48 protein-coding genes, 1 tRNA gene and 1 pseudogene are annotated in these 51632 nt (G+C 65.6%); 22 read left to right on the forward strand and 28 right to left on the reverse strand.

From position 1 onward, the window contains the following. Together ABIA30_RS26510 and ABIA30_RS26515 are read right to left on the reverse strand one after the other, a co-directional pair. Nucleotides 1-90: hypothetical protein (locus ABIA30_RS26510; protein ID WP_370070095.1), on the reverse strand; the 90-nt coding region annotated here is incomplete at its 3' end. Nucleotides 91-225: 135 nt separating this feature from the next. Beyond that, complete coding sequence (locus ABIA30_RS26515; protein ID WP_370071039.1) at nt 226-1725, reverse strand: APC family permease; 1500 nt, start codon at nt 1723-1725, stop codon at nt 226-228. Between the two features lie 162 nt (nt 1726-1887). On the opposite strand from ABIA30_RS26515, the gene ABIA30_RS26520 reads away from it, so the two are divergent. Continuing rightward, a complete protein-coding gene (locus tag ABIA30_RS26520) occupies nt 1888-2706 on the forward strand; it encodes a serine hydrolase domain-containing protein (protein WP_370071041.1) in 819 nt (272 codons plus the stop codon). A 27-nt stretch (nt 2707-2733) separates the two neighbouring features. Here the strand turns inward: ABIA30_RS26520 and ABIA30_RS26525 are convergent, their stop codons facing one another. After that, nucleotides 2734-4149, reverse strand: coding sequence for an NCS2 family permease (locus ABIA30_RS26525; protein ID WP_370071043.1), 1416 nt, complete (start codon nt 4147-4149; stop codon nt 2734-2736). A 173-nt stretch (nt 4150-4322) separates the two neighbouring features. Here ABIA30_RS26525 and ABIA30_RS26530 point away from each other — a divergent pair, with 173 nt between their 5' ends. After that, nucleotides 4323-4838 (forward strand): DUF3145 domain-containing protein, encoded by a 516-nt coding sequence (locus ABIA30_RS26530; protein WP_370071044.1) that lies wholly within the window; start codon nt 4323-4325, stop codon nt 4836-4838. A 113-nt stretch (nt 4839-4951) separates the two neighbouring features. Here the strand turns inward: ABIA30_RS26530 and ABIA30_RS26535 are convergent, their stop codons facing one another. From ABIA30_RS26535 to ABIA30_RS26550, 4 genes are all read right to left on the reverse strand, one after another. Continuing rightward, complete coding sequence (locus ABIA30_RS26535) at nt 4952-6208, reverse strand: DUF222 domain-containing protein (protein ID WP_370071045.1); 1257 nt, start codon at nt 6206-6208, stop codon at nt 4952-4954. A 126-nt stretch (nt 6209-6334) separates the two neighbouring features. Beyond that, nucleotides 6335-7795, reverse strand: coding sequence for a flavin-containing monooxygenase (locus ABIA30_RS26540; RefSeq protein WP_370071047.1), 1461 nt, complete (start codon nt 7793-7795; stop codon nt 6335-6337). Further along, nucleotides 7792-8709: a patatin-like phospholipase family protein gene (locus ABIA30_RS26545; RefSeq protein WP_370071049.1), complete on the reverse strand. Its 918-nt coding sequence runs from the start codon at nt 8707-8709 to the stop codon at nt 7792-7794. The genes ABIA30_RS26540 and ABIA30_RS26545 overlap by 4 nt, the downstream gene beginning before the upstream one ends. Then, nucleotides 8706-9590 carry an SDR family oxidoreductase gene (locus ABIA30_RS26550; RefSeq protein ID WP_370071051.1) on the reverse strand — a complete coding sequence of 295 codons (885 nt, stop codon included), beginning with the start codon at nt 9588-9590 and terminating at the stop codon, nt 8706-8708. Before ABIA30_RS26550 ends, ABIA30_RS26545 begins: the two co-directional genes overlap by 4 nt. Before the next feature lie 114 nt (nt 9591-9704). On the opposite strand from ABIA30_RS26550, the gene ABIA30_RS26555 reads away from it, so the two are divergent. Further along, the gene (locus tag ABIA30_RS26555; protein ID WP_370071052.1) at nt 9705-10343 is read left to right on the forward strand and encodes a TetR/AcrR family transcriptional regulator; all 639 of its coding nucleotides are present in this window, start codon (nt 9705-9707) and stop codon (nt 10341-10343) included. On the opposite strand, the gene ABIA30_RS26560 is transcribed toward ABIA30_RS26555, so the two are convergent. The 3 genes from ABIA30_RS26560 to ABIA30_RS26570 all read right to left on the reverse strand — a co-directional run bounded on the left by ABIA30_RS26560 (nt 10330) and on the right by ABIA30_RS26570 (nt 13188). Further along, nucleotides 10330-10632 carry a DUF1905 domain-containing protein gene (locus ABIA30_RS26560; RefSeq protein WP_370071054.1) on the reverse strand — a complete coding sequence of 101 codons (303 nt, stop codon included), beginning with the start codon at nt 10630-10632 and terminating at the stop codon, nt 10330-10332. The genes ABIA30_RS26555 and ABIA30_RS26560 overlap by 14 nt on opposite strands. 4 nt (nt 10633-10636) lie before the next feature. After that, entirely contained in the window at nt 10637-11533 is an 897-nt protein-coding gene (locus ABIA30_RS26565; RefSeq protein WP_370071056.1) for a diacylglycerol kinase, read from the reverse strand. A 74-nt stretch (nt 11534-11607) separates the two neighbouring features. Next, nucleotides 11608-13188: an FAD-binding oxidoreductase gene (locus tag ABIA30_RS26570; RefSeq protein WP_370071120.1), complete on the reverse strand. Its 1581-nt coding sequence runs from the start codon at nt 13186-13188 to the stop codon at nt 11608-11610. 50 nt (nt 13189-13238) lie between these two features. On the opposite strand from ABIA30_RS26570, the gene ABIA30_RS26575 reads away from it, so the two are divergent. Further along, nucleotides 13239-13814 (forward strand): TetR/AcrR family transcriptional regulator, encoded by a 576-nt coding sequence (locus tag ABIA30_RS26575; RefSeq protein WP_370071058.1) that lies wholly within the window; start codon nt 13239-13241, stop codon nt 13812-13814. Continuing rightward, nucleotides 13811-15352: a glycerol-3-phosphate dehydrogenase/oxidase gene (locus ABIA30_RS26580; protein ID WP_370071060.1), complete on the forward strand. Its 1542-nt coding sequence runs from the start codon at nt 13811-13813 to the stop codon at nt 15350-15352. Before ABIA30_RS26575 ends, ABIA30_RS26580 begins: the two co-directional genes overlap by 4 nt. 16 nt (nt 15353-15368) lie before the next feature. Here ABIA30_RS26580 and ABIA30_RS26585 read toward each other — a convergent pair whose 3' ends face one another. Further along, a complete protein-coding gene (locus tag ABIA30_RS26585; RefSeq protein ID WP_370071061.1) occupies nt 15369-16250 on the reverse strand; it encodes a LysR family transcriptional regulator in 882 nt (293 codons plus the stop codon). Between the two features lie 88 nt (nt 16251-16338). On the opposite strand from ABIA30_RS26585, the gene ABIA30_RS26590 reads away from it, so the two are divergent. Continuing rightward, nucleotides 16339-17088, forward strand: coding sequence for an SDR family oxidoreductase (locus ABIA30_RS26590; RefSeq protein ID WP_370071062.1), 750 nt, complete (start codon nt 16339-16341; stop codon nt 17086-17088). 73 nt (nt 17089-17161) lie between these two features. Further along, a complete protein-coding gene (locus ABIA30_RS26595) occupies nt 17162-17482 on the forward strand; it encodes an EthD family reductase (protein ID WP_370071064.1) in 321 nt (106 codons plus the stop codon). 1 nt (nt 17483) lies between these two features. Here the strand turns inward: ABIA30_RS26595 and ABIA30_RS26600 are convergent, their stop codons facing one another. From ABIA30_RS26600 to aceE, 8 genes are all read right to left on the reverse strand, one after another. Then, complete coding sequence (locus tag ABIA30_RS26600; RefSeq protein ID WP_370071066.1) at nt 17484-18134, reverse strand: dihydrofolate reductase family protein; 651 nt, start codon at nt 18132-18134, stop codon at nt 17484-17486. A 100-nt stretch (nt 18135-18234) separates the two neighbouring features. Beyond that, a complete protein-coding gene (locus tag ABIA30_RS26605; RefSeq protein ID WP_370071068.1) occupies nt 18235-19659 on the reverse strand; it encodes an acyl-CoA carboxylase subunit beta in 1425 nt (474 codons plus the stop codon). A 40-nt stretch (nt 19660-19699) separates the two neighbouring features. After that, the gene (kasB, locus tag ABIA30_RS26610) at nt 19700-20968 is read right to left on the reverse strand and encodes a 3-oxoacyl-ACP synthase KasB (protein ID WP_370071070.1); all 1269 of its coding nucleotides are present in this window, start codon (nt 20966-20968) and stop codon (nt 19700-19702) included. Nucleotides 20969-20991: 23 nt separating this feature from the next. Then, nucleotides 20992-22242, reverse strand: a complete 1251-nt coding sequence (gene kasA, locus ABIA30_RS26615) for a 3-oxoacyl-ACP synthase KasA (protein ID WP_370071072.1) — start codon at nt 22240-22242, stop codon at nt 20992-20994. Continuing rightward, nucleotides 22239-22532, reverse strand: a complete 294-nt coding sequence (gene acpM / locus ABIA30_RS26620) for a meromycolate extension acyl carrier protein AcpM (RefSeq protein WP_370071074.1) — start codon at nt 22530-22532, stop codon at nt 22239-22241. Before acpM ends, kasA begins: the two co-directional genes overlap by 4 nt. A gap of 69 nt (nt 22533-22601) precedes the next feature. After that, nucleotides 22602-23522 carry an ACP S-malonyltransferase gene (locus tag ABIA30_RS26625; protein ID WP_370071122.1) on the reverse strand — a complete coding sequence of 307 codons (921 nt, stop codon included), beginning with the start codon at nt 23520-23522 and terminating at the stop codon, nt 22602-22604. Nucleotides 23523-23679: 157 nt separating this feature from the next. Beyond that, entirely contained in the window at nt 23680-24951 is a 1272-nt protein-coding gene (locus ABIA30_RS26630) for a PucR family transcriptional regulator (protein ID WP_370071124.1), read from the reverse strand. 127 nt (nt 24952-25078) lie between these two features. Continuing rightward, nucleotides 25079-27868, reverse strand: a complete 2790-nt coding sequence (aceE, locus tag ABIA30_RS26635) for a pyruvate dehydrogenase (acetyl-transferring), homodimeric type (protein WP_370071075.1) — start codon at nt 27866-27868, stop codon at nt 25079-25081. A 211-nt stretch (nt 27869-28079) separates the two neighbouring features. On the opposite strand from aceE, the gene ABIA30_RS26640 reads away from it, so the two are divergent. From ABIA30_RS26640 to ABIA30_RS26660, 5 genes are all read left to right on the forward strand, one after another. Next, the gene (locus tag ABIA30_RS26640; RefSeq protein ID WP_370071077.1) at nt 28080-28559 is read left to right on the forward strand and encodes a hypothetical protein; all 480 of its coding nucleotides are present in this window, start codon (nt 28080-28082) and stop codon (nt 28557-28559) included. A gap of 100 nt (nt 28560-28659) precedes the next feature. After that, nucleotides 28660-29082, forward strand: coding sequence for a DUF3052 domain-containing protein (locus ABIA30_RS26645; protein WP_370071079.1), 423 nt, complete (start codon nt 28660-28662; stop codon nt 29080-29082). After that, on the forward strand, nt 29082-29537 hold the full coding sequence (locus ABIA30_RS26650; protein WP_370071081.1) for a peroxiredoxin: 456 nt from the start codon (nt 29082-29084) through the stop codon (nt 29535-29537). The genes ABIA30_RS26645 and ABIA30_RS26650 overlap by 1 nt, the downstream gene beginning before the upstream one ends. A 41-nt stretch (nt 29538-29578) precedes the next feature. Further along, a tRNA-Val gene (locus tag ABIA30_RS26655) sits at nt 29579-29653 on the forward strand. Nucleotides 29654-29729: 76 nt separating this feature from the next. After that, entirely contained in the window at nt 29730-29858 is a 129-nt protein-coding gene (locus tag ABIA30_RS26660; RefSeq protein WP_370071083.1) for a hypothetical protein, read from the forward strand. Nucleotides 29859-30575: 717 nt separating this feature from the next. Here the strand turns inward: ABIA30_RS26660 and ABIA30_RS26665 are convergent. Further along, on the reverse strand, nt 30576-31781 hold the full coding sequence (locus tag ABIA30_RS26665) for a GGDEF domain-containing protein (protein ID WP_370071085.1): 1206 nt from the start codon (nt 31779-31781) through the stop codon (nt 30576-30578). A gap of 1428 nt (nt 31782-33209) precedes the next feature. Here ABIA30_RS26665 and ABIA30_RS26670 point away from each other — a divergent pair. Then, a complete protein-coding gene (locus ABIA30_RS26670; RefSeq protein ID WP_370071087.1) occupies nt 33210-34835 on the forward strand; it encodes a methyltransferase regulatory domain-containing protein in 1626 nt (541 codons plus the stop codon). 85 nt (nt 34836-34920) lie between these two features. Next, nucleotides 34921-35619, forward strand: a complete 699-nt coding sequence (locus tag ABIA30_RS26675) for a DUF5666 domain-containing protein (RefSeq protein WP_370071089.1) — start codon at nt 34921-34923, stop codon at nt 35617-35619. Nucleotides 35620-35628: 9 nt separating this feature from the next. Here the strand turns inward: ABIA30_RS26675 and ABIA30_RS26680 are convergent, their stop codons facing one another. Continuing rightward, nucleotides 35629-37761 (reverse strand): Rv1355c family protein, encoded by a 2133-nt coding sequence (locus ABIA30_RS26680; RefSeq protein WP_370071091.1) that lies wholly within the window; start codon nt 37759-37761, stop codon nt 35629-35631. A gap of 255 nt (nt 37762-38016) precedes the next feature. On the opposite strand from ABIA30_RS26680, the gene ABIA30_RS26685 reads away from it, so the two are divergent. Both ABIA30_RS26685 and ABIA30_RS26690 read left to right on the forward strand, forming a co-directional pair. Further along, on the forward strand, nt 38017-39390 hold the full coding sequence (locus ABIA30_RS26685; RefSeq protein WP_370071093.1) for a cytochrome P450: 1374 nt from the start codon (nt 38017-38019) through the stop codon (nt 39388-39390). Between the two features lie 16 nt (nt 39391-39406). Beyond that, nucleotides 39407-39712, forward strand: coding sequence for a hypothetical protein (locus ABIA30_RS26690; protein ID WP_370071095.1), 306 nt, complete (start codon nt 39407-39409; stop codon nt 39710-39712). 20 nt (nt 39713-39732) lie between these two features. On the opposite strand, the gene ABIA30_RS26695 is transcribed toward ABIA30_RS26690, so the two are convergent. The 3 genes from ABIA30_RS26695 to ABIA30_RS26705 all read right to left on the reverse strand — a co-directional run bounded on the left by ABIA30_RS26695 (nt 39733) and on the right by ABIA30_RS26705 (nt 42950). Further along, nucleotides 39733-41604 carry a putative bifunctional diguanylate cyclase/phosphodiesterase gene (locus ABIA30_RS26695; RefSeq protein ID WP_370071097.1) on the reverse strand — a complete coding sequence of 624 codons (1872 nt, stop codon included), beginning with the start codon at nt 41602-41604 and terminating at the stop codon, nt 39733-39735. A 96-nt stretch (nt 41605-41700) separates the two neighbouring features. After that, nucleotides 41701-42096, reverse strand: coding sequence for a VOC family protein (locus ABIA30_RS26700; RefSeq protein ID WP_370071099.1), 396 nt, complete (start codon nt 42094-42096; stop codon nt 41701-41703). 26 nt (nt 42097-42122) lie between these two features. Next, nucleotides 42123-42950 carry an oxygenase MpaB family protein gene (locus ABIA30_RS26705; RefSeq protein ID WP_370071101.1) on the reverse strand — a complete coding sequence of 276 codons (828 nt, stop codon included), beginning with the start codon at nt 42948-42950 and terminating at the stop codon, nt 42123-42125. A 36-nt stretch (nt 42951-42986) separates the two neighbouring features. On the opposite strand from ABIA30_RS26705, the gene ABIA30_RS26710 reads away from it, so the two are divergent. After that, a complete protein-coding gene (locus ABIA30_RS26710; protein ID WP_370071103.1) occupies nt 42987-43940 on the forward strand; it encodes a cobalamin biosynthesis protein in 954 nt (317 codons plus the stop codon). Here the strand turns inward: ABIA30_RS26710 and ABIA30_RS26715 are convergent. The 3 genes from ABIA30_RS26715 to ABIA30_RS26725 are packed head-to-tail and all read right to left on the reverse strand — an operon-like array spanning nt 43897 to nt 45885. Continuing rightward, nucleotides 43897-44733, reverse strand: a complete 837-nt coding sequence (locus tag ABIA30_RS26715) for an SURF1 family protein (RefSeq protein ID WP_370071105.1) — start codon at nt 44731-44733, stop codon at nt 43897-43899. The two genes, ABIA30_RS26710 and ABIA30_RS26715, sit on opposite strands and share 44 nt — an antisense overlap. Then, nucleotides 44733-45254, reverse strand: a complete 522-nt coding sequence (locus ABIA30_RS26720) for a low molecular weight protein-tyrosine-phosphatase (protein ID WP_370071107.1) — start codon at nt 45252-45254, stop codon at nt 44733-44735. The genes ABIA30_RS26715 and ABIA30_RS26720 overlap by 1 nt, the downstream gene beginning before the upstream one ends. Beyond that, nucleotides 45247-45885, reverse strand: coding sequence for an HAD-IA family hydrolase (locus ABIA30_RS26725; RefSeq protein ID WP_370071109.1), 639 nt, complete (start codon nt 45883-45885; stop codon nt 45247-45249). Before ABIA30_RS26725 ends, ABIA30_RS26720 begins: the two co-directional genes overlap by 8 nt. 24 nt (nt 45886-45909) lie before the next feature. Here ABIA30_RS26725 and cobC point away from each other — a divergent pair, with 24 nt between their 5' ends. From cobC to ABIA30_RS26745, 4 genes are read left to right on the forward strand one after another with little or no spacing between them, the layout of a single operon-like run. Further along, entirely contained in the window at nt 45910-46926 is a 1017-nt protein-coding gene (gene cobC, locus ABIA30_RS26730; RefSeq protein ID WP_370071111.1) for an Rv2231c family pyridoxal phosphate-dependent protein CobC, read from the forward strand. Then, entirely contained in the window at nt 46923-48050 is a 1128-nt protein-coding gene (locus tag ABIA30_RS26735; RefSeq protein ID WP_370071113.1) for a Nif3-like dinuclear metal center hexameric protein, read from the forward strand. The genes cobC and ABIA30_RS26735 overlap by 4 nt, the downstream gene beginning before the upstream one ends. 23 nt (nt 48051-48073) lie before the next feature. Continuing rightward, entirely contained in the window at nt 48074-48823 is a 750-nt protein-coding gene (locus tag ABIA30_RS26740) for a zinc ribbon domain-containing protein (protein WP_370071115.1), read from the forward strand. Continuing rightward, nucleotides 48820-49881, forward strand: a complete 1062-nt coding sequence (locus tag ABIA30_RS26745) for a bifunctional RNase H/acid phosphatase (RefSeq protein ID WP_370071117.1) — start codon at nt 48820-48822, stop codon at nt 49879-49881. The genes ABIA30_RS26740 and ABIA30_RS26745 overlap by 4 nt, the downstream gene beginning before the upstream one ends. 19 nt (nt 49882-49900) lie before the next feature. Here ABIA30_RS26745 and ABIA30_RS26750 read toward each other — a convergent pair. Further along, a pseudogene (locus tag ABIA30_RS26750) lies at nt 49901-50887 on the reverse strand (IS481 family transposase); the annotation flags it as partial. Between the two features lie 412 nt (nt 50888-51299). On the opposite strand from ABIA30_RS26750, the gene ABIA30_RS26755 reads away from it, so the two are divergent. Beyond that, nucleotides 51300-51632: DUF222 domain-containing protein (locus tag ABIA30_RS26755; protein WP_370071119.1), on the forward strand; the 333-nt coding region annotated here is incomplete at its 3' end.

A 51632-nucleotide genomic window follows, 5' to 3' on the forward strand; every position in this document is an offset into this window, starting at 1 on the left:
ACCCGGCCCCGGATCGGGAATGATGATGTCGACCAGCTCGACGGGCTGCTTCTTGGACCGGGAAATCACACCGCGCACTGTCTGGCTCATGGCTATAACTTAATGCCTGCGGCAGACGGTTGGAATGGTGTCCAAACGATTGTCTGATTGGTGCTGATGAAAGGACGGGCCGCCTGGAGGTGGGGGCGGCTCCAGGCGGCCCGAGTCTTGGGTTGTCCGGGCCGGTCAGACGGCCCCGGTGTCAGGTATCTGCGCCCGGGTGTCGGCCGACCCCAGCCGTTCCCCGACAGGTTCGGTGATCCGGTGCCGACACCTCAGGAACACGATGGCGCCCACGATGCCCAGTCCCACCAGCGATATCACCATGCTCCAGTTGACGAACCACGGCTGCCCGGGCTGGGTGCGGGGCCACAGCACGTTGATCACCTCGAATGCCAGCCATGCTGCCGCCGCGTAGGTCACCGGTGCACCCCAGCGGCCCAGCGAGAAGACTCCGGGGACCCAGCGCCCGGCGAACCGGGTCAGGGCGGCCGCGAAGACGGGCACGGCGAAGGCGATGTAGGGACCCATCACCGAGAAGTTGACCAGCACGTTGTACAGGTCCGAGCCGGCGAACAGCAGGAAGAATGCGGCGACCACCGCCGTCAGGCCGATCGCCCGGATCGGCATCCGCTCGGGACCACCCAGCTTCGACAGGAACTCGGCGCCCGGCAGGGCCCGGTCACGGGCCATCCCGTACACGGCCCGCGAGACCGCCGACTGCACGGCCAGGCACGCGGACATGAAGCCGATGACGAACATCAGCAGCAGCGGCTTGGCGATCGACGAGCCCAGCTGCGCCGTCAAGGTTGCCGACACCGGGTCACCGCTCTGCTGGCTCAGCACCGCCGACAGATCCGGGATCGCGAGGATGACCGCCGCTGCGGAGTACATCACGATGACCCCGACCAGCAGCAGTGCGAAGACGATTGCCTTGGGCACGTTGCGCTCGGGCTGCTCCACCTCCTCGGCGATCGAACCGGCGGACTCGAAGCCCAGGAACGCCCAGCCCACGAAGGCGATGGCGACGAGCATCGTGCTCCACACGCTGCTGTGATCGCCCGGGATGCCGTCGAAGAGCGTCGAGATCGGGTTGACGCGATGGAAGAGCAGCAGCACGGTACCCAGCCCGACCGAGCCGACGATCTCGCAGATGATGCTCGCGACGATCATGACCTTGAGGACCTGCCGGCCGATCATGTTGGCCGCCGTGGTGAAGCAGATGACGCCGATCGAGACCAGGGCGAGCAGCGACCGGCTTGGCGAGTCGACTCCGAACACTTCGAGAATGAATCCCGCGGCCGCATAGGCCATCGTCGACAGGGTGAGGGTCAGGCCCCAGATGTACGCCCACGCCGCGGTCCAGCCCCAGGTCGTGCCTTTGGCGTGCCGCGCCCACTGGTAGACGCTGCCTGCGTACGGAAAACGCGACGCCAGCTCGCCGAAGACCAGCGCAACGAGCAATTGACCGCACAGCACGATCGGGAAGGCCCAGAAGAATCGGGGTCCGGCCGCAAACAGGCCGAGCGCGAAGATCGCATACAGGGCCACGATCGGCGAGATGTCGGCGAAGGCGATCGAGAGTGCGGCCCGGAAGCCGAAACCACGGTTCAGGACGTCGTGGCTGCCTTCCCGCGCGGGGCGCAGCGGTTTGTCGATTACGCCCTCTTGGCTTCCAGGTCCCACCGGTGTCCTCCTTGGGTCATGCGCCGCAGGTGACCAAATCTTCACGAGCGGGCGTCGCCCACGACAGCCTCATTGCGACACATTCGGAATCTCGAAGATTGTGCGAATGTCTAACTCGCGGTGGTCGGCACGCAGCGGTGTGCGTTGGATAGATTTGCGCGCGTGAGTGCGCTCGATGCCCTGACGGAATGGCCGGTCCCGCACGCGGCCGCCGCGGTGGTGTCGCCGGACGGTGTGTTGGCCACCTATGGGCCCGTCGATCGAGTGTTCCGGCTGGCGTCGGTGACCAAGCCGTTGGTTGCGCGGGCTGCCCAGATCGCGGTCGAGGAGGGCGTCATCGAACTAGACACCCCGGCCGGTCCGCCAGGGTCGACGATCAGGCATCTGCTGGCACACGCCTCCGGGCTGTCGATGCTCTCTGATGATGTGATCGCGGCGCCGGGGACTCGTCGGGTGTACTCCAACGTCGGGTTTGCGGTGCTGGCCCGGGTGATCGAACGCGAATCCGGCATCGAGTTCGGGCAGTACCTGGCCGAGGCGGTGTTCGAACCGCTGGGCATGAGCAGTTCCGATCTGGCCGGCGGCGCGGCGGAGGCCGGTTTCGGCGGTCGATCGTGCGTCACGGACCTGGCCGAGTTCGCCGGCGAGCTGCTGCGGCCCCGGCTGGTCTCGCCATCGATGCACGCACAGGCCACCTCCGTGCAGTTCCCCGGATTGGACGGGGTGCTGCCCGGGTTCGGCCAGCAGCGGCCCAACGACTGGGGCCTGGGGTTCGAGATCCGCAACGGCAAGATTCCGCATTGGACGGCAGGCGACAACTCGTCGCGGACGTATGGCCATTTCGGCCAATCGGGGACGTTCGTCTGGGTGGACCCTGAGGTGGACGTGGCGTTGGTGGTGCTCACCGACCGCGATTTCGGCGACTGGACACACCAGCTGTGGCCCGCGGTCGCCGACGCCGTGCTCGGCGAATTCGGCTAAGGCATTCTCCCGTCGCTTCGCACGCTCCTAATGAATACCGAGCATCGTGTCGATCAGGCCGCGACCGAAGAAGAACAGGAACCCGGCGGCCACCACCCAGAGCAGTGGGCTGACCTCTCGGGCCTTGCCCGATGCCGAGCGCAACACCGCCCAGGAGATGAACCCGACACCGATGCCGTTGGCGATCGAATAGGACAGCGGCATCACCGCGACGGTCAGCACCACCGGCATGGCCACTGAGAATTCCGAGAAGTCGATGTCGCGCAGCACCGAGACCATCAGGGTGCCGACGATGACCAAGGCGGCTGCCGCCACCTCGGAGGGCACGATCGCCGTCAGTGGCGTCAAAAACATTGCAGCCAAGAACAATCCGCCCGTCACCAGGCTGGCCAGACCGGTCCGCGCACCTTCGCCGATGCCGGTGCCGGACTCGACGAACACGGTGTTCGACGACGCCGAAGTGGTTCCGCCCAGCACCGCGCCGACTCCCTCGACGACGAGTGCGGATTGCAGTCGCGGGAAGTTGCCGTGTTCGTCGGCCAGGCCGGTCTGGCGGGACAGTCCGGTGAATGTGCCCATGGCGTCGAAGAAGTTGGTGAACAGCAGCGTGAACACCAGCATGCTGGCCGCGAGTGCACCGATCCGCTCGAAGCTGTGCAGGTTGATGTGACCGACCAGCGACAGATCGGGCACCGCGAAAGGTGATCCGGACAGCTTCGGCACCGACAGGCTCCAGCCGCCCGCATGGTCGGTCACCGAACCAAGGTGCCAGATGGCTTCGACGATGGTGGCCACCGCGGTTCCGGTGATGAGGCCGATGAGGATGCCGCCACGAACTTTGCGCGCGACCAGCACTCCGGTCACCAGCAGGGTGAAGACGAAGATCAGCGTGGGGACCGCGCTGACCGATCCGGCGCCGTGGCTGCCCAGCCCCAATGGGGGTGACGGGTGGCCGGTCGAGGCGACGAACCCGGCGTCGACCAGGCCGATGAACATGATGAACAGCCCGATGCCGGCGGTGATCGCGAGCTTGAGTGGCATCGGGACCGCGTCGAAGATCAGCCGCCGCAGCCCGGTGACCGCGAGCGCGACGATGATCAGGCCTTCGACGACCACCAGGCCCATGGCATCGGGCCAGGTCACGATTCCCACCACTGAGCTGGCCAGGAACGAGTTGATGCCCAGGCCGGCGGCGAAGGCGAACGGTAACCGGGCCACCACGGCGAACAGGATCGTCATCAGGCCCGCGGTCAGCGACGTGACGGCGGAGACCTGGCTGAACCCGAGCTTGTGGCCGGCAATATCCGCGGTTCCGGACAGGATGATCGGGTTGAGCACGATGATGTAGGCCATCGCGATGAACGTCACCAGGCCGCCGCGTAGTTCGGCGGCGACGGTCGAACCGCGAGCGGAGATCTCGAAGAACCGGTCGAGGGCAGTCACGGGGTAGACGATAAAGGGCGGGCCAACTATGTGGCCGTCCTGAGAGAATTCCGGACACACTAGCGCAACAGGGGTCCCACAAGGCACAATAGACACGCACTAAACAACTGCAACATTTCGGCAACACCAGGTCGTTGGGGAAGACGTCCCTCGTGGAGCTGAAGGAGCAGATGATGCGTGCGTCGAACCAATTCGCCGACGCGACCACTGGCGTGGTCTACATCCATGCCTCACCCGCGGCGGTATGCCCACATGTCGAATGGGCACTTTCGTCGGCACTGTCGGCGCGGGCGAACCTTAAGTGGACGCCCCAACCCGCCATGCCGGCACAGCTGCGCGCGGTGACCAACTGGACCGGGCCCGTCGGCACCGGAGCCCAGTTGGCCAATGCCTTGCGCTCCTGGTCGGTGCTGCGCTTCGAGGTGACCGAGGACGCGAGCAGCGGGGTGGACGGCCATCGCTGGTGCCACACCCCGACCCTCGGTCTGTGGAGTGGCTCGATGAGCGCTAACGGCGACACCATCGTCGGCGAGCAGCGGCTGCGGACCATGATGGCCTCGGGCGCCGACATGCTCGCCGCCGAACTCGACTCGGTCCTGGGTACCGAGTGGGATGAGGCGCTGGAGCCGTACCGCAGTGGTGGCGGCGAGGTCGGCGAGATCACGTGGCTCAACCGGGGCGTGGGGTAGATCGGTCTGTATCCGCGCCCGGTCCGCACCTTTGAATTGGCAGGCTCGGCCGAGCCTGCCAATTCTCTTGTCGGCCAGCCTTCTCCGATCCGCCGTGTCGCGGGAGAATCGGTCTAGTTCGTTGACGGTGGTGGTGGGTGGAATGGTTGGTACCACCACCATTGGGCGCGTTCGCCGGTGGGCCCGGGGCATGGTGGGACGTCGGGTGGTGGGGTGGTTGGTGGTCGGGCCAGCGACCGGCTGGTGAGTTGTCGTCCGGTGGTGTCGGTGACGATGAGTTGGTCGGCGGGTCCGGTGATGGTGATGGCGCCGCGGTGATGCAACCGGTGATGGTAGGGGCACAGCAGTACCAGGTTGTGTAGTTCGGTGGGTCCGCCGTCTTCCCAGTGCTGGAGGTGGTGGGCGTGCAATCCGCGGGTGGCCCCGCAGCCGGGCACCACACAGCACCGGTCCCGGTGCTCCAGGGCGCGGCGTAGGCGGCGGTTGATCTGCCGGGTGCCACGTCCGGCGCCGATCGGCTGGCCGTGGCGCTGCAGCCAGAGCTCGCAGGTCGCATCGCACAGCAGCAGTCGGCGTTCGTCGTCGGTGAGCAGCGAGCCAAGGTGCAGTGCAGCAGAAGGCTTGTCGAGGTCCAGGTGTACGACGACGGTGGTGTGCTGTCCGTGTGGGCGGCCGGTGACGTCGGTGTCCCAGCCCGCTTCGATCAGGCTCATGAACGCATCGATGGCGTCGGGGAACGGCGGCGCCTGCTCCGACACCGGCTCGCCGGTGCCATCGGTGCCGTGATCACGTTTCCAGTCCGCGATCAACCCATCGTGATGGGATGCCAACGCGGCATCGAATGTCGCGGCCTGCAGCTTGGGTAACCGGATCCGCCAGGTGGTGTACTGGTCACCGATCGTCTTGGTGATGAAGCGCTCCGGCTCAGGCCGCGGATCGGGGTCAGGGCGTGGTTCCAGTTTGATGGCGGTGCGCAACTGGGTGACGGTAGCCACTGCGGCCAATTCGGCGTAGTGCGCATCGGAACCCTCGGCGGCGTGTTCGGCGATCACCCCGACCTGATCCAACGACAGCCGGCCTTCGCGCATCCCGTCGGCGCAGAGGGGAAACTCTGTCAGCCGCTGGGCGACCGCGACCATCACCGCTGCATTGTGTGGTGTCACTCCGGCTTTCCAGGCGACCAACGACGGAAGTGACCGCGCACCGGTGGCCCCCCACAGTTCGTCACGTTCGATCTCCGCGACGATGTCCACCAAACGCCCGTCGATCGCGTTGCGCTGACCGGTCAGCTCCGCGATCTCCTCGAACAACACCTCCAGCCGCTCACCGGGATACGCCCCGGTGGCCAAAGGTGTTGCGGCGGTGGACATAACCCCATAATCGCAGAGGGGTCCGACAAACTATGGGTCCCGAGAAGTCGACATATTGGATCGCCTATCCGCGACGGTCCATCTTGGCCCTGACGTAAGCAATCCAGTCGGCCATTGCGACTCCGGCTAGCTGACCCGGTAGTGATTCGGTTCAGGCTCGCTGAGCATTCGGGTCATCGTGGGGATGTCGAACGGCCACAGATCGATGGTGCCGTCCTCACTGAAGTACCAGGAGTTGCATCCGCTGTTCCACACTGTGGGTTTCATTGCTTCGGCCACCGCGGCGTTGAATTCGTCGGTGGCTTCCTGGGTCACTTCGATCTCGTCGAGCTCGCCGCGCTCAAACCGCTTGAGCCACTTCACGATGTACTGTGCGGTGAGTTCGGCGGTGTACTGCAGTGAGATCGATCCGGTCGGTGAATTCGGGCCCAGCACGGTGAAGAGATTCGGGAAACCCGGGATCGCCGTCATCCGGTAAGCCCGCGGACCCTTCACCCATGCCTCGTCGAGGGTGAGGTCGTCGCGGCCCACCACCGACATCGGGCGCATGTAGTTGTGCGCCTCGAACCCGGTGGCCAGCACCGCGATATCGACTTCGTGGTGGGTGCCGTCGGTGGTGCGGATACCGGTGGGCGTGAATTCGGCAATGCGGTCGGTCACCAGTTCCGCGTTGGGCGCGGTGATGGCCCGGTAGTACGTACCGGACAGTACCTGGCGCTTACACATCGGCTGGTAGTCCGGGGTCAATGCCGCCTGCAACTCCGGATCACGGATCTGGGCGCGCAGACTCAGCCGGGCGTACTCCTGCACCAACCGGCGCCGCCACGACGGCTTGGTCACTACGTCGACGAGAAGGCTTGAGCCCCAAAGAGGTAGGCGCTGGGCCAGTGCTCGGTGCAGCGCGGGCAAGGTGCGCAGCAGCGCGGTCACCACGCCCAGTTGCGGCAGTCGCATGGGTGCCCACAACATCCACTGGGGCGATCGGGTGAAGTGCAGCAGCTTTCCAGCGTTGGGCTGCAACGCCGAAACAACCTGCACCCCAGTCGATCCGGTGCCGATAACCGCGATGCGTCGGCCGGCGGTCTGCAGTTCGGGATCCCAGCGAGCGGTGTGCACGACGGCGCCCTCGAAGGATTCCAGGCCCGGGATGTCCGGGGTGAAGGGGTGGTGCAGCACGCCCGTTGCGCAGATGACGAAATCGGCGAGCAGAGTGTCGCCGGAGGCGGTGCTGACGGTCCAGGTGTGGGTGTTCCGGTCATAGTGCAGCGCGGTCACCTCGGTGTTCAGCCGTAGGTGCTTGTCGAGGCCGAACCGGTCCACCACGTCGCGGTGGTACTGAGCAATCTCGTTGCCGCTGGCCCAGACATGGCTCCAGTCCGCCTTGGGTGCGAAGGCGAACTGGTAGATGTGCGACGGCACATCACAGGTCAGCCCGGGATAGCGATTCCAGTGCCAGACCCCGCCGACGTCCGAGCCCTTCTCCAGGATGGTGAAGTCGGTGAAACCGGCCTGCTGGAAGGTGTACGCAGAGGCGATGCCCGCCACCCCGGCGCCGATGATGACGATGCGTGGTTTGCGGTTGCTCACAAGGACTCCAAGGCTCGGCGCACCGTCGGCGGTGCGGTGGTCATGGCGGATTCAAAGGCTGCGCGGCGGCGGCTGCGCAACATGAAGTTGGCACCCAGGCCGGCCAAGTCACTGCGGTCCGGACGGATCACGATGACCTTGGTGCCCCGGGACCGGACGGTGGATAGCTCGGCATCGAGCCCGGTCGACATGGCGCGCCGGAGCATGGCGTACTCCAGTAGACCGCCCAATCCGGGTGCGCGAACGCCAGATTCAGAGGCCATCGGGGTCACCACGTAGATCTCGTCGGCGTCGTCGGGACCGACCAGATCCACCGACGCGGTGGACGCGGCACCGCCGTCGACGAATCCTCGCCCGCCGATGGACACCGGCGGCATCCACCCGGGCACTGCCCACGACGCGCGTAGCGCTTCTCCCGCAGAGGTTTTCGGTGCACCGGGAGATCCGAATGCCACCCGCTCACCGCGCTGGTAGTCGAATGCCACCATCCGGACGCCCGGATGCGCCACCCAACCGGAAGCATCGGTGAACCCGGAGGCCAACTGCTGCAACCACGTTGCGTCAGCGCGGCCCGTCGGTGCTATGCCGGACAGTGCGGCCAGCCCGCGCTGGGTGCGCAGCAGTTTGGGGTTCAACAGCCGTGGCGACGGCAGTGGCGGCAGGCTCGGAGGGGTTGCCGCGACATGCCGGATCAGCCGTTGGTCAGAACTACCGGCGCGGTGCATGTCGACCAGATCGTCCACCGACACGCCGCCGCCCAGCATGGTCACGATCTCGGCACCGGCCGAGGTGCCTTGCATTACCGCCGCATCGCGTACATCCCAGCCGGTCTGCTCCTGCAGCGCGTGCAACACCGCGACGATCCATGCCCCGCCGATGGTCCCGCCGCAGCCGATGACCAGTGCCCGTTTCACTGGGTCTGCTCCGAATCGTGTTCGGCAGCATGGTCCTTCGACTGCCGCTCGATGCGGTCCAAATATGCGGCGCGGCCGACGGGGTCCAGCGCGGTCAACGCCCGGCGATCATCGACGATCGACCGCGCGACGCGTTGGACGACTTCGGGGACCAATGCGTCGACCAATGCCCAACCGGGAGCCACCCAACCGGGGACCGAGGTACGAGCTGCCTTGGTACGCAAGGTATTCAGCACGGCATGGGCGACGTCCTCGGGGTCCACCGTCGGCATGCCGCCGCCGAGTTGAACGCCGGAGGCCAGTTCGGTGCGCACCGCCGAGGGCAGCACTGCGCACACGGTGACGCCGCTGCCGGCGTATTCGCGCCGGGTGGCCAGGGACGCGCCGAGTGCGGCGAACTTGCTGGCGTTGTAGGTGACCATGCCGGGGATCGGGATCATGCCGGCCATGGACGCGACGTTGACGATGTGACCGTTGCCGCGGGCGATCATCGAGGGAACCACCGCGCGCATACCGTTCAGCACGCCGCGCACGTTCACGTCGAGGATCAGGTCGGTGGTGGCCTCGGCTTCGGTTTCGAAGGCCCCCAGCGGCATGACGCCGGCGTTGTTGACCAGGATGTCGATTCGCCCGGACTGGTCCAGCACGTGGCTGATGAACTCGTCCCACGACGCCCGCCGGGTGACGTCGAGTCTGGCACTGCGGCAGCGGGGAATCGCCTCGGCGGTCTGCTCGGCGACATCGGCATCGACATCGGCAATCCACACGTCGGCGCCATGGTGCGCGAACAGTTCGGCGGTCTTGGCGCCGATGCCGCGCGCACCGCCGGTGACGATGACTGTCGCGCCCTCGATGGCTGGTGCGCGTCGCGTGATCCTCATGGATTACCCCGAATCTGCTGGTAGAAGCCGTGCAAGCGAACTCGGATACTGACGGTATCCGAATTCTGGCGGTAAATCCAGTACTCCGGGTATCGCAAGAATTATCATCTGCCCATGCCGCGACTGACCAGGGTGCAACGCCAGGAGCAGACGCGCGCTGAATTGCTCGAGGCGGCCAAGGTCAGGTTTCTCCAGCGCGGGTACGCCGCCACCAGCCTCGAAGACATCGCCGACGACGCGGGCTATACCAAGGGCGCGGTCTATTCGAACTTCGGCAACAAACCCAGTCTGTGCCGGGAAGTGCTGGAGTCGATTCACCGAGACAAGTTCGCTGAGATGTCCGAGCTGGCGATGTCCGACGCTGATATGCCGGCCCGCGTCGAGGCGGTGAACGCCTGGCTGGAACGCACCGCCGGCGACGTGGGATGGACCATGCTGGAACTGGAGTTCGCGGTACTGTCCCGCAACGATCCCGAGCTCGGTCAGATGATCGCCACCCTGCGCAACGACGTGGCCGAGAAGGTCGTCGAGGTGTTGCGATCACTGTCGGCCGATCTCGGGCTGACCGAGGAGCAATTGGTCACCGCGGGTGTGATCGACAGCCTCGAGGATATCGGGAACCTGCTCCTCAGCGCCGGCATCGGGCTCGGCATCCAGCGGGCCATCGACCCGACGTTGCCGGCCCGGCCGGTCACCGGCGCCCTCACCCGACTGATGAATCTGCTTGCGGCCCTTGGGGCTACACGGGATTGACGGTTACCGACAGCCTTACCCGCACGATGTCCCCGTCGTCGATGTCCTCGGCGCGGCGCAGCGCCACCTTCAACGGAACCAGATAGGTGCCGGTTTTCGGCATCAGTGACGTCTGTACCTCGGTGTCGCCGATGCGAACTCGAGCCGGGATGACACCCCAGCCGTAGGTCAGCTCGCCCAGATGATCGTGCAGGAACGCATCGACATCGTCAGGGGTCGCGACGAAGAAGTAGGGGGCCGGGCCACGCCATTGGAACACCTCGGCCACGAACTCCCAGTCCACCTGCATCAGGTTACGGAACCAACACCCGCAATGCGTCCGGCACGGCCGAGACCGTCACCGGCAACGGGCACATGAATTCGCCGTCTGCGTAGGCGTTTATCCCAGGGCAGTCGACCGTGATGGTCCTGGCCCGGGCGGTGGTGATCTCCTCGAGGTTCACGTGCGTGCCCTTGAACACCGTGGGGAACAACCGGACCAACTTCAACCGTGACGCCGAGGTGGCCATCGTGACGTCGAGCATGCCATCGTGCCGGTCGGCGCCGGGAGTGATCAGCATGCCGCCGCCGTAGCTGCGGGTATTGCCGAATGCGGCCAGGGTCAACGGGGTATCGACGACGGGACCGCCGTCGAAGCTGATCCGGAAGGGCAGTGATCGCAGCTGCGACAATTCGGCCAACATCGCCAGGTTGTAGCGCAGCCGGCCGCGCGGCCAGCTCATCCGGTTGGCCCGGTCGGTCACCAGGGAGTCGAACCCGGCTGCCATCACGGTGCCGAACCATCGCACCGTGCCGTCGGCCGCCTCGATGCGTCCCAGATCGATGGTCTCGGTGCGCCCGGAGGCCACGATGTCTGCCGCGGCATCCGGATCGTCCCGGGGGATGCCGAACTCCCGGGCGTGGTCATTGCCGGTGCCGGCCGGGATGATTCCCAGTGGCACGTCGCCCTGGGCAAGTGCTTGCAGCGCAAGGGAGATCATGCCGTCGCCGCCGGCGATCACCACGGCGTCGGTGCCCTGGTCGAGGGCCTCGTCGAGCAGGTGCCGGGCGTGGACGGCATCTGAGCCGATCAACTCGCACACGTCGACGCCGCGTCGTTGCAGCCGGACCACGGCGCGCTGAGCGGCCGCAGACCCGTGACCGTGCCCGGAGGCCGGGTTGGTCAGCAACGTAATCCGTTGCGGGGTCATCTTGCTCCTCGCGTCCGCGGTGTCATTCCGCTCCTCCCGTCCGCGGTGTCATTCCGCTCCTCGCGTCCGCAGCATCACGGAATCAGCTTGCCAGGGTTGAGAATTCCGGCCGGGTCGAGGACCTGTTTCACTGCGTGCAGCACCTGCACCCCGAGCTCGCCGACTTCCGCAGTCATCCACGGCTTGTGATCGGCGCCGACCGCGTGGTGATGGGTGATGGTCGCGCCACAGCGGACCATCGCGTCGGACGCCGCGGCTTTTGCCGCCCGCCACTGCTCGATCGGGTTGCCGCGCTGGCCGGCCACCACGGTGAAGTACAGCGAGGCCCCGGTGGGGTAGACGTGCGAGATGTGGCACATCACCAAAGCCGTTGTGCCACTTTCCTGTAACGACATCGTCAGCGCCTCGGTGACTGCCGCCTTCAGCGCCGGGACGTTGGACCAGTTGGTGGCGGTCTCAAGGGTTTCGCACAGCGCACCGGCGCTCAGCAGCGAGTCGCGCAGGTACGGCGCACCGAATCGGCCGTGCTCCCAGGCCCGTGCCGGGGCTTCACCCAGCGAGATACCGCCCTGCGCGGTCAGCACTGCGCGGGTCTCGTCGTGCCGGCTCTGGGTGTGCGCCTCGGTGCCCTCGAACAGGGTGACGGCCAGGCAGCCGCCGGTGATGCTCTGCTCGCCGATGCTTTCGGTGGTGGCCAGGTTGATGCCGGTCTCGACCTCGTCTGACAACCGGATCACGGTCGGGCCGGTGCCGGTCTGGGCGACGGCACGCAAAGCCGCTGCGCCCGTGGCGAAGTCGGGAAACGACCAGGCTTCGTACCGGGTGACCTCAGGCACCGGATGAACCCGAACCCGCACGCGGGTGATGACCCCGAAGGTGCCCTCGGAGCCGACGATCAGCTGGCGCAGATCGGGGCCGGCGGCTGAGGCGGGAGCCCGGCCGAGATCCAGTACGCCTGCCGGGGTGATGACGGTCAGGCCACGCACCATGTCGTCGAACCGGTTGTAGCCGGCCGAGTTCTGGCCCGAGGACCGGGTGGCGGCGAACCCGCCGATGGTGGCGAACTGGAAGCTCTGTGGGAAATGCCCAAGCGAAAAGCCCTGTGCACCAAGTAGTTCCTCGGCCTGCGGGCCGGTGACGCCGGCCTCCAGTTCGGCCTCGCCGGACTCCTTGTCAAGCGATACCAGGCGGTTCAGCCGACGCAGATCCAGCGACACCACTGCCGAGAACTCGCCACGGACCGGGTCCAGACCGCCGACCACGCTGGTGCCGCCGCCGAACGGCACCACGGCGATGCGGCCGCGCGAGCAGTACCCGAGGATCTGCTCGACTTGTTCCTCGGAGGCGGGCAACAGAATCGCATCGGGTGCATCCTGTTCGCCGGTGTCCCGGCGGCGCAGGAGATCCAGCGTCGACTTGCCGCCGGCGCGCAACAGTCGAGACTCGTTGTCGGTGCGGCAGAAATCGCCACCGACGATGGCCGCGAGCGCGGCACTGTCCGCGCCGGAGAGTGCCGACGGACGCAGCCGCACCTGATCGGCGGAGAGTTCCTCGCCGGCGGTGGTATCGATGCCCAACGCCGCGGTGAGTAGGGACTTGATGCCGTCGGACAGCGGCTTGGCCGCGGCGGGGTCGCCCCAGGCGTTCCATTTCATCGGAGGCTGGAGCTGTGCGTCGGTCGCAGTCATGCGTTACAGTATTACACATGATGTCAATCAGTAACGAAGATTCGGTGGACGGACGGATCATCGACGCTGCGGCCGACTGTGTGATCGCCTTCGGTGTCGACCGGGTGACACTGGCCGAGATCGCCCGCCGCGCCGGGGTCAGCCGGCCGACGGTCTACCGTCGCTGGCCCGATACCCAGTCGATCCTGGCGACCCTGCTGACATCTCGAATCACCAACTCCCTCAATGAGATTCGGGTTGCCGGTAGCGGGCGTACCGCCCTGGTCGCACGCATGGTGGCGGTGGCCGGCAAGCTGCGCCAGGACGAGGTCATCATGTCGGTGCTCAGCACCGGGCCCGATCTGGCCATGGTCTACATCGCCCAGCGGATGGGCACCAGTCAACAGATCCTGCTGGAAGTGGTGGCCGAGGAATTGTCCACCGCACAGCGCGACGGCAGCGTGCGTGTCGGCGACCCCCGGCAGTTGGCCGCCATGTGCCTGTTGATCGTGCAGTCCGCCGTCCAGTCCGCTCAGATGGTCGCGCCGGTTCTCGACGTGGCCGCCCTGGACACCGAACTCGCCCACTCGCTGAACGGATACCTGCGTCCATGAACAGTCCGGCACTGACTGCCGCCCGTCGTACCTCCGAGTTGACCGCACTGGCCGACGCGCCCGTCGATGTCCTGGTCATCGGCGGCGGCATCACCGGTGCCGGCATCGCGCTGGATGCGGCCAGTCGCGGCCTGACCGTCGCCCTGGTCGAAAAGCACGACCTGGCGTTCGGCACCAGTCGGTGGAGTTCCAAGCTGGTCCACGGTGGGCTGCGGTACCTGGCCACCGGCAACGTCGGCATCGCCCGGCGTAGCGCGATCGAGCGCGGCATCCTGATGAGTCGCAACGCCCCGCACTTGGTGCACGCCATGGCGCAGCTGGTGCCGCTGCTGCCGGAAATGAACCGAGCCTCAAGGGCATTGGTGCGTACCGGATTCCTGGCCGGCGATGGACTGCGCCGGCTGGCGGGCACGTCGGCCTCGACCCTGCCGCGCTCGGGCCGGGTCGGCAGCGCCCGCGCCGCGGAATTGGTCCCCGCGGTTCGCCGCGACGGCCTCGACGGCGCACTGCTGGCCTACGACGGCCAACTGATCGACGACGCCCGTCTGGTCACCGCCGTCGCTCGCACCGCAGCGCAGCACGGTGCGCGAATCTTGACCCGGGTGGCGGCGTCGGCGGCCACCGGTACCTCGGTGCGGTTGACCGACCAGCTCACCGGCGAATCGTTCGAAGCCAAGGCCCGGGTGGTGATCAATGCGGCCGGGGTGTGGGCCGGCGAGGTGGACGGCTCCATCAAACTGCGGCCCAGTCGCGGCACCCATCTGGTGTTCGATGCCGAAGCCTTCGGCAATCCGACTGCCGCCCTCACTGTTCCGATACCCGGTGAGCTCAATCGGTTCGTCTTCGCCATGCCCGAGCAGCTCGGCCGGGTCTACCTGGGCCTGACCGACGAGGACGCGCCGGGGCCCATCCCCGATGTGCCACAGCCGACTTCGGCTGAGATCAAGTTCCTGCTCGACACCGTGAACACGGCATTGGCCACCAGCCTTGCCCCCTCCGATGTCAAGGGCGCCTATGCTGGGCTGCGCCCGTTGATCGAGACGGGGGAGGATAAGCGACCGGGGGATGAGGTCGGCACCGCCGATGTATCTCGCGACCACGCGGTGGTCGAATCGCCCGACGGACTGCTGAGTGTCATCGGCGGCAAGCTCACCGAATATCGGTACATGGCCGAAGATGTGTTGAATCATGCTGTCGCCCAACGTGGTTTGGATGCTGGGAAGTGCCGTACCCGCAGCCTGCCGCTGGTCGGGGCGCCGGACAACCCGGTATCTGCCACCCAGGTTCGGAGCCTGCCCGCGTCATTGGTGGCCCGCTACGGCGCCGAGGCGTCGAATGTTCTGGCGGCGGCGACCTGTGACCGTCCGACCGAGCCGGTGGTCGACGGAATCGATGTCACCCGAGCCGAATTCGAGTACGCCGTGACCCATGAGGGCGCGCTGAATGCCGACGACATCCTGGACCGACGGACCAGGATCGGGCTGGTGGCGGCCGATCGTCAGAGGGCGGCCGCCGTGGCTGCGGAGTTCGCCGGCTGACCCGGCACGCAGACCATCACTGCTGCTGAGCCAGCAGTAGATCCCGGATCGACGACTGAGTGTGCCGCTGCCACATGGCCTGTACCGGGACCAACAGCGGCGGGCGTAGGTCGATGACGGTTACCCGGCCTCCCATTGCGGCGCCCGCCGGGTGGGTGACGAAAGCCGCGGTCCCGGTGGTCAGCGGTGCGGTTACCGGCGCAGCCCCTTGCACGCGGCTCACCAGGTAGTCCGGTTCGAATCCGGCTCGTCGGCAAGCGCCGAGCAGCAGGTCGCTGTAATACGAGCCGCCGGGCGGGGCCCACAGCGCGATTCGTTCATCGGCCAGATCGGTGAGCTCGACGGCGTCCCGGCCCGCCAATGGGTGATCGCTCAGCACCGCCACCCGGACCGCGTGATAGCCGACGACCGCGGTGGCGAGGTTGTGATCGGGGACCACCCCGCGCCGCAGTCCGAGCTGGATCGATCCGTCGAGCAGCGCCGACGACAGCTGATCGGGGAACATCTGGCGGAAGGTGAATGACACGTCGCCGAACGTGGCGATCGCCGGCTCTAGCAGTCCGTACGCCTCGATGCTGTCGAGCGCGGGGGTGTGGCCGACGACGTAGTCCTCCCGAGCGGCGCTGGCGGCACGCTGCACATGATCAGCGACAGTGTGCGCGGCGGCGAGCAGGCCGCGCGCGTCGCTTCGGAGTTGGTGCCCGGCTCCGGTCAGCGCGACCCGGCGACCTTCGCGCTCGAAAAGTGTTACCCCGAGCTCCTTTTCGAGCTGGCGGATGGAACTACTCAGCGCTTGTTGGCTGAGGTGCAGCTGCTCTGCGGCACGAGTGAATCCGCCGGCATCGGCAACAGCGAGGAAGTGCTGGAGCCGGCGCAGGTCCGGGTACGGCCTGGTCACGCGATGGAGCATATCCACAACTGTTCTTTGTGAACAGGTAGAAAAGATGCGTTTCTATTTGTGGTTTGAGGTGGTTAGCGTGGATTTCATGAGTGATCTCAAGGGTAAGTCCGCAATCGTCGCAGCCGGAGCCAAGAATCTCGGCGGTCTGATCAGCACCACACTCGCCGCGCGGGGCGTGAACATCGCCGTGCACTACAACAGTGCGGCCACTGAGGCCGACGCCGACAAGACCATCGCGCAGGTCGAGGGGGCCGGCGCGAAGGCCATCAAGGTACAGGGCGATCTGACCGTTCCCGGCAACGTCGAGAAGTTGTTCGACACTGCGATCGAGGCTTTCGGTGGCGTGGACATCGCGGTGAACACCGTCGGCAAGGTGCTGCGCAAGCCGATCGTGGAAACCACTGAAGCTGAATATGATTCGATGTTCGACATCAATGCCAAGGCGGCGTACTTCTTTTTGCAGCAGGCGGGTCGACGGCTCAACGACGGCGGATCGGTGATCACCATCGTGACCTCGCTGCTGGCGGCCTTCACCGACGGCTACTCCACCTACGCCGGGGCCAAGAGTCCCGTCGAACACTTCACCCGGGCCGCCGCAAAGGAATTCGCGGCGCGTGGGATCAACGTCAACAACGTCGGTCCCGGACCGATGGACACCCCGTTCTTCTACGGGCAGGAGACCCCGGAGCGGGTGACTTTCCACAAGTCCCAGGCGATGGGGGACCGGTTGACCCTGATCGAGGACATCGCCCCGTTGGTGCTGTTCCTTGCCGATGAAGGGCACTGGGTGACGGGGCAGACCATCTTCGCCAACGGCGGCTACACCACGCGGTAGACGCCGTACCGTCTGCACTGCGGCCTGCCGACAGCTTTAATGGCATGTGCAGCGGCCCACGGGAAGGAACCACATGCCTGAAACGAAGATCACGGTGATCTACGACAACCCGGTCGATCCCGAAGCGTTCGAGGGCGACTACGAGTCGGCGCAACTGGACGCTGCCCGCAGCATTCCCGGGCACATCCGATTCGAGGCGTCGAAGGTCTGGCCGAAGGAAGACGGCAGCGCGACGCCGGCCTACCGCATGATCGACCTCTACTATCCCGACTACGACGCCGCCAGCGCGGCCGTGACCACGCCGGAGGCGGGCAGGTTCTTCGAAGCGATGGCGCAGCTGTCCACCGGAGGTGTGCGGGTCCTCTTCTCCGACATCGAGGTACCGCAAGCCTGAACTAGCGCCGCCAGAATAGGTGGTGCACAACGCCGCTCGGGCTCGGCACCACATCGCAGTGGTACCGGTCGAGCAACTCCTCGGGTGACTTCCACAGCCGTGACCCGTCGCCGAGCGTCACGGTGGGGGACACCGCCACGTGCAGGGTGTCGATCAGGTCGGCGTCCAGGAAGGCCCGGACGGTCGACGCTCCGCCGCCGATCCGGATGTCCTTACCCTGCGCGGCTTCTCGGGCCTGTTCCAGTACCTCGGCAGGTGAGCCGTCGACGAAGTGAAATGTGGTGTCCGACAAGGCGAACGACGGCCGCACGTGGTGTGTCATCACGAACACCGGGGTGTGAAACGGCGGCTCGTCGCCCCACCAGCCCTGCCAGTCGTGGTTCAGCCAGGGCCCACGGTAGGGGCTGAACTTGTTGGCGCCCATGATCTCTACACCGATGTTGTTGGAGAAATCGCGGACCAGGTAGTCGTCCAGGCCGCGGCTACCACCGGTGTCGGTGCGCGTCGGCCAACTCGCGGTGACGCCGGCCCACGCGCCGATCAGGATCGCCGGGTCGGCGTGGCCGAATGGTCGCTCAAAGCTCTGGCCGACGCCGGCGCCGAAGCCGTCTGCCGACACACAGAAGTTTTGCACTTTGACCAGCTGCGCCACGGTTGTCCTCCTCTATTGGGTTCAGAGGATAGACCCGCATGACCGGCGAAATTCATCGCCGAGCAGTCCCCCGACTGTGGGGGACTGTTCGGCGAGAGAACTACAGTGCGATGTTCTTGTGGCGACCGCGCCGGGCCGGAGCCTCGGCGAGGGCCTGGGTGACCTTCGACCGGGTGTGTGCCGGGTCGATCTTCTCGTCCACCACGCCGATCTCGATGGCGCTGTCCACGCCACCGGCAATCCTTTCGTGCTCCAGCGCGAGTTCCTCATGCAAGGCATCGCGCTCGGCAGCATCCTCGACAGCGGCCAACTTGCGCTTGTGCAGGATGCCGACGGCGGCCTTGGCGCCCATCACGGCGACCTCGGCATCCGGCCAGGCGAACACCTTCGAAGCACCGAGCGAACGCGAGTTCATCGCGATGTAGGCGCCGCCATAGATCTTGCGGGTGACCAGCGTGACGCGGGGCACCTCGGCCTCACCGAACGCGTGCAGCAACTTGGCGCCGCGGCGCACCACGCCGCCCCATTCCTGGTCCACACCGGGCAGGTAGCCGGGCACGTCGACCAGAACGATCAGCGGAATCCCGAATGCGTCGCACAGCCGCACGAAACGCGCTGCCTTCTCGGCGCTTTCGGAGTTCAGGCAGCCGCCCAGGCGCAGCGGGTTGTTGGCGATGACGCCGACGGAGCGCCCCGCCAGCCGGCCCAGGCCGACCACGATCGACGGCGCCCACTTGGCCTGGAACTCATCGAACGGCGCCTCGGAATCGAGCAGCGCCTCGACGATGGGGTGCACGTCGTAGGCACGACGGGCCGACTCGGGCATCAGGGCCCTGATGTCGGTGTCGCCGGCTTCGGCCTTGGTGCGGTCGAAATGACCCTGCTGGCAGAACAATCCGACCAGACGACGGCCACGCTCGTAGGCGTCCAGCTCGTCGTCGGCGACGATGTGGCACACGCCGGACTTCTTGTGGTGGGTGTCGGGCCCACCGAGCGAGACCATGTCGACGTCCTCGCCGGTGACGCTGCGCACCACGTCCGGACCGGTGACGAACACCCGGCCCTCGGGCGCCATGATGATGACGTCGGTCAGCGCCGGGCCGTAGGCCGCGCCGCCGGCGGCGAAGCCCACCACCACCGAGATCTGGGGGATGTACCCGGAAGCCCGGATCATCGCCTCGAAGACCTGGCCGACGCCGTGCAGCGCGCGCACACCCTCGGCGAGCCGTGCGCCACCGGAGTGCCAGATGCCCACGATCGGAGCCTGCTCGTCGATGGCGGTGTCGTAGGCGCGGACGATGTGCGCGCACCCGTCGACGCCCATCGCGCCACCCATCACGGTGCCGTCGGTGGCGAACGCAATGGTGCGCACGCCGTTGACGGTGCCGGAGGCGGCCAGTACGCCGGACTTGTCGCGCTCGTGCAGGAGCGCGACGCTGCCGTCGTCGAAGAAGGTCGACAACCGCAGCAGCGGGTCGCGAGGATCAAGCGATTCTGCGGCCGCGTCAGGTGCCATGGTTGTCATCTCTCAGTCTCCTTGGTTTCGCAGTATGAGCGGATGGTGCTCAGTACCGGCCGAATACGAGTGCGACGTTGTGTCCGCCGAACCCGAACGAGTTGTTGATCGCGTACTCGAGGTCACCCTGCCGCGGAGCCTTGGAGACCACGTCCAGATCGATCTCGGGATCGAGGTTCTCCAGGTTCAGTGTGGGTGGAATGACGCTGTCGCGCAGCGCGAGCACGGTCAGGATGGATTCCACCGCGCCGACTGCGCCGACCGAGTGGCCCAGCGCGGACTTCGGGGCGTACACCGCCGGCCGGTGGCCCTTCATCGCGTTGTTGATCGCCACGCCCTCGGCGACGTCGCCGACACTGGTGCCGGTGGCATGCGCGTTGACGTGGTCGATGTCCGTGGGCGTCAGACCGGCGAGCTCGATGGCCCGGGTCATGGCGTAGCCGGCCTGCTCGCCGTTGGGGTCCGGGGCGACGATGTGGTAGCCGTCGGAGGTGACGCTGGCACCCATCAGCCGGGCCAGGATGTTGGCGCCGCGAGCCTTGGCGTGTTCTTCGGTCTCGATCACCAGCATGGCGCCGCCCTCGCCGAACACGAAGCCGTTGCGATCCCGATCGAACGGGCGACAGGCCCCAGCAGGGTCGGAATTGTTGTTGGACAGCACGATTCGCATCTGAGCGAAGCCGGCGATCGGCACTGCCTCGATCTTGGTTTCGACACCGCCACAGATGGCGATGTCGGCCTCGCCCAGCACCAGCTGGCGCCAGGCGTTGGCGATGGCTTCGGATCCGGACGCGCACGCCGAGATCAGGGTGGTCACCCCGGCCTTGGCCTTGCGTTCCAGCCCCACGGCAGCCGCCGCCCCGTTGGGCATGTACATCTGGACGACGAGCGGCGACACGGCCCGCAGACCGCGTTCGCGCATCCCGTCGTAGGCGAAGACCAGCTCCTCGGCGGAACCGAGGCCGGTGCCGATCGACACCATGAGTCGACGCGGGTCGACGTCCGGCGAGCCTGCGTTTTCCCAGACTCGCCGGCCGATGACCGTCGACATTTTTTGCAGATATGACAACCGGCGCAGTTCGACCCGCGTCAGTTCACTTTCGAAGTCCTCGTGCAGGTGGCCGCCGATACGAACCGGTAGGTCGTACTGCTCGATGAACCCGTCATCGAGCAGTCGGATGCCACTTTGGCCGTCGAGGAGTTTCTTCCATGTGGTTTCAGCATCTGTTGCCAGCGAAGTCGACATGGCCACGCCAGTCACGACAACGTTGGGGAGTCCATTCCCCGTAGACAACTTTTGAGCGGTTACCCCTGCCATTACTGCTCCGTAAGTCCCTTCGACTAATAACGCCCAAAGGCCAGGGCGACATTGTGTCCACCGAACCCGAACGAGTTGTTGATGGCGTACTTGTAATCGCCATAACGAGGCTCGCCTGCAACCACATCGAGATCAATCTCGGGGTCCGGAGTTTCGTAGTTCAGCGTCGGCGGAATGACACCGTCCCGCAGTGCCAATACCGTCAAGATCGATTCCAGGGCACCGACAGCGCCGATGGAGTGACCCAGTGCCGACTTCGGTGCGTAGATCGCGGCGTGCTCCACACCGGCAACCCGGATGGCGTTCGCCTCGGCGGCGTCACCGATCGAGGTCGACGTGGCGTGCGCGTTGACGTGGTCGATGTCCTTGGCGTCCAGACCCGCGGTCTCGAGCGCCCGCTTCATCGCCGCGCCGGCCCGCAGACCGTCGGCAGCGGGAGCCACCATGTGGAACGCGTCCGAGGTGATGCCTGCACCCATGATGCGGGCCAGCGGCTTGGCGCCACGGGCCTTGGCGTGCTCTTCGGTCTCGATGATCATCATGGCGCCGGCCTCGCCGAAGACGAAGCCGTCCCGGTCCTTGTCGAACGGACGCGACGCGCGCTCGGGCTCGTCGTTGCGGGTGGACATGGCGCGCATCATCGAGAACGCCGCGATCGGCAACGCCTCGATACCGCCTTCGACACCACCGCAGACGGCGAAGTCGGCGTCACCCATGACGATCTGACGCCACGCGTGGGCGATGGCCTCCGAGCCAGACGAACATGCCGACACCGGAGTGACGACACCTGCGCGGGCCCCGAGTTCGAGGCCGACGACGGCGGCAGCGCCGTTGGGCATGATCATCTGCACGGCCAGCGGCGACACCTTGCGGGGGCCGCCCTCGTTCATCGCGTCGTAGGTCTCGACGATCTTCTCGCCGCCGCCGAGGCCGGTGCCGACCACGACCGTGAAACGGTCAGGGTCGACCTCCGGCTTTCCGGCGTTGTCCCATAACTGGTTGCCGACGTATTTGGCCATCCGCTGGACGTACGACATGCGTCGCATCTCCAGGCGGGACATCAGCGGATCGAGCGGCTCCTTGAGGTGCCCACCGATCTTGACTGGAAGGTCCCACTTGGTGACGAAGTCGTCCTCCAGGACGCGGATACCACTCTCGCCGGCCAGCAGACCCTTCCACGTGCTCTCGATGTCCGCAGCGAGGGAAGTAGTTGCCGTAACGGCGGTCACCACAACGCTGGGGAAACCGCCGTTAGCAGTGGAAGGCCTGGTCACTTGCTGAACTTATCGCGCAGCGCAGCAGCAGCTTCGGGGTTCTCTTCCTCGAGCTTCTGGATGTAGGCCACAACGTCACCAACGGTGCGCAGGCCAGCCAGATCCTCGTCCGGGATCTTCACGCCGTACTTGTCCTCGGTCTGGACGGCGATCTCAACCATCGACAGCGAGTCGATGTCCAGGTCGTCAACGAAGCTCTTCTCCGGGGTCACCTCAGACGGCTCGATACCGGTGACCTCTTCGATGATCTCGGCGAGGCCGGCGATGATTTCATCTTGACTGGCAGCCACGATGGCTCCTTATCTTTTGTTAGGCACACGGTGTGCCTGGGTTGGATGCTTCTGGGGCCAGCAGGCCTGTCAGAACTCGGTGAGTCCATCCAGGTCTGCGGGGGTCTTGATGGCATACGTGGGTACGCCCTTGCATTCACGCTTGGCGATGCCGGTGAGCGTGCCGGCCGGTGGGAACTCGATGATGCCGGTCACTTCCTGGCCCTCGAACCGGTTGCGCATGGTCTCCGAGCACAGATCCCAGCGCACCGGGCGGGTCATCTGGGCGATCAGCTTCTGCATTGCATCCGCGGCGTCGGCGACAGGCTGGCCGTCGGCGTTGGACAGCAGCGTGGTCGTCGGCTCGGCGGCGATCACGGCGGCTGCGGCGGCCGCGTACGGCTCGGCGGCCGCAGCCATGAAGTGGGTGTGGAAGGCGCCGGCGGTGGCCAGTTGACGGACCCGGGCCTTGGCGGGCGGGTCCTCGGCGAGCTTCTCCAGCGCCGAGATGGCACCGGCCGCGACGATCTGGCCGGCGGCGTTGCGGTTGGCGGGGACGAGGTCAAGGCGGGCCAGCGCTTCAAGTACTTCGGCCTCGTCGCCGCCCAGGACGGCCGACATGCCGGTGGGCTCCAGTGCGCAGGCCTTGGCCATCTCGGCGCCGCGGGTGGCGGCCAGCTTGATGGCGTCGTCCGCGGTGATGACACCGGCGATGGCGTAAGCGGCGATCTCGCCGACCGAGTGGCCGGCAACGATGGTGGTGGCGCCCGCGAGCAGGCCGCGGCGGGTCAGCTCTTCGTGGGCCAGCAGGGTGGCCGCGACGACCAGCGGCTGGGTGACCGCGGTGTCGGTGATCTCGTCGGCGGTGGCCGTGGTGCCCAGGCTGGCCAGATCAAGGCCGCTGATCTGCGACCAGGTGGCGAGGCGATCGGCAGTGCCGGGCAGCTCCAGCCAAGGGGTGAGCATGCCGGGCGTCTGGGATCCCTGCCCAGGAGCGAGCAGCGCAAGCACGGGTGTTTGAGGCACGGATTAAGAAAACACTGTGGAAGGCGATTTGTGGGGTGTAAGAGATTATGAACCTCGTCTTAAGTTTTTGTGGAATGTCCACAAAACCGCACGTTATGCGACTGCGCTGAGACCTGGCTGCGATCTGTGTCACTGCCGGTGATCAGCCCTGGACGCTGGAACTGCCCGCATCAACGGTTCTGATCAGGCTATTTGATGCACTGGGTGGCGGTGTGTGGCGGTGCATCCGGCCGATGGTCGAGGCCACCCGCAGGACGTAAGCATCGCGAGGCAGCGTCGGATCACGCCCGGTGAAGTCGGTGATCCGTTTCAAGCGGTACCGCACGGTGTTTGGATGAACGAACAATTTGCGGGCACACGCCTCTATGGCGCCACCCGAATCGAGGTAGGCATCGAGGGTCTCTGTCAGGGCGGGACCGGCGTCGGCGAGTGGCCGCATGATGTCCACCTCCAGCGCCGCGATGGCCGAGCGATCACCCAGTAATGCGCGCTCGGGCAGCAGTTCCCGGGCCGGTACCGGTCGCGGTGCGCCACTCCATCCCGACACCGCGTTCATGCCGGAGATGGCTTCGGCGGCGCTGTAGTGGGCCGCGGCCAGCGTCGCTGCCGTCGGACCGATGACCACCGGCCCGTGCGCGAAGACGTTCGTCAGATCGGCCAGGAACCGATCGGTGGGCGAGATGTGCCCAGACACGATGGTCACCAACCAGGTGCCGTGCACATCGGACAGCGCCACCCGGCCGTGTTTGGTGACGGCGTCGTGCACGTCCTCGCTGGCCAGGTCGATCCGGTCGGGTTGCGGCAGGCCGACCACGACCGTCGCCGGGGCGGTGGCGTCCCAGTTCAACGCCGCGGCCTGGGATTGCAGGCTGGGACCGACGTCGCCGCGTACCACGGCGTCGACCACATTGGCTTCCATTCGGGTGTCCCACGCGCCGCGGGCCTCGGCGGCATCGGCATAAGCGCTGGCGGCGGCGAACGCGAGGTCGCGGCTGTACCGCAGAATGCCCGCGGTCAGCGCCGCGAGTTGTTCTTCCGTGCGGGCCAGCAGCGGCACCACCTCTTCGAAGAACTCCATGGTGACCCGCACCATCTCCACGGTCTGACGCAGCGCGATGCGTCGGGTCAGTTCCTGGGGCACTACCTCGAAGGCCTGGACGGTGTAGCTGACATTGCTGTTCGGGTCGCGCATCCACTCGACGAAGTTGACCACCGCGGTCTGGACCACCAGGTGGACGCTGGCCCGCTGGGACGCCTCCAGTTCGGCGAAGAACGGCAGCCGTTCTTCCAGGGCATGCACCGCCTGGGTGGCCAGCCGGCCCGAATACTGCTGCAGCCGGCGCAGTGTCGATTCCGGAACGTTCTCCAAGACCTCCAAGGTGGACTTGGGCGGAACGAACCGGTTATCGGCCATTTTGTCGGGCACAGATAAAAGCTACGCCTGTTTTCTGGCGAATTCCTCCATGGGACTCCGCGCCCGGGCTACGGTTTCTGACGCGTGGGCGATTTTTCGTCAGAAGCCGTAGCCCGGCGTCGGAGAACTAGGCGCTGCCGGTGTCCACGTACGAGACCTCGGCGGCCGACACATCGTCGATCCGGTACTGCTTGGCCGCCGCCACCGCCACCGACGGGTCGATCTCACCATCGCGGGCCAGCGCCTCCAGCACCGCGACCACGACGGACTCGGCATCGGTGTTGAAGTACCGCCGGGCCGCCGGGCGGGTGTCGGAGAAGCCGAACCCATCGGTGCCCAGGGTGAGATAGGTATTGGGTACCCAGGGCCGGATCTGCTCGGGCACCGCCCGCATCCAGTCCGAGACCGCGACCACCGGGCCCGTCGTGGTGGCCAGCTTCTGCGTGACATAAGGCACGCCCGCAGGCTTCTCCGGATGCCGCAGCGCTTCGCGATCGATGGTCACGCCGTCGCGGTTGAGTTCGCCCCAGCTGGTCACCGACCACACATCGGCGGCGACGTCCCAGTCGGCCGAGAGCAGGTCGGCCGCGCGCAGCGCCGCGGGCATCGCCACACCCGAGGCCAAGATCTGCGCGGTGCTGGTGCGCTTCTCTGCGGCGGCCCGGTACCGGTACAAGCCGCGCAGCACGCCCTCGGGGTCGAGGTTGGCCGGCTCGGCCGGCTGCGGGTACGGCTCGTTGTAGATCGTCATATAGAAGTAGACGTTTTCCGGATCTTCGCCGTACATCCGCTGCAGGCCGCTCTCGATGATGTACGCGATCTCGTAGGCGAACGCCGGGTCATACGCCACCACTGCCGGATTGGTCGACGCCAGCAGCAGCGAGTGGCCGTCGGCGTGCTGCAGGCCTTCGCCGGTCAACGTGGTGCGCCCGGCCGTGGCGCCCAGCACGAAACCGCGGGCCATCTGGTCGGCGGCTGCCCAGAGCCCGTCGCCGGTGCGCTGGAACCCGAACATCGAATAGAAGATGTAGATCGGGATCATCGGCAGGTCGTGGGTCGCGTACGAGGTGCCGACCGCGGTGAACGATGCTGTCGAACCGGCTTCGTTGATGCCCTCGTGCAGGATCTGGCCGATCTCACTTTCCTTGTACGCCAACATGAGTTGGGCGTCCACGGCGGTGTAGAGCTGGCCGTTGCGGTTGTAGATCTTCAGGCTCGGGAACCACGAGTCCATGCCGAAGGTGCGAGCCTCGTCCGGGATGATCGGCACGATGCGCGGCCCGATGTTCTTGTCCCGCAACAACTCTTTGAAGGTACGGACGGTCGCCATGGTGGTGGCGACGGCCTGGTTGCCCGAGCCCTTCTTCAGTGGTGCATAGGCGTCGCGGCCGGGCAGCGTCAGCGGCTTGGCCTTGGTGCGCCGTTCCGGCAGGAACCCGCCCAGGGCTCGCCGCCGGTCCAGCATGTACCGGATCTCCGGGGACTCGGTCCCGGGGTGGTAGTACGGCGGCAGATACGGGTTCTCTTCGAGCTGGGCGTCGCTGATCGGCACTCGGGTTGCGTCACGGAACTTCTTGAGGTCGTCCAGCGCCAGTTTCTTCATCTGGTGGGTGGCGTTGCGGCCCTCGAAGTGGCTGCCCAGGGTGTAGCCCTTGATGGTCTTGGCCAGGATCAGCGTCGGCTGGCCCTTGTGCTCCATGGCCGCCCGGTATGCGGCGTAGAGCTTGCGGTAGTCGTGGCCGCCGCGCTTGAGGTTCCAGATCTCGCTGTCCGACATCTTCTCGACCAGAGCCTTGGTGCGCGGGTCGCGGCCGAAGAAGTGATCGCGGACGTACGCGCCGTCGTTGGCCTTGTAGGTCTGGTAGTCGCCGTCGGGCGTGGTGTTCATCAGGTTCACCAGCGCGCCGTCGCGGTCGGCATGCAGCAGCGCGTCCCACTCGCGGCCCCACACCACCTTGATGACGTTCCAGCCGGCGCCGCGGAAGAAGGACTCCAATTCCTGAATGATCTTGCCGTTGCCGCGGACCGGTCCGTCCAGACGCTGCAGGTTGCAGTTGACGACGAAGGTCAGGTTGTCGAGCGCTTCGTTGGCGGCGACCTGGATCAGCCCTCGGCTCTCCGGCTCGTCCATCTCGCCGTCGCCGAGGAAAGCCCACACGTGCTGGTCGGAGGTGTCCCGCAGACCGCGGTCGTGCAAGTAGTGGTTGAACCTGGCCTGGTAGATGGCGTTCATCGGGCCCAGTCCCATTGACACCGTGGGGAACTCCCAGAAGTTCGGCATCAGTCGCGGGTGTGGGTAGGACGGCAGGCCTCCACCGGCGTGGCTGTGCTCCTGGCGGAAGCCGTCCATGCGATCGGCGGTCAGTCGGCCTTCCAGGAAGGCCCGCGCGTAGATGCCGGGGGAGGCGTGGCCCTGGACGAAGATCTGGTCGCCACCACCGGGATGGTTCTTACCGCGGAAGAAGTGATTGAAGCCGACCTCATACAGCGACGCCGACGACGCATAGGTCGAAATGTGGCCGCCCACACCGACTCCCGGCCGTTGGGCCCGGTGCACCATGATCGCGGCGTTCCATCGAATCCAGCGGCGGAAGCGGCGCTCCACCTCTTCATCGCCGGGGAACCAGGGCTCCAGGTCGGTGGGGATGGTGTTGACGTAGTCCGTGGACGTCAGGGCGGGAATGGAGACGCGCATTTCCCGTGAGCGCTCCAGCAGACGCAGCATCAGATACCGGGCGCGCGCGGGCCCGGACCGGCTCAGCAGGTCGTCGAACGATTCCAGCCATTCGGTGGTCTCGTCCGGGTCGATGTCGGGTAGGTATGACGCGACACCGTCTCGGATGACTCGAACCCGGTCGGGTTCGGCTGCGGTGCCGGAGTTTTGAGCCAGGTCTTGGCGCGCGAACTCGGTGGTCAACTGCCGCTCCTTGAGTATTTTGTTTTCCATCGCTTGTGGCAGTGCCTATCGTCCACCCATCCTGTCGGGTTGGCAGCGCCGGGGTGTGCTACCGGCGAGTACGTATTAATGAACCGGCGATGAACCACTCGAACCGGTACGGTCAGGCGTTGTGAGCAGTTGGCAGCGATGGGCGCCGCGCCCGCGGGCAGCTGGCGCCGTAGTGGGGAGTTTGGCTGTTTCGGCCCTGATAGTGGTCGGTTGCGCCAAAGCCACCAGCGGTAGCCCGAGCGTCGATTCCCCGGCCGCCGCGGCCTACCGGACGTCGGTGGCGGCATCGGTCTCGGCTTCCATTTCCAGCTCGAAGTCGGTGGCGGCGACGGCGTCCTGCCGCACCCTGACCGACACCGCCGGCGACACCATCGACGCGGTCAACGACTACGTCACCGCTTTCAACAACGATGGCGACTACCAAGGCAAGGCGCAGGCAGCCATCGACGCGCTCAACCACAGTGGCACCTTGGTCTCCCAAGGCATCAACGATGCCCTGACCGCGGAACTGAGCAAGGCACTCGCCGGCTGGGTGGCTGCGACGAAAGCCATGGTCACAGCGATTTCGACCAACGCCGACACGGGCGCGTTCAACGATGCGGTGCATCAGCTCAACGACACCAAGGCGGTGGCGTTGGCGCTCTGCGGACTCGGACATTGAGTCGGTCGCGTGCCTTGCGTTCACTGTGTCGGGCCGACGTGCGACCATTAGCCCCGACACACATATTGGCTGCGGACAATGCAGGTATGAAGGAGGACAGGTGGTCGCGGCGGACGCGCCGAACTATGCCCGCAAACTGGGCATCGAAAAGAATCAGATCGTCCAGGAGCTGGGCTGGGACGAGGACACCGACGACGATATCCGGGCTGATGTCGAAGATGCTTGCGGCAGTGAGCTTCTCGACGAGGACTCCGATGAGGTCGTAGACGTCGTGCTGCTGTGGTGGCGCGATGACGACGGTGACCTGGTCGACCGTCTGATGGATGCGATCACCCCGCTCGCCGAAGACGGCGTCATCTGGGTGACCACTCCCAAGACCGGTAAGCCCGGGCACGTACAGCCCGCCGAGATCGCCGAGTCGGCGCCGACGGCCGGGTTGGTCGTCACGTCGTCGGCCAATCTCGGAGACTGGATTGCCAGCCGCCTGGTGCAGCCGAAGTCGAAGGCCGCGGGCCGACACTAGTGATCTCGGTCGGCGCCCAGGCGCCGGATTTCACGCTCAAAGACCAGCACGGTCGGCCGGTGTCGCTATCGGCGCTGCGTGGGCGCACCGTGCTGTTGGTGTTTTTCCCGTTGGCTTTCACCCCGGTGTGCGCCGGCGAACTAGGTGAGATTCAGTCGTCGCTGGCGCGGTATCGCAATTCCGCGGTGGAGACGCTGACCATCTCAGTCGGGCCGCCCGCCACCCACAAGGTGTGGGCCGCCGAATCGGGCTTCGAGTTCCCGATTCTGTCTGACTTTTGGCCCCACGGTGCGGTGGCCTCGGCATATGGGGTGTTCAACCCTGAAGCGGGCTATCCGGACCGGGGCACTTTTGTGGTCGATCGCACCGGTCTCGTGCGCTTCGCCGAGTGCACGGCGCCGGGGGAGCCGCGGGATCAGTCGGTGTGGGTTGCGGCGCTGGCCGCGCTGGATTGATTTTCCCTTGGCCCGCCAACCCGTGTAGCGTGCCCGTCGCAGGGCGCGTAGCTCAGTGGTAGAGCTCTGGTTTTACACACCAGCGGTCGGCGGTTCGATACCGTCCGCGCCCACCAGTGTTATTGCAGGTCAACACGGTATTTCACGCGGCAGTGTGACCGGTCGGACGCCCACAAGGTGCCCAGTATCCCAATGGGCGGTGACAAGTTGGTCATCGGAACAGTGACGGCCCGCCGCTCCCAGGTCGTCGGTCTGCGCGTGCGCGTAGATATGGGCACCAGCACCTTCGGATCGTGGCCGAGCTACGCCGCCACCACGTGAATCGGGTTTCTTGAGCAGCAACGACCCGACGTGTGGCGCAGGTCGTGCAGCGTGATCCGTTCCAGCCCGGTCCGTTGGCGCAAACGCTGGGACTCATCGGTGTAAGGCTCCGGCCGGAGCGGTGTGCAGTCCTCGCGCACGGCCACCAGGCGGTCGTCGGACCACGACATCCCGGGCGCCATCGCCTCGCGCTTCTGGGCTGTCTTGAGCGTCCGCAGTGCGCGAACACGTCGGCGAGCATCGGTAGGACGCGGTGGGACCGCGTGGACTTCGGATCATCTTCGACGGTCTCGCCGCCGACAGCGACCCGGCCGCGCCGGACCGGCAACATGCCGGTGCCGAGATCGACAGCCGACCAGCGTAGCCTGAGCACCTCACTGCGTCTCATGCCATACATGGACGGCAGCCAGCGGGCAAATAGCCGGTGATCGCGCACGGACTTGCGGAACGTCTCGACACTCTCCAACGGCCACGCGTCGGCGGTGGGCTCGTGCCAGGGGAGTTGCGCGGCAGCACACCCTGATCCACGTAGCCGGCTGCTCGCAACGGCTTTGAGCTAACGGCGGGTTGGTCCGGGGCGAATGAGGTGAGGCCGGTCCTGCAGGTCGACGGCGATCTGTTACTCATTCGGCTGCTTGATTGGCCGGAGATGTGGACACGCAGAACGTCCAAGAGCAGACGTTCACGGGCGGTGTCGTCCTGGACTGATTGGTCTAACTACCGGTATCCCAGTGGAATTGGGGGGTTGGCGGTGGTCACGATGGTATTGCGGGTGCATTTGGCTGCGTAGACGGCCGCGTCGGCGGCGGCGAGCAGCTTCGATATGGTGGTCGGTTCCTGGATGTACGCGTCGCTGGTCGTAGCCAACAGCTTGTACAGCATGGGTGCCTCGTAGGTGTGGGTGGCAATTCCAATGCTGACTGTCGGGCCTCCCTGTCCGAATATCGTTGTCGCATAATGCTCTTGAGCGGTTCGGATCGCTTGAGCTTTGTGGGTAGCCAGCTGTGGGTTGGCTCCGGGTAGTAAGGCGACGAATTCTTCACCGCCAAGGCGTGCGAGCAGGTCTTCGTTGGAGAGCGCCGAACGGGCAATCCGGGTGAACTCAATCAAAGTGTCATCGCCCACTTGGTGGCCGTGGGTGTCGTTGTGTCGTTTGAACAAGTCCAGGTCCATCATCAGCAGCGCAATTGGTTGACGCGCAGCATGTGCTGTGCGGATTGCGATTTCGGCACGTCGCAGGAATTCCGCGCGCCGCAAGGCTGAGGTCAGGTCGTCGGTGGTCATCGCAGTTACCAGCGCACGGTCGATCACGTCACGTTGGCGCATGGTCGAGGCAACGGCGACGGGTCCGATTGCGAGCAGGGACAGTCCGATCTGCACTGATGAGCTCACGGGAAAGACACCTAGCTGAGCTGCCTTTAGGTGCAGAGCGAGCATCGCCAACGTCGAGATCGCACAAAAGACCGACGTTACGAAGACGTTCGTGGTCAATCCGGCGAAGACCAGCGCTGGCATCGTGAATCCGACCGAGCTGGCACCACCCAAGTACCACGACAGTGTGATAAGGGCCGCGAGGACGCCCAGTAGTCCCCATACGCGCTGACTGCCTAAGCGCTGGCTTGAACGTGGCCGTGGGGAGCCGAAAAAGGGGAAGGTGAGCGTCACAGGCAGCAGCGTCGCGTAGTTCGTGAACTCGTCTGCGAACCACTTGATCGCTCCGTCGGTCCAGCCGTTGTGGCTGTGGAACACGACGATCGTGGCCACACCGCCGATAGACGCGGAGCTTGCCGCGGCGGCCAACGAGAGGAAGACGATGTAGAACATCGACACCCCGCGTTCGAGACGCAGGTCGGTGTCTTTGATGAATCGAGAAATCACGAATGCAACACCGACGCCAACGACGTTCGCCGAATTGATCAGCATGGCGGACGGCAAACTGGTACCGGTGGCGACATCGGCGGCGATGTAGCCAGTGGCCGCACACGACCACGTGGCTGCAGTTGCGTACGCGGGCTTGCGAATGAACAGACCCAGCAACAGCGAATTCGCTGGCCACAGCAGCGACAACGTTCCCGGATGCTGACTGGCGATTCCCACCAGGCAGGCAACAAAGACTGACACCCCAACGAGCGTCGGTCGCCATAACGATGATGTACGGCGTCGAATCATGCCGATGGCCTTGGGGCTTCGAGTGATACAAGTCGGTGGCGCTGCACGCTCCGGCCTGACAGCGCCGGACCGACCTCAGCTGGCGCGTGTAGGCCGGAGTAATGCGGATTCATCGTGTCGATAATGTGAGCTAACTGCCCAGGAGACGCTGCCACACCCCGTACCTTGTCCATCGCTGATTGCGGTGCTCGCCCCTGAGTGCCACCGCAGCCTGGCCGCTACCTGCGACTAGCCTAAAGCCATCATTATTTATTGACGGACATGTAATGATAGCTGTCTGCGTTGCAGGCGCCGTTATGTAATCGTAACAAGGGGCGTAGTTGCAGGAGGGAGAGGGCTGGTTCATGCAGCTTTTTCTCACTCACGGGTACTGGTATAGGGTCTTCCGCTTTTATGGCACCGGTTGCCAGAACTGTTCGTGAGGGGACGCCGGCGGTGGCTGGTGATCCGCGAGCGGTGTCGATCTAGCGACAGCAAGTGACCGATAACGGTGGTAGGGCGCAGTTAACCATGATCGATGCTTTGATCGACCACGTCGATAACTGTGCTGACTTCAGCAAACCGTGACGGGGACCAATCACACTGCCTTGCCGCGATGAAGCTGTTGAGGTTCGGGTGAGTCAGGCCAGGCCATACGTTGATCCACGCCAGTCGTATTGCTTGCTCACGCGCGGCACTTCGTTGCCGAATCTGAAATTGTCAGCACCTGGAGGATCTGGGAGTCAGTCGCACGAGTCTTGCACCGACTTACATATGTGCAGTTCACATGGCGCCCCGGCAGTAATCGAAATAGCAAAGTAGCCCCGAACATCCGTTCGCGAGTGGCCCGCCAGTGTCTCAGGACGCGCACGAACGGGCTGATTCGGCGAGACTGTGTGGACACCGTCACTGCTGTGAACTGCACGTACTGGACGTACTCGAATGGGTGTTCACAATGTCCGGTCCCTGTACACACCAGCGGTCGGCGGTTCGATACCGTCCGCGCCCACTCCAGTTTTTCCAGGTAGCGCAGTGTTGGACGGGTCACCGAAACACCCGATGTTCACCGGCCGGTCAACAAACCACCCTCTGAGATTCAAACTCTTGACACCTGTTTCGGCCCTGGTGGGCCACCGTATTCGCGGCAATTGCACAGAACCTACTGGTCTTAGTCACATCTTGACCAGGCATTCTGACCGGCAAATGGACAGTGCAATCGACAAATTGCGCGCTGGCTATGACGAATCGCCCTACCCCTTGAATTCGTATCCACAGTCGGCGCCGGGACAGCTCGCGGCCGTCGCCCACTTGTTCGGGCTGGACGTGCCGCCGGTCGCCCACGCCCGGGTGCTGGAGATCGGCAGTGCAGTCGGGGGAAATCTCATTCCGTTCGCCGCGCAGCATCCGCGGGCGCATGTGGTGGGTGTCGATCTGTCGCCGGCGCAGACCGCCCAGGCCCGCCTACACGTGGAATCGGCCGGGCTGGACAACGTCACCCTGCTCGAAGCCGACATCTCCGAAATCGATGTAGCGGCCCTCGGGTCGTTCGATTACGTCGTCTGTCATGGCGTCTACAGCTGGGTTCCCGAAAAAGTCAGGGAATCGATACTTTCGGTGATGCAGGACGTGCTGTCTCCGAACGGCGTGGGATACGTGAGCTATAACGTCTATCCCGGCTGGAAGTCCAAAGAGATTGTGCGTGACGCGATGCTGCTGGCGTCGGCTGACGCGATCACCCCGGCAGCCCGCACGCGGGCTGCACGTGAGGCGGTCGAATTCCTGGGCGAAGTCGCGCTGCCCGGCGGCGCCTCAGCGCGTGCGGTGGCAGATCACCGCGCCGTTGCGGCTGCACATGCCGACCCCTACCTGCTGCATGACGAGCTTGAGTTGTTCAATACGCCTTGCTATTTCGCGGAGTTTGTGCGGGCGGCGCAGTCCCATGGCCTGGCCTATGTGGCCGAGGCCCAACCCGAGTACATGTTCGCCGGGAATTTCGGTGCGGACCTGGCCAGTCGCCTGACCGCCAAGTGCGGCGACGACCAGGTGCAGCTGCAGCAATACCTGGATCTTGCGATCAACCGGTCATTCCGACAATCGTTGCTGGTGCACGCCGATCGAACGCCCGATATTCGACATACGTTGGACTGCACGCGTTTCGATGCGCTGCATCTCGCCGCGTGGCTGCCGCCGGTCGACGGCGAAACCCGACTCGACGGATCGTTTCAGGAGTTTCGGGGCAATGACGCCGGATCCCTGATGATCGCTGATCCGGTGCAAAAGGTCGCCCTCGACGTGCTCAACGTCGGTTGGCCATGGACCATGTCGCGGGCCGAGTTGATCGACTCGGTGCGGGCGTCGCTGCCGTTCGCACGTGGCACCGATCGGTTGGAGTCGCGAATCGATGAGCTGCTGGAGTTGTTGATTGTCCACGGCCAGGCGCGATACCGGTTAGATCACATACGGCCACAGCAGTATTCGCGGTTCCAGCTGGATGACCCGGCGCGGCGGCTGGCTGAGGCCACTCGTGGCGACCCTGACGCCTACAGCTTCACCGCCTGGCACGAGACGATGGCGCTCACGCCGTTTGACCGGTATCTGTTACCGCTGATGGACGGCACTCGTGACCGTGCCGCGTTGGTCGAGGCCATGCTTGGATACGCCCGGCGCCGAGTCATCGGGTTCCACGGCGGCGGACGTGAGTTGACGGGCGACGCGCAACTTCGCGAGGCGATCGGCCTACAGATCGACGGGCTGTCCAGCCGACTGCCCGGCTTGCAGCTGACCGAGGTTGCCGAAGTGCCTGACGAGAGGCAATCGACCCCGGCCTGAGCAAGGAACAGCCGCAATCGCAGCGCTTAGCGTCTTCACATCTAGATCTGAGCTGATTCACTGCTCAGCCATTCATTGTGTCTCTATGCCAACAACATCTCGTGCCCGGCGCTGCGCCGTCGCCACCCTTGCCGGATTCGCCGCTCTTTCCTTGGCCGCCTGCGGATCGTCGAGCACTCCGTCACCTACCTCCAAAGCCGCTGGCAGTTCATCGCCGTCGTCCGCCAGCCCCGCTCCCGACAATGGGGACAAGGGGAAGGACCGGGTGTTCGGGTTGGTCGGTTCGGTGACGGGTGGCACGGTGTCGGTCAACGGTAAGGATGGGCAAGGCACCGTCGACATCACGCCCTCCACCCACATTGCGCAATTCACCCCGGGCCAGCTGACCGATATCACCGCGGGCCAGTGCGTCATCGTTCACCCGACCAAAGACAACGACAACGGCCCGGCCGTCACCGCCGCGGACGTCCTGTTCGGCCAGCCGGACAACACACAGTGCGGACACAAGGGTGGTACCCAGGGTCGCGGCGTCGGCGGCACCGTCGCCTCGGTGAACGGCAACGCGATCGTCGTCACCGCACCCGACAACAGCCAAACCACGGTGACCGTGACCCCCGACACCCACTACACCAAGCGCGCGAGTGCCGATGCTTCGGCGATCGCCGCTGGAGTGTGCCTGGGCGCACGCGGCACCAAGGATGGCAACGGCGTCCTGCAGGCGACGATGGCGATGGTGCGGCCGGCCGTCAACGGCGCCTGCGGCGGCGGGCACCAGCACAACTGATTACAGCGTTCACCGCTGCACCTGGATTCGGTTCTCACTACGCCGACTGCCCGCCGATGGCGGTTCGGCGTTGGTGAGCCGCAGAATCAACGCGATCGACTCGTCGGCTTCGGCGCCGACGAGATCGGCGAATTCGCTTTGCAGTAAACCCAATTCGTCGGTGAACCGCTCGGACAGCGCGGCGAGATCGGCGGCGCCGCGGGCGTAGAGGAACACAGGGGAGACCGGTTGCACCGCCAACCCCTGCTGTTGGGCCTGGACCCATACCGCTTCGACCGCGGCCCCGCCGGTGGCATAGTCCCGCAGAGCATTCCCGCGGATGGTGATCACCGCCAACGCGGAACTGGTCAACACGCGATCCCGCATGTCATCGCCCAGAGCCGATCCGGCGTTCCAGTTCGCGAGCTGAGCCATCACATCGGGCCGTCGCAGTACTTGTAGCAGCGTCAGGCCGGCTTCGTCCAAGCCGAGGCTGCTCACCTCGATCCCGGCGTCGGGATCTGGGTCACCGGGCCACCGCAGCTCGCCGATCATTTCCCGGTGTAGGTGCGCAGTGAGAAACCTGACGCGGTCTGCGGCCGCCAAAATCCTTGCGGCCGATTCCATATCGTTGTGCTCGGTGATGAGGTGCAGGCGTCCGCCCTGCTGTTCGGCTGCCGCCGTCAACGCCGCCGCGGTGTCGTCGCGAAGTGCTATCGCAGTGCCTTTGTTCCGGTTGGTCGTACGAGCCAGCACCTGGTCGTACAGGTCGGCGATGCCGTCGAGGCGGTCTGTGCCGAACTGCAATGTCGCCCGCAGCGGTGCGCCGTCGATGTCCTCGGCAAAGGTCACCGGACCCAACACCCGATGGGCCGCCGCGGCGACCCGAGCGTTGAAGACCGCCGCGCCCAAGGCGACTGCGCTGCCCCGGAACTTGACGTCCATCGTCGAGGTGAATTCGGGTGCGATGCTGATCGTCACGGCGTCCGGCCCCGCGGTGATCAGCCACGGCTGAGTGTTTCCGCCCGACGGCGCGCGGGTTGCCGCCACCGCGATCTTGGTCGTTGCGTCTGACGGGACTGGCCGCTGCTGCGCCGAATATCGTTCAGGTGCGGGCTCGGCCGCGCCCATGTCGGGCTCGGCAAGCTGATCGAGCGCGTGCCCGACATCGATTCGGCACCGGCCTGAGCGCAGTTCCTCACCGAGGCCTATGCGCCGGACTGCTTCGGCGACAGCCGAGGCGCCGACCACCACATCCGAGGCGAGCTGTGGCCATGTCGACAACGATCGATCGAGTTCGACCAGTGATGCCGCCGTCCGCGGGGAGAGCTTTTCGGGCTCGAGGTGGCGCAGGACGTGCGGAATCTTCTCTTTGCTGGTCATACCGGGCAACAGTGCGATGTCCAGCGGTCCGAGCAGTCCGTGCAGGATCGGCCGGTCTGGTTCGTCGTCGAATCGCTCGATGTCGATGATCCCGCGGTCGCTGGTGGCCATCAGCACGGGAATGCGCAACGATTTGGCCGCTTCGCGCACGCGCGCTTTGATGTCGAGCGAATCGCATTCTTCGACAACGATGTTCAGACCGCCCAGAAAATCATCGAGGGTATCGGCGGTCAGGCCGGCGTCGAATACCTCGACCGGTAGATACGGGTCGAGTTCGGCGATTCGGCGCGCCGCCACCACCGCTTTGTTCACTCCGAGGTCGAATACGGTGGCGGGCACGCGGTTCAGGTTCGACAATTCCAACTGGTCGAAATCGGCCAATCGCAATCGGCCGCACAACCCCTGCGCCGCCACGGTGTGGGCGATGACGTGCCCTACGCTCAGACCCGCGACGCCCACCGTCAACTCACCGAGCCGACGTTGCTCGTCGGCGGTGATGTTGTTCCGGTTCCGGTCCAGTCTCAGGGTGCGAAAACCGTTCGGGCCCAGCACCGAGACGACACTGCGCCGCCACGTGTAGTACGCCCAGCGTCGCGGTTCCTCCGTCAGCGCGGCGCCCGGTTCGGGTCGCAACCGGCGCAGGTTCTCCAGCTCGTGGCCGTGATGATCGAGGAATTCCACCGTCGGATCGGACTGCAGTAGGTGGAGCGTGGCAGCGTCCGACGGGTCTGCTGGATCCAGAATCACGGCGCGGTAGGTAGCCGGATCAGGGCTTTTCATAAATACTCCTCGCTTGGCAAAACGCGGGCGAAAGATCGTCGTGGCCACGCACACCTGAATATAGTGGCGGCAATATCGGATGTTCAGCCGTGGACTGCTTCTTCACTATGACACGGGATCGCAATATATTTAAATATTGTTCGCTGAAACCCTTGCGCTGGAAGGGATTGCACGATCAAGCGCCCCCCGGGTGGCATTCATGAGCTAGCCTCGGATGAGAGGTATCGTAAACACGACGGCACGCGGGATCGGTAAATGCAATTGTCTGAGCAGACGGAAATCCGGGATATCGCGGCTTTGCCGTTGCCGCCGATAAATCCGCTTTCCCGCAAGGATCGTGTCGCCGCGGTGCGAAACTTTCACGTCGGCACCGATACGCTGCGCGATGCCGGAGGCCCGGTGACTCGCTTCACCCTGGCGCCGAAATGGCTGATGCCGCCATTGGTGGTTGTCACCTCGCCGCAGGGGATCCGGGACGTTGTCGCGTGCCGCGACGGATCGATCGACAAGACCAGCAATGTCAGCAGTGAACTGCGGCGCCTGATCGGCGCCAACTTGTTCCTCGTTCCTTTCGAGGAATGGAAGCCTCGCCGCCGCACCATCCAACCGGTGTTCACCAGACAATCGGTCGACGGCTTCGGTGGCCACATGTCGGCCGCCGCCGAATCCGTGTGCAGCACATGGAAAGACGGCGCCGAGCTGGACCTGGACGCGGCAAGCCGGCAGATCACCATGCGCGCACTCGGACACAGCGTGCTGGGCCTGGACCTGGCCGACCACACCGACTCGATTGCCGAACCCATGCGCATCGCGGTGACGTATGCGATCTCGCGGGCGGTCAGTCCTCTGAAGCTTCCGCACTGGGTGCCCACGCGCGGCCGGCAGCGGGCAGTCAGGGCTGCCACGACGATCCGCCGGGCCGCGATGGACATCGTCAGCGCGTGCCGGGCCAACCCCGAACTCGAGGCGCCCCTGGTGCAGCAGCTGATCTCGGCCACCGATCCCGAGACCGGAAAGCCCTTGTCGGACTACGACATCGCGTCCGAGTTGATCATCTTCATGTTTGCCGGCCACGATACGACGGCGACCACCATTTCCTATGCGCTCTGGCAGTTGGGCCGTAATCGGGACGTTCAGAGCCGCGTTGCAGACGAGGTGGATCAGCTAGGGGACGGTGAGCTCACCCCGGCAGACGCGCCGCGGTTGGGGTACACCATCCAAGTCCTCAAAGAGGCGTTACGACTTTGCCCGCCCGGTGCAACTGGATCGCGCATGACCACCCGGGACGTGCAGGTTGCGGGCTATCGCATTCCCGCGGGCAGCATGCTTGTCGTCGGACGGAGGTCGGTTCAGCGCGACCCGGCACTCTGGGACCGACCACTGGTTTTCGATCCGGATCGCTTCACCGAAGAAAACAGCCGGGGCCGCGACCGTTGGCAGTATGTCCCCTTCGGGGGCGGGCCACGCGGCTGCATCGGTGAGTCATTCGCGATGCTGGAGGCCACCCTGGCGTTGGCCACGGTGATCCGTCATGCCGAAATCGATTCCCGGGACGACGATTTCCCGCTCGCCGCGCCGTTCACCGTGGTTGCTGCCGGCCCCATCCCAGCTCGGATCACGCTTCGCTGAACCGATAGGTGGTGTGTTGACCGACGACCTCTCGTGCCTCGATCAGCACACCAGCTGTGGGAGATCGGGTGCGCTATTGCACCTGTTGGTGTTCACCAAAGAAGCGTTGCCCGCGGACTCGCCGTGCCCGATCCCGAATCAGGTGACGGAGGCCGAGGTGCGGGACGCGGTCATCATGCATTGGGCCGACGTGGTCACCCGACCGTCGTTCGTCGCGGTGAAGCTTCCCGATATTCCGGGGCTGCCGCCGCACAATTTCCCGATCGATGAGCAGCGGCGGGTTCACCTGCCGGCCCTGACGTCGACCGCCGGCAAGAACTGAGGTCCCTGTGGGCCCGGATGCTACGGGCGTTCGGGGGCCCCCATGGGCGGCCGCAATGTGGGTGCCTCCAGTAGCGCCTGCATGCCGGCCGCGTCGACCGGCCCCGACACCAGAATCCCTTGTGCGCGACGGCAACCCATCCGAACCAGTAGCTCGGCGGCAGCCTCCAACTCCAAACCTTCGGCAACCAGTTCGAGGTCGAAGGCTTCGGCGAGTGCGATCACCGACCGGATGATCGCCACGTCGTTCGCATCCTTACCCAACGTACGTACGAACGATCGATCGATCATCAGGGTGTCGATGGGTAACGACTTCAAACTGCTCAAATCGCTGTAGCCCGTGCCGAAATCGTCCAATGCCAGACCCACTCCGATGGCCTTGAGCACCCGAAGTTTGTGCTGGCTGACCTCGGCTTCGGAGACCAGCACATTCTCTGACATCTCCAGACACACGCCGGTAGCCGGGATATCGAACTCGGACAGCGTGGAGGTCAGGTAGTCGGCGAACCCGTCGGTGACCAACTGCACGGGTGACACCTTCACCCGCAACATCACGTCGTGGGCCAGCCCGGCGCGGCGCCATTGGTGAAGCTGTCTGCATGCCAGCCGCAACACTCGACGGCCCAGTGCCCCAGCGAAGTTCGTGGCCTCCGCGATCGGCATGAACACATCGTCTTGCAGGAGCCCCCGGGTGGGGTGATTCCACCGGGCCAGTACCTCCATTGCCACCAGGGTGCCGGTGGGCAGATCGACCTCGGGCATGTAGTGCAATGCCAGCTCGTCGTTGTCGATGCAGTCCGGCAGATTCACTTCGATGTCGGCTCGCAACGAGTACTGCTCTGCCAGGGCATCGCTGAACGCCGCGACGCTGTGGCCACCTTCGGCTTTTGCGGCCATCAGGGCATAGTCCGCGAACCGCAACAGGTCAGATACCGAATCGACGCCCGGAACGCCCACGGCGACTCCGATGCTCACCGAACACGTCAAAGACAGTGTGCCGACGCTGAATCGATCCTTCATCACCTCCAGGAGACCCTGGCCCAATGCCAGTGCGTCGTTGAGAGTGGCGGGTTCCTTGGGGATCACCACCAACTCGTCGCCGCCGAGCCGGGCGAGAAATGCCTTGCCGGCGACATGCTTTCGCATCCGCTCCGCAATCTGTGCGATCAGCTGATCACCCGTGGTGTGGCCCAGCAGATCGTTGACCGCTTTGAGCCGGTCCAGATCGATGTACAGTGCGCCAACCGGCCCCTGGGCCCCCGCCGCGAGTCGGTCCTCCAGATGCTCCAACAGACTTCGGCGACTGCGCAGGCCGGTCAGATCATCGTGTGTGGCAAGGCGTTTGATCGTCACTTCGGCTTCGATTCGGGCCTTCAGTTGCGCGAAGAACGATGCGATCACCTGCAGCGCAGTGATTTCGTCGTCGGTCCATTCGCGGTCCCCGTATTTGACGAACCCCAACGTGCCGCTGGTGAAGATCCGAGGAGACTCCGAGGAACCGTCAGTGGCAAGCAAAGGCACGGCTGCCATCGAGACGACAGGCACTGTGGTGCCTTCTTCGATGCGCTGCTGAAACTCATCCGGTTCGGTCTCCGGACGCAGAATCACCGGCTCCGTAATGTGTTCGGCCATGGCGAACACCGGGTCGGCACCGTCGAAATAGACGGTGCCGATCGGATCAGGGTCCGGAACGTACGTTCTGATCGGCCACTGTGCGATCAGAATGGTCGCTCGAATTTCATGATCGTTGTGGCGCAGGAACGCCACATCCATCCCGTAGTGCGCCGCGACTTCGGTCAGGACCTCCTCGCTGGCCGAAACGGAATTGCTCGCGTCGGCAGCCATCAACGTGCGCGCTACGTGCGCCACAAGTTCGTTGAGATCGCTGATCATTGATATACGTTTACCAATAATTGCCAACATAGGCACTCGGCAGTCCAAATCGTTGCCGTTTATACATACCGGCGTGGCGTGACATCCGCGGCTGAATCACTCGGGTGGGGCGAAGAACTCCAAGGCGATGCCGTCTGGATCACGGAAGCTCACGCCTGACCCGTAGTGCGCGTCCACCACACCGCCGTGCGCGATGCCGAGCTCGTCGAGCCGGGCGGCCCAGTTCACCAGGTCTGCGCGGGAAGCGCAGCCGAATCCGACGTGATCCAGGCCGGCCCGGAACTCGGTGAACTCTCCCGGCTCGATCGACTGATCATGTTGGTGGATGCCGAACAAGGTGCCGCCGTCCAGCGCCCACACCAGGTGCCGAAATCCGCCGTCGGTGTGCTCGTCGAGCGCCGGATCGGCCCCGATCAGCGCGCGATACCAGGGGCCGCTGACCTCGATATCGCTGACCGTGACTGCCACGTGGTTCAGTGCCGCAAATGACATGGGATTACCTCCTTGCCAAAGTCATTTCATACCAATGGTTTTCCTCGTCGGGCTCGCGCCCGCATATCCCACAGATACAACTGATAGCCGAACAGCCACAGCTCGCGCGGGATGACCCGATCGGCCATCCGCAACGCCACCAGAAGCCGGTCGAACCAGCGCTGCCGGCCCGGCGTCCACGCCAGTCTCATGTGCGTGCGAAATTCAGTCGGCAAAAAGCCTGTCGTGGCAAAGAGATTGAACGGTCCGGCCAACTGCCGAAGCGGGGTGGGCAGGAACGCCAACGCGGCCACGCCGTGTAGGTGTTCGCGTACCGGCTCGTCGATCCGCAGTTGGTCTACCGAGCGCTTCCAATACTCGTCGAAGGCAACCCGGTCGGCCGGCCACATGCCTTCGCGGACTTGCAGGGTGGTGCCCAGGGTGCGCGCATCGTGATAGACCGCGTCGGCGGCCTCCGGCTCCAATGGGCCGTACAGGAACTCATGTTGGTCGACGTAGTAGCGATACAGGCAGGCGGCCACCCACAACTGCAGCTTCGGGTCGAACGCGTTGTAGCGCACCGGGCTCGACGTCGTGGAGCGGACCTGGGCGTGCACCCGGTCGACTTCCCGGCGGATCAAGTTCCGGTCGTCGTCGGTGCCGTAGACCGCGGCGGCCAGGTAGGTGCCGGTGGTACGCGCGCGTTTGAACGGATGCTTATAGACGTTGCCGCTGTCGACCGGACTCTCCAACACCCCGTAGCCCACGGCGGGCAATGCCAGCTGCATGATGACGTTCGCCGCCGGCGCGAGGGCCGCCGCCGGATTGATCAGATCGACGACCCGCCTGGGGTTACGGGGTGGACCGAGCCGCATGTGTCCGAGTAAAGCACCCTGTGAGACGCTCCCGGCGTGATTGGACGCAGAAGTGCAGCCCGTGCGGCCGGTATCGCGTTGGGGTATCTGGCCGACCTGTACTGGGCCGATCCGCAGCGCGGCCATCCGGTGGCGTTGTTCGGCCAGGCCGCCGTCGCGTTGGAGCGCCGCAGCTACGCCGACAGCCGGGCGGCCGGTGTCGCACACACCGCGGTGCTGCTCGGTGGGCTGGCCGCGTTGGGTCTCGGCCTGGAGCGCGCGGCGCGTGGGCCGCTTGCCACGACTCTGGTGACCGCCGCAGCGACCTACACCGTATTGGGCGGAACGTCCTTGGCCCGCACCGGTTCCGACATGGCGTCCCGGCTGGAGTGCGGTGACATCGCCGCCGCCCGTGAGCTGCTGCCGTCACTGTGTGGCCGAGATCCCGCCGCACTGGACGCCGACGGTCTGGCGCGGGCGGCGCTGGAATCGATCGCGGAGAACACCTCCGACGCCCAGGTTGCGCCCATCTTGTGGGGAGCGGTGGCCGGTGTGCCGGGCCTGCTGGTGTATCGCGGCGCCAACACCCTGGACGCGATGATCGGCCATCGGTCCGAGCGTTACGAGCGGTTCGGTTGGGCTGCAGCACGATTCGACGATGCGCTGAACTTCGTCGGAGCCCGGGTGGCGGGGCTGTGCGTCATGGTGGTGTCCGGTCATCCCGGTGCCACGTGGCGGGCGTGGCGCGGCGACGCGCACAAGCACCCCAGCCCCAATGCCGGTGTGGTCGAATCGTCCTTCGCCGGGGCGCTGGGAGTGCAGCTCGGCGGTGCTACGCAGTACTCCTACGGGATACAGATGCGCCCGACTTTGGGCGAAGGGCCACCGCCCAGTGCCGAAGATCTGCTTCGAGCGGTACGGCTGTCGCGGCGGGTACAGGCGCTGGCTACCGGCATGGCCGTGTACCTCAGCGCCGTCGGCCGTACCTGTCGGCCAGCTTCTCCTCGGTAGTGCGCGGTTCGGCGGGTTGGTCGGGGTCGGGGGGACCAGCTGCCACCTGGCTCTTTTCCAGTCGTCGTTGTCGCATCTCGGCGCGCACGAAGTACCCGACCCCGATCGGCGCGACGATCCCGAACGCGATCCACTGGATGCCGTACGACAGATACGGCCCGGCATCCAGATGCGGTATCGCGATCACTCCGAGGCCTCCCGGCTGACCCTCCACCAGTTGCAGGTAGGAGCCGGCCAGCGGCACCCCGGTCAACTGGGAGACCTGCGCCGGGTTGATCGAGTACACCTGCTGGATACCGTCGCGGCGGAACGGCTCCTTGCCTGCGCTGACCGGTTCGGGGTCGCGCAGCCGGCCGGTGATGGTCACGCTGCCGGTCGGGGGCGCAGCGAACGCCGGCACGCCGGGACCGTCTTCGGCTTTGACGTATCCGCGATTCACCAACACCACCGGTCCGCCGTCGACCGCGAACGGCGTCAGCACCTCGTAGGACGCGTCACCGTCGTCGAGCCGCAGCCGGACCACCACCTGGCCCTCCGGCCGGTAGTGTCCGGTCGCCGTCACCCTGCGCCACTGGGCATCCGCGGCCGGCGAATCCTGGTGCGGTAGAAGCGTTGTCAGAGCAACCGGATCGGTGTTCAGCGACGACGAGATCTGGTTGTTCTCCCGGGAGGTTCGGGTGTTCTTGCCCAGCTGCCACGGCGCCAGCACGGTGAAACACAGGTATGCGAAGGCGATCACCACGACAAACAGTGCCAGCCACTGCGGCCGGAACAAGAACGCGAGGCGCCGCATCAGGAGTCCCGCTCGGCCAGCTGCTTGTCGACCCACTCGTGCAGCCCGGGCAGCGATACGTCGATGACCCGGAACGTCTCTTCGAAGTCGGCGATATCGCCGTAGTACGGGTCTTCGACGTCCAGGGCGTGCGCGCCCGAACGCGGATCGAAAGACCGCATCATCCGCAGCCGTTCGCGGTCCACCCCCAGATCGTCGAGGATGCGGGTGTGGTTGCGGCCCATGGCCACCACCAGGTCTGCGGCCAGATGGTCGGGGCCGACCTGCGCGGCACTGTGCGAGGTTGGGTAGCCGTGGGTTCGCAGCACCTGCTCGGCCCGGCTGTCCGCGCGGTCGCCCGAGTGCCAACCTCCGGTGCCGCCGCTGGTCACCCGGACCACGTCGGCCAGTCCGCGCTCGCTGATCTGGTGGGCGAACATCTTCTCGGCCATCGGAGAACGGCAGATGTTGCCCGAGCAGACGAACGTCACATGCAACTGTGTCTGATTCCCCGGTCGCTGCGCTCCTGCCCTCCTAGACACCCAGCACCTCCCGCAGGTCGTCGACGGTAGCGACCCGTCGGATATGGGCCTGGCCATCGAAATCTGTTGCGCCGTAACCCCAGTCGACGACCACAGTATCGATGCCGTGGGCCGCGGCACCCTCGACGTCGTGCGATCGATCACCGACCATGAGCACCCGATCGGGCACCGGCTGCAGCTGGGTGAGGGCGTGGGCGACGACGTCGGCCTTGGCTGAGCGCGATCCGTCGACGCTGGCCCCGGCGACCACCTCGAAATGCTCGTCGATGCCGAAATGCTCGACGATGCGTCGTGCGGTCGGTTCGGCCTTGGACGTCGCCACCGCCAGTCGCACGCCCGCGGCACGCAGATCGGCCAGCAGCGCCTCGATGCCGTCGAACATGCGGTTCATCGACCAGCCGCGGGTGGTGTAGTCGGCGCGGTAGGCGGCGATCGCTTCGTCTGCGCGATCGCCCAGTCCCAACGAGCCCAGCGTCACATGCATCGGCGGGCCGACTATCCGGTCGACCAGGTCACCATCGGGTATGTCGGCACCGATCTCGGTCAGCGCGTGCCGGAAGCTGGCCACGATGCCTTCGGCGGAATCGGTCAGGGTCCCATCGAGGTCGAATATCACCAGCTGTGGAGTCACCGGGCCATTGTCTAATGTCAAGGCGTGGCAAGTCGAACCGCCGCCCGCTATCACGGTGACCAGGCCGTCGCGCCCGGCATGCTGGATTTTGCGGTGAACGTGCGTAGTGCCGGTCCGCCGGCCTGGCTGAGCGAGCGGTTGGCCGCCCGCCTGGATGATCTGGGGCGCTATCCGTCGGCTTCCGATGTCGCTGCCGCTTGCGACGCAGTGGCGGCACGTCACGGGCGGGCACCCGAGGAAGTCGCGTTGCTGGCCGGCGGCGCCGAAGGCTTTGCCCTGCTGCCGCGGCTGCAGCCCCAGCTGGCGGCGCTGATCGCGCCGTCGTTCACCGAGCCTGAGGCGATCTTCGACGCGGCTGGTGTCCCGGTGGCGCAGGTGGTGTTGCCCGCGCCGTTCCGGCTGCCTTCCGCCCTGGTTCCGGACGCGGCCGATCTGGTGGTGGTCGGCAACCCCACCAATCCGACCGGGGTGCTGCACAGCCGCGCTGAGATTCTGGCGCTGCGCGGGCCGGGCCGTCTTGTGGTGGTCGACGAGGCCTTCATGGACTCGGTGCCCGGCGAACCGCAGTCGTTGGCCCCGGAGTCGCTGCCTGACGTGGTGGTGTTGCGCAGCCTGACCAAGACCTGGTCGCTCGCCGGCCTGCGGGTGGGGTACGCACTGGGAGACCCTGAGGTGCTGGCCCGGCTGACCGCCCAGCGCCCGCACTGGCCGCTGGGCACGCTGCAGCTGGAAGCCGTCATCGCGTGCTGCGGCCCGGACGCCGTCGCCCAGGCTGCAGCGGGTGCGGCCGGACTTACGCAGCTGCGGGCCGATATGGTCGCCGGGCTGACTGCCGCGGGATTCCCGGTGGTCGCCGGAGCGGCACCATTCGTGTTGTTCGGCGTACCCGATCCAGAGCTGGCTCGGAAGTACTTGCAGGAGAAAGGGATTGCGGTGCGACGCGGTGACACGTTCTTCGGCCTGCCGGACGGATACCTGAGGGCGGCGGTACGGCCCGAATGGCCGGTGCTCGTGCAAGCGCTGCAGGAGGTGGTGTGGTGAGCGTCGAGCTCGGCGAGGTCATCGCGGCGCTGGACGCCGCGTACCCGCCGGCGCTCGCGTACAACTGGGATTCGGTCGGGCTGGTCTGCGGGGACCCCGGCGAGGCTGTCGAATCGGTGACCATTGCCGTCGATGCGACGGCCGAGGTGGTGGCGTCGGTGCCCGAGCGCGGCCTGCTGCTGGCCCACCATCCGCTGCTGCTGCGTGGGGTCGACACGGTGGCCGCCGACACTGCCAAGGGCGCGTTGTTGCATTCGCTGATCCGCCGAGGTGCGGCCCTGTTCACCGCCCACACCAATGCCGACGCCGCCTCGCCCGGGGTGTCCGATGCCCTGGCTTCGGCGCTCGGACTGCAGGTCGAGGGTGTTTTGGAGCCCGCGGAGGCGGCCGGCGGCCGGCTGGACAAGTGGATCGTCTACGTGCCCGCCTCGCACGCGGCAGTCGTCCGCGAGGCGCTCTTCGGCGCCGGTGGCGGTCGCATCGGCGACTATTCGCAGTGCTGCTGGAGCACTTCCGGCGTTGGTCAGTTCCTTCCACACGAGGGTGCCGCACCGGCGATCGGTGCGGTCGGTGCGGTGGAACAGGTGGCCGAAGACCGCATCGAGATGGTGGCCCCGGCCCGGCTGCGTGGCGCACTGCTGACCGCGTTGCGGGCCGCGCACCCGTATGAGGAGCCGGCGTTCGACGTGTTCGAGTTCGCGGCGTTGCCGTCGAATGTCGGCATCGGGCGGATCTGTGCTCTACCGGAACCAGAACCTTTGTCGGCTTTTGCTTCTCGCGTATTGCGCGGGCTGCCGCGGACCTCGTGGGGGGTACGGGCCTCGGGCGATCAGGATGCGCTGGTGTCGCGGGTCGCGGTCTGCGGGGGAGCGGGCGACTCGCTGCTGGGTGCGGCATCGGCGGCCGGTGTGGACGTCTACGTCACCGCGGATCTGCGGCACCATCCAGCTGACGAGCATCGCCGGGCGTCCGGCGTGGCGTTGGTCGATGTGGCGCACTGGGCCAGTGAATTTCCGTGGTGCGAGCAGGCGGCTGGGGTCCTACGTGCACAATTCGGTGATGCGTTGCCGGTGCGGGTCAGTCAGATCCGTACTGATCCATGGAACGTGGATGTGCTTGACTGAGATGAATTGCCGAGGACGTTGAAATGAAAGCTGAAGTAACCCAACAGCGTTTGTTGCTTGAGCTGGCGGAACAGGACGCAGCGCTGGCCCGTCTGACGCACCGGCAGAAGAATCTCGCTGAGCAGCAGCGGTTCGAGGCGGTGAAATCCGAGCACGGTGAGGCCAACGATCGGCTGGCCGCGTTGTGCCTCGCGGTGGAAGACCTTGATGAACAGGTGGCCAAGTTCGAGGCCGAGATCGACGCGGTGCGCCAGCGCGAGACCCGCGACCAACAGTTGATGGACGGCGGTTCGGTCGGGGCCAAGCAGGTCTCTGAGCTGCAGCACGAGCTGGAGACGTTGCAGCGCCGCCAGTCCAGCCTGGAGGAGCAGCAGCTGGAGATCATGGAGCGCCGCGAAGAATTGCAGGGTCAACGGGCTGAGCAATTGGCGCTGATCGACGCGTTGCAGGGTGATCTGACTACCGCGCAGGTCGAACGGGACAATGCCTTGGTATCGATCGACGACTCGCGGCAGGTGGCATCGGACCGCCGCATCGCGCTGGTCGGGTCGCTGGATCCGGAGCTGGCCGCGCTGTACGAACGCCAGCGCGCGCAGGGGGGTGCCGGTGCCGGTCTGCTGCAGGGCGGGCGGTGTGGTGCCTGCCGGATCGAGATCGACCGCGGTGAACTGTCCCGGATTTCCGCCGCGGCCGACGATGACCTGCTCCGTTGCCCGGAGTGCGGGGCAATCTTGGTACGGGTCAAGGACTTTCGTGCCGGTGATGTTGGGTGAAGGTGCTCGTCGAGGCCGACGGTGGGTCGCGGGGAAACCCGGGTCCGGCGGGCTACGGCGCGGCGGTGTTCTCTTCCTCGCATGACGAGGTGCTGGCCGAGCGCAAGGAATTCATCGGCCGGGCGACCAATAATGTCGCGGAGTACCGCGGTCTGATCGCCGCCCTGCAGGCGGCTTCGGAGTTGGGCGCCGCGGAGGTCGCGGTGTCGATGGACTCCAAGCTGGTGGTCGAGCAGATGTGCGGCCGCTGGAAGGTCAAGCACCCGGACCTGATTGCCCTTCACCGGGAAGCCACTGAGTTGGTCGGCCGGTTCGACCACGTCACGTTTTCGTGGATTCCGCGGGAGCGCAACAAACATGCGGACCGCCTGGCGAACGAGGCGATGGACGCTGCCTCGTCAGAGCCTGCACCCAAGCCGGCGGCACCCGGTTGGACCGGCGCGCGTGGCACACCCACCCGGTTCTTGCTGTTGCGACACGGGCAGACCGAGTTGTCGGTCAATCGTCGATACTCGGGCCGGGGCAACCCTGCTTTGACGGAGCTGGGGCGTGGTCAGGCCGCCGCCGCCGCTCGCTATGTGGCCGGGCTCGGCGGCATTTCGGCGGTGATCAGTTCGCCCCTGCAGCGTGCTTTCGACACGGCGTCGGCCGCGGCGGCGGCGCTGGGCCTCGACGTCACGGTCGATGATGATCTGATCGAGACCGACTTCGGCGACTGGGAGGGGCTGACGTTCCTCGAAGCCGCCGAGCGCGATCCCGAGCTGCACCAGAAATGGTTGGGAGACACCAGCATTACCCCGCCCGGTGGGGAGAGCTTCGATGCGGTCGCCCGTCGGGTGCGGCGGGCGCGGGATCGGATCATCGCCTCACAGGGCGAGGCCACCGTCCTGGTGGTGTCGCACGTGACGCCGATCAAGACCTTGTTGCGACTCGCGCTCGATGCCGGCCCTGGCATCCTCTATCGGTTGCATCTGGATCTGGCCTCCTTGAGCATCGCCGAGTTCTACAGCGACGGCGGGTCGGCCGTGCGGTTGGTGAACCAGACCGACTACCTGTAGGTCGTATCGCGCTCGGCCAGTTGTACTGACCTGAGAGGTTAGGTATGCGGCTGGCGGGTGGTTGACCCTTGAGTGCGGTGTGGCCGCGGTGGTGATTGTAGGTGTGTAGCCATCGGGGGTATTCGTCGCAGCGTTCGGTGTCGCTGGTGTAGAGGCGGGCGTAGGCCCATTCGTCAGCCAGGGTGCGGTGGAACCGTTCGGCTTTGCCGTTGGTTTGCGGGTGATAAGGGCGGGTGCGGCGGTGTTCGATCGTGCCTAATGCGTCCCGAAACTGATGCGATCGGTAGCAGGAACCGTTGTCAGTCAACACTTTCCGAACAGTGATGCCGTATTCGTTGAACCAGGCGTTGGCGCGCGACCAAAACTCGGCGGCGGTGTCTTTGCGTTCGTCGGCGAGCAATTCGCTGTAAGCCAATCGCGAGTGCCCGTCGATCGCGGTGTGCAGGAAGTGATACCCCCGCAGCGGATGGCGATGCTTGCTGCGCTGCCCCGAACTCTTGTCGGCCTGGGCATTGCGATTGCCGGCGGTGCGTCCCAGCATCCGCCATCCACCACCAGCGGGGATCTTGCCGATCTTCTTGACATCGACATGCACCAAATCCCCTGGGGCAGCCGAGTTGATCCGACGAATAACGCGGCCGCTGGGGCGATCCAACCAGTGCAGTTTGGCCAGCCCGTATCGGGTGAGCACGCGGTGCACGGTCGAGGGATGTAAACCCAGCAGGTAACCGATCCGCGCTGGTCCCCAGCGCCGCAGGACACGAACTTTGATGATGCGCCGCTCGGTCCGAGTCGGTGTCTGGTTGGGGCTGCGGTGTGGTCGTGAGCTGCGATCGGCCATCGCGGCCGGCCCGAACTCCCGGTAGCGCCCTGCCCAGCGTTGTGCCGTGGTGACCGCGACCTGGAACCGCTCCGCGGCGCGGCGCAGCGACCAGCCGTCATCGACGACACAACGAGCCAAACGCAGACGGCCAGTTTCGGACAGCGGGGCATTACGGTGGGACACGAAGACCTCCGAGAGGGTTGGTGCGTTCCTAGACAGCTCGCACTTCACTCGGAGGTCTTCTTCATGTCACCACGCCACGCCGTACCTAACGTCCGTGGTCAGTACAGCTAGTTGCACTCACCAGACTCGGCGGATCGTCTGGGTTTGCCCGCTCCTATCGTCGTTGATTCGTTTGACTGAGTGATCGGCATCCCGGGGCGTGGGTTATCCCGTCCGGTTAGGTGGTCTAACTATCGGATGTGAATTACGTTGGGCGGCTTGTGTTTAGCGGTTCTAATCGTCGCCGATTCGAGTGGTCATGCAGACCGGCCGTTGGCGCCGGTGTGCGTCGGTTGTGATGTATCAGAACTGTCACCCATGTCCTGATACATCACACCGGTGCGTGTCGGTGGCGAGGTTTATCATCGAATGTATGTTCGAATCTGGGGATTCTTCGGCTGTGGCGGTGGTGGATGCGATCGCGGTGGCTGCGCGGGAAGAGAATGCGGCGGGGGCGCGTCGGTTGGCGGCGATCGGGGCGTTGTATGCGTTGCGGGCTCCCGATGATGATGTGGAGCGTCAGTGTTGGGTGATTGATGGGTTCACCGGGTTGGTGGTGGAGGTGGCGGCGGCGTTGGGGGTGTCGCGGTGCCGGGCCAAGGCGCAGGTGGAGCGGGCGGTGACGTTGCGGGAACGGTTGCCGCAGGTGGCGGCGGTGTACGCCAACGGCCTTGTCGATGCGGTGCTGATTGCGATGATCGTGTCT

Origin of the sequence: Mycobacterium sp. MAA66 (assembly GCF_041261665.1) — a bacterium.
In the GTDB taxonomy this organism is placed as follows: domain Bacteria; phylum Actinomycetota; class Actinomycetes; order Mycobacteriales; family Mycobacteriaceae; genus Mycobacterium.

Coding starts and splice junctions, on each gene's coding strand:
- ABIA30_RS26530 (WP_370071044.1), top strand. CDS start 4,323: ATGCGTGCGTCGAACCAATTCGCCGACGCGACCACTGGCGTGGTCTAC.
- ABIA30_RS26535 (WP_370071045.1), bottom strand. CDS start 6,208: ATGTCCACCGCCGCAACACCTTTGGCCACCGGGGCGTATCCCGGTGAG.
- ABIA30_RS26550 (WP_370071051.1), bottom strand. CDS start 9,590: ATGAGGATCACGCGACGCGCACCAGCCATCGAGGGCGCGACAGTCATC.
- ABIA30_RS26555 (WP_370071052.1), top strand. CDS start 9,705: ATGCCGCGACTGACCAGGGTGCAACGCCAGGAGCAGACGCGCGCTGAA.
- ABIA30_RS26560 (WP_370071054.1), bottom strand. CDS start 10,632: ATGCAGGTGGACTGGGAGTTCGTGGCCGAGGTGTTCCAATGGCGTGGC.
- ABIA30_RS26565 (WP_370071056.1), bottom strand. CDS start 11,533: ATGACCCCGCAACGGATTACGTTGCTGACCAACCCGGCCTCCGGGCAC.
- ABIA30_RS26570 (WP_370071120.1), bottom strand. CDS start 13,188: ATGAAATGGAACGCCTGGGGCGACCCCGCCGCGGCCAAGCCGCTGTCC.
- ABIA30_RS26575 (WP_370071058.1), top strand. CDS start 13,239: ATGATGTCAATCAGTAACGAAGATTCGGTGGACGGACGGATCATCGAC.
- ABIA30_RS26580 (WP_370071060.1), top strand. CDS start 13,811: ATGAACAGTCCGGCACTGACTGCCGCCCGTCGTACCTCCGAGTTGACC.
- ABIA30_RS26590 (WP_370071062.1), top strand. CDS start 16,339: ATGAGTGATCTCAAGGGTAAGTCCGCAATCGTCGCAGCCGGAGCCAAG.
- ABIA30_RS26595 (WP_370071064.1), top strand. CDS start 17,162: ATGCCTGAAACGAAGATCACGGTGATCTACGACAACCCGGTCGATCCC.
- ABIA30_RS26605 (WP_370071068.1), bottom strand. CDS start 19,659: ATGACAACCATGGCACCTGACGCGGCCGCAGAATCGCTTGATCCTCGC.
- kasB (WP_370071070.1), bottom strand. CDS start 20,968: ATGGCAGGGGTAACCGCTCAAAAGTTGTCTACGGGGAATGGACTCCCC.
- ABIA30_RS26630 (WP_370071124.1), bottom strand. CDS start 24,951: ATGGCCGATAACCGGTTCGTTCCGCCCAAGTCCACCTTGGAGGTCTTG.
- ABIA30_RS26660 (WP_370071083.1), top strand. CDS start 29,730: ATGGGCGGTGACAAGTTGGTCATCGGAACAGTGACGGCCCGCCGCTCC.
- ABIA30_RS26665 (WP_370071085.1), bottom strand. CDS start 31,781: ATGCTGATCAATTCGGCGAACGTCGTTGGCGTCGGTGTTGCATTCGTG.
- ABIA30_RS26670 (WP_370071087.1), top strand. CDS start 33,210: ATGGACAGTGCAATCGACAAATTGCGCGCTGGCTATGACGAATCGCCC.
- ABIA30_RS26675 (WP_370071089.1), top strand. CDS start 34,921: ATGCCAACAACATCTCGTGCCCGGCGCTGCGCCGTCGCCACCCTTGCC.
- ABIA30_RS26680 (WP_370071091.1), bottom strand. CDS start 37,761: ATGAAAAGCCCTGATCCGGCTACCTACCGCGCCGTGATTCTGGATCCA.
- ABIA30_RS26685 (WP_370071093.1), top strand. CDS start 38,017: ATGCAATTGTCTGAGCAGACGGAAATCCGGGATATCGCGGCTTTGCCG.
- ABIA30_RS26695 (WP_370071097.1), bottom strand. CDS start 41,604: ATGATCAGCGATCTCAACGAACTTGTGGCGCACGTAGCGCGCACGTTG.
- ABIA30_RS26700 (WP_370071099.1), bottom strand. CDS start 42,096: ATGTCATTTGCGGCACTGAACCACGTGGCAGTCACGGTCAGCGATATC.
- ABIA30_RS26705 (WP_370071101.1), bottom strand. CDS start 42,950: ATGCGGCTCGGTCCACCCCGTAACCCCAGGCGGGTCGTCGATCTGATC.
- ABIA30_RS26715 (WP_370071105.1), bottom strand. CDS start 44,733: ATGCGGCGCCTCGCGTTCTTGTTCCGGCCGCAGTGGCTGGCACTGTTT.
- ABIA30_RS26740 (WP_370071115.1), top strand. CDS start 48,074: ATGAAAGCTGAAGTAACCCAACAGCGTTTGTTGCTTGAGCTGGCGGAA.